The 46,155-nt window shown below is 41.7% G+C and carries 51 protein-coding genes, 2 tRNA genes, 4 pseudogenes and 1 other annotated feature (1 of these 58 cut by a window edge); of the genes and pseudogenes, 26 read left to right on the top strand and 31 right to left on the bottom strand.

Going from position 1 to position 46,155, the window contains the following annotated elements:
- Window positions 1-58: 58 nt before the first annotated feature.
- From ACLFKQ_RS20240 to ACLFKQ_RS20210, 7 genes and pseudogenes are all read right to left on the bottom strand, one after another.
- Window positions 59-406: a hypothetical protein gene (locus tag ACLFKQ_RS20240; RefSeq protein ID WP_448999900.1), complete on the bottom strand. Its 348-nt coding sequence runs from the start codon at window positions 404-406 to the stop codon at window positions 59-61.
- A 23-nt stretch (window positions 407-429) separates the two neighbouring features.
- A complete protein-coding gene (locus tag ACLFKQ_RS20235; RefSeq protein WP_449001564.1) occupies window positions 430-699 on the bottom strand; it encodes a transposase in 270 nt (89 codons plus the stop codon).
- A 297-nt stretch (window positions 700-996) separates the two neighbouring features.
- A pseudogene (locus ACLFKQ_RS20230) lies at window positions 997-1,399 on the bottom strand (IS110 family transposase); the annotation flags it as partial.
- Window positions 1,400-1,645: 246 nt separating this feature from the next.
- Window positions 1,646-1,834: a hypothetical protein gene (locus ACLFKQ_RS20225; protein WP_449001544.1), complete on the bottom strand. Its 189-nt coding sequence runs from the start codon at window positions 1,832-1,834 to the stop codon at window positions 1,646-1,648.
- A gap of 51 nt (window positions 1,835-1,885) precedes the next feature.
- Window positions 1,886-2,215: pseudogene (locus ACLFKQ_RS20220) on the bottom strand (IS4 family transposase); the annotation flags it as partial.
- Between the two features lie 132 nt (window positions 2,216-2,347).
- On the bottom strand, window positions 2,348-2,566 hold the full coding sequence (locus ACLFKQ_RS20215) for an IS4/Tn5 family transposase DNA-binding protein (RefSeq protein ID WP_449001563.1): 219 nt from the start codon (window positions 2,564-2,566) through the stop codon (window positions 2,348-2,350).
- 278 nt (window positions 2,567-2,844) lie between these two features.
- On the bottom strand, window positions 2,845-3,444 hold the full coding sequence (locus ACLFKQ_RS20210) for a phycobiliprotein lyase (RefSeq protein ID WP_449001543.1): 600 nt from the start codon (window positions 3,442-3,444) through the stop codon (window positions 2,845-2,847).
- 270 nt (window positions 3,445-3,714) lie between these two features.
- Between ACLFKQ_RS20210 and ACLFKQ_RS20205 the strand changes: the two genes are divergently transcribed.
- The 4 genes from ACLFKQ_RS20205 to tsaE all read left to right on the top strand — a co-directional run bounded on the left by ACLFKQ_RS20205 (window position 3,715) and on the right by tsaE (window position 6,188).
- Window positions 3,715-3,882, top strand: a complete 168-nt coding sequence (locus ACLFKQ_RS20205; RefSeq protein WP_449001542.1) for an NblA/ycf18 family protein — start codon at window positions 3,715-3,717, stop codon at window positions 3,880-3,882.
- Between the two features lie 308 nt (window positions 3,883-4,190).
- The gene (gene pedR, locus ACLFKQ_RS20200) at window positions 4,191-4,481 is read left to right on the top strand and encodes a photosynthetic electron transport-dependent transcriptional regulator PedR (protein WP_449001562.1); all 291 of its coding nucleotides are present in this window, start codon (window positions 4,191-4,193) and stop codon (window positions 4,479-4,481) included.
- Window positions 4,465-5,043 (top strand): TolB family protein, encoded by a 579-nt coding sequence (locus ACLFKQ_RS20195; protein WP_449001541.1) that lies wholly within the window; start codon window positions 4,465-4,467, stop codon window positions 5,041-5,043. The genes pedR and ACLFKQ_RS20195 overlap by 17 nt, the downstream gene beginning before the upstream one ends.
- 662 nt (window positions 5,044-5,705) lie before the next feature.
- Entirely contained in the window at window positions 5,706-6,188 is a 483-nt protein-coding gene (gene tsaE, locus ACLFKQ_RS20190) for a tRNA (adenosine(37)-N6)-threonylcarbamoyltransferase complex ATPase subunit type 1 TsaE (protein WP_449001540.1), read from the top strand.
- A gap of 166 nt (window positions 6,189-6,354) precedes the next feature.
- Here tsaE and petG read toward each other — a convergent pair whose 3' ends face one another.
- Entirely contained in the window at window positions 6,355-6,471 is a 117-nt protein-coding gene (petG, locus tag ACLFKQ_RS20185; protein ID WP_449001539.1) for a cytochrome b6-f complex subunit V, read from the bottom strand.
- 326 nt (window positions 6,472-6,797) lie between these two features.
- On the opposite strand from petG, the gene ACLFKQ_RS20180 reads away from it, so the two are divergent.
- The 11 genes from ACLFKQ_RS20180 to rplL all read left to right on the top strand — a co-directional run bounded on the left by ACLFKQ_RS20180 (window position 6,798) and on the right by rplL (window position 13,208).
- Window positions 6,798-7,112, top strand: coding sequence for a c-type cytochrome (locus ACLFKQ_RS20180; protein WP_449001538.1), 315 nt, complete (start codon window positions 6,798-6,800; stop codon window positions 7,110-7,112).
- A gap of 180 nt (window positions 7,113-7,292) precedes the next feature.
- Entirely contained in the window at window positions 7,293-8,462 is a 1,170-nt protein-coding gene (gene purT / locus ACLFKQ_RS20175) for a formate-dependent phosphoribosylglycinamide formyltransferase (RefSeq protein ID WP_449001537.1), read from the top strand.
- A gap of 111 nt (window positions 8,463-8,573) precedes the next feature.
- A complete protein-coding gene (locus ACLFKQ_RS20170; protein ID WP_449001536.1) occupies window positions 8,574-8,840 on the top strand; it encodes a YciI family protein in 267 nt (88 codons plus the stop codon).
- A 112-nt stretch (window positions 8,841-8,952) separates the two neighbouring features.
- Window positions 8,953-9,381 (top strand): 50S ribosomal protein L19, encoded by a 429-nt coding sequence (rplS, locus tag ACLFKQ_RS20165; RefSeq protein WP_449001535.1) that lies wholly within the window; start codon window positions 8,953-8,955, stop codon window positions 9,379-9,381.
- A gap of 83 nt (window positions 9,382-9,464) precedes the next feature.
- Window positions 9,465-9,537: transfer RNA gene (locus ACLFKQ_RS20160), tRNA-Trp, on the top strand.
- A 270-nt stretch (window positions 9,538-9,807) separates the two neighbouring features.
- Window positions 9,808-10,044, top strand: coding sequence for a preprotein translocase subunit SecE (gene secE, locus ACLFKQ_RS20155; protein WP_449001534.1), 237 nt, complete (start codon window positions 9,808-9,810; stop codon window positions 10,042-10,044).
- Window positions 10,044-10,661, top strand: coding sequence for a transcription termination/antitermination protein NusG (nusG, locus tag ACLFKQ_RS20150; RefSeq protein WP_449001533.1), 618 nt, complete (start codon window positions 10,044-10,046; stop codon window positions 10,659-10,661). The genes secE and nusG overlap by 1 nt, the downstream gene beginning before the upstream one ends.
- A gap of 7 nt (window positions 10,662-10,668) precedes the next feature.
- Window positions 10,669-11,094 (top strand): 50S ribosomal protein L11, encoded by a 426-nt coding sequence (gene rplK, locus ACLFKQ_RS20145; protein WP_449001532.1) that lies wholly within the window; start codon window positions 10,669-10,671, stop codon window positions 11,092-11,094.
- Between the two features lie 89 nt (window positions 11,095-11,183).
- Window positions 11,184-11,906 carry a 50S ribosomal protein L1 gene (rplA, locus tag ACLFKQ_RS20140; protein ID WP_449001531.1) on the top strand — a complete coding sequence of 241 codons (723 nt, stop codon included), beginning with the start codon at window positions 11,184-11,186 and terminating at the stop codon, window positions 11,904-11,906.
- Window positions 11,907-11,981: 75 nt separating this feature from the next.
- Window positions 11,982-12,147 (top strand) — a sequence feature (ribosomal protein L10 leader region).
- Between the two features lie 26 nt (window positions 12,148-12,173).
- Window positions 12,174-12,743 (top strand): 50S ribosomal protein L10, encoded by a 570-nt coding sequence (gene rplJ / locus ACLFKQ_RS20135; RefSeq protein WP_449001530.1) that lies wholly within the window; start codon window positions 12,174-12,176, stop codon window positions 12,741-12,743.
- 63 nt (window positions 12,744-12,806) lie between these two features.
- Window positions 12,807-13,208, top strand: coding sequence for a 50S ribosomal protein L7/L12 (gene rplL, locus ACLFKQ_RS20130; RefSeq protein ID WP_449001529.1), 402 nt, complete (start codon window positions 12,807-12,809; stop codon window positions 13,206-13,208).
- 104 nt (window positions 13,209-13,312) lie between these two features.
- On the opposite strand, the gene ACLFKQ_RS20125 is transcribed toward rplL, so the two are convergent.
- From ACLFKQ_RS20125 to ACLFKQ_RS20075, 11 genes and pseudogenes are all read right to left on the bottom strand, one after another.
- Window positions 13,313-13,984: a hypothetical protein gene (locus tag ACLFKQ_RS20125; RefSeq protein WP_449001528.1), complete on the bottom strand. Its 672-nt coding sequence runs from the start codon at window positions 13,982-13,984 to the stop codon at window positions 13,313-13,315.
- A 22-nt stretch (window positions 13,985-14,006) separates the two neighbouring features.
- Window positions 14,007-14,681, bottom strand: a complete 675-nt coding sequence (locus ACLFKQ_RS20120; protein ID WP_449001527.1) for a hypothetical protein — start codon at window positions 14,679-14,681, stop codon at window positions 14,007-14,009.
- Window positions 14,682-14,761: 80 nt separating this feature from the next.
- Window positions 14,762-15,139, bottom strand: a complete 378-nt coding sequence (locus ACLFKQ_RS20115) for a hypothetical protein (RefSeq protein WP_449001526.1) — start codon at window positions 15,137-15,139, stop codon at window positions 14,762-14,764.
- Between the two features lie 23 nt (window positions 15,140-15,162).
- Window positions 15,163-15,756 (bottom strand): Maf family protein, encoded by a 594-nt coding sequence (locus ACLFKQ_RS20110; protein WP_449001525.1) that lies wholly within the window; start codon window positions 15,754-15,756, stop codon window positions 15,163-15,165.
- 254 nt (window positions 15,757-16,010) lie between these two features.
- Window positions 16,011-16,568 carry a photosystem II reaction center PsbP gene (gene psbP, locus ACLFKQ_RS20105; RefSeq protein ID WP_449001524.1) on the bottom strand — a complete coding sequence of 186 codons (558 nt, stop codon included), beginning with the start codon at window positions 16,566-16,568 and terminating at the stop codon, window positions 16,011-16,013.
- 172 nt (window positions 16,569-16,740) lie between these two features.
- Window positions 16,741-16,920, bottom strand: coding sequence for a photosystem II assembly protein Psb34 (gene psb34, locus ACLFKQ_RS20100; RefSeq protein ID WP_449001523.1), 180 nt, complete (start codon window positions 16,918-16,920; stop codon window positions 16,741-16,743).
- A 202-nt stretch (window positions 16,921-17,122) separates the two neighbouring features.
- Window positions 17,123-18,016, bottom strand: a complete 894-nt coding sequence (locus tag ACLFKQ_RS20095; protein ID WP_449001522.1) for a flagellar motor protein — start codon at window positions 18,014-18,016, stop codon at window positions 17,123-17,125.
- A complete protein-coding gene (locus ACLFKQ_RS20090; protein WP_449001561.1) occupies window positions 18,013-18,123 on the bottom strand; it encodes an NgoPII family restriction endonuclease in 111 nt (36 codons plus the stop codon). Before ACLFKQ_RS20090 ends, ACLFKQ_RS20095 begins: the two co-directional genes overlap by 4 nt.
- Window positions 18,100-18,309, bottom strand: a pseudogene (locus ACLFKQ_RS20085) (DNA cytosine methyltransferase); the annotation flags it as partial. The pseudogene ACLFKQ_RS20085 and the gene ACLFKQ_RS20090, both read right to left, overlap by 24 nt.
- An 87-nt stretch (window positions 18,310-18,396) precedes the next feature.
- Window positions 18,397-19,500 (bottom strand): methyl-accepting chemotaxis protein, encoded by a 1,104-nt coding sequence (locus tag ACLFKQ_RS20080; RefSeq protein WP_449001521.1) that lies wholly within the window; start codon window positions 19,498-19,500, stop codon window positions 18,397-18,399.
- A gap of 33 nt (window positions 19,501-19,533) precedes the next feature.
- Window positions 19,534-20,724, bottom strand: a complete 1,191-nt coding sequence (locus ACLFKQ_RS20075; RefSeq protein ID WP_449001520.1) for an aspartate aminotransferase — start codon at window positions 20,722-20,724, stop codon at window positions 19,534-19,536.
- Between the two features lie 361 nt (window positions 20,725-21,085).
- On the opposite strand from ACLFKQ_RS20075, the gene ACLFKQ_RS20070 reads away from it, so the two are divergent.
- Window positions 21,086-24,193: an MFS transporter gene (locus ACLFKQ_RS20070; protein ID WP_449001519.1), complete on the top strand. Its 3,108-nt coding sequence runs from the start codon at window positions 21,086-21,088 to the stop codon at window positions 24,191-24,193.
- 162 nt (window positions 24,194-24,355) lie between these two features.
- Window positions 24,356-25,970 (top strand): annotated as a pseudogene (locus tag ACLFKQ_RS20065) (IS1634 family transposase).
- 21 nt (window positions 25,971-25,991) lie between these two features.
- On the opposite strand, the gene pstB reads toward ACLFKQ_RS20065, so the two are convergent.
- The 3 genes from pstB to pstC are packed head-to-tail and all read right to left on the bottom strand — an operon-like array spanning window position 25,992 to window position 28,699.
- Window positions 25,992-26,816: a phosphate ABC transporter ATP-binding protein PstB gene (gene pstB / locus ACLFKQ_RS20060; RefSeq protein WP_449001518.1), complete on the bottom strand. Its 825-nt coding sequence runs from the start codon at window positions 26,814-26,816 to the stop codon at window positions 25,992-25,994.
- A gap of 35 nt (window positions 26,817-26,851) precedes the next feature.
- Window positions 26,852-27,730 carry a phosphate ABC transporter permease PstA gene (gene pstA, locus ACLFKQ_RS20055; RefSeq protein ID WP_449001517.1) on the bottom strand — a complete coding sequence of 293 codons (879 nt, stop codon included), beginning with the start codon at window positions 27,728-27,730 and terminating at the stop codon, window positions 26,852-26,854.
- Between the two features lie 3 nt (window positions 27,731-27,733).
- Window positions 27,734-28,699 (bottom strand): phosphate ABC transporter permease subunit PstC, encoded by a 966-nt coding sequence (pstC, locus tag ACLFKQ_RS20050; RefSeq protein ID WP_449001516.1) that lies wholly within the window; start codon window positions 28,697-28,699, stop codon window positions 27,734-27,736.
- Window positions 28,700-29,325: 626 nt separating this feature from the next.
- On the opposite strand from pstC, the gene pstS reads away from it, so the two are divergent.
- Complete coding sequence (gene pstS, locus ACLFKQ_RS20045) at window positions 29,326-30,399, top strand: phosphate ABC transporter substrate-binding protein PstS (RefSeq protein ID WP_449001515.1); 1,074 nt, start codon at window positions 29,326-29,328, stop codon at window positions 30,397-30,399.
- Between the two features lie 64 nt (window positions 30,400-30,463).
- On the opposite strand, the gene tilS is transcribed toward pstS, so the two are convergent.
- The gene (tilS, locus tag ACLFKQ_RS20040) at window positions 30,464-31,438 is read right to left on the bottom strand and encodes a tRNA lysidine(34) synthetase TilS (RefSeq protein WP_449001514.1); all 975 of its coding nucleotides are present in this window, start codon (window positions 31,436-31,438) and stop codon (window positions 30,464-30,466) included.
- Window positions 31,439-31,454: 16 nt separating this feature from the next.
- Between tilS and ACLFKQ_RS20035 the strand changes: the two genes are divergently transcribed.
- The 4 genes from ACLFKQ_RS20035 (at window position 31,455) to ACLFKQ_RS20020 (ending at window position 37,241) form a co-directional block, all read left to right on the top strand.
- Window positions 31,455-32,864, top strand: a complete 1,410-nt coding sequence (locus ACLFKQ_RS20035) for a sodium/glutamate symporter (protein ID WP_449001513.1) — start codon at window positions 31,455-31,457, stop codon at window positions 32,862-32,864.
- A gap of 262 nt (window positions 32,865-33,126) precedes the next feature.
- Window positions 33,127-34,605, top strand: a complete 1,479-nt coding sequence (locus ACLFKQ_RS20030) for a sodium/glutamate symporter (RefSeq protein WP_449001512.1) — start codon at window positions 33,127-33,129, stop codon at window positions 34,603-34,605.
- Window positions 34,606-35,085: 480 nt separating this feature from the next.
- A complete protein-coding gene (locus ACLFKQ_RS20025) occupies window positions 35,086-37,074 on the top strand; it encodes a ComEC/Rec2 family competence protein (RefSeq protein ID WP_449001560.1) in 1,989 nt (662 codons plus the stop codon).
- Window positions 37,075-37,154: 80 nt separating this feature from the next.
- Window positions 37,155-37,241 (top strand) — tRNA-Ser (locus ACLFKQ_RS20020).
- Window positions 37,242-37,491: 250 nt separating this feature from the next.
- On the opposite strand, the gene ACLFKQ_RS20015 is transcribed toward ACLFKQ_RS20020, so the two are convergent.
- On the bottom strand, window positions 37,492-37,854 hold the full coding sequence (locus tag ACLFKQ_RS20015; protein ID WP_449001511.1) for a phage holin family protein: 363 nt from the start codon (window positions 37,852-37,854) through the stop codon (window positions 37,492-37,494).
- Window positions 37,855-37,956: 102 nt separating this feature from the next.
- Here ACLFKQ_RS20015 and ACLFKQ_RS20010 point away from each other — a divergent pair, with 102 nt between their 5' ends.
- Window positions 37,957-38,577 carry a hypothetical protein gene (locus tag ACLFKQ_RS20010; RefSeq protein WP_449001510.1) on the top strand — a complete coding sequence of 207 codons (621 nt, stop codon included), beginning with the start codon at window positions 37,957-37,959 and terminating at the stop codon, window positions 38,575-38,577.
- Window positions 38,577-39,485: a hypothetical protein gene (locus tag ACLFKQ_RS20005; protein WP_449001509.1), complete on the top strand. Its 909-nt coding sequence runs from the start codon at window positions 38,577-38,579 to the stop codon at window positions 39,483-39,485. Before ACLFKQ_RS20010 ends, ACLFKQ_RS20005 begins: the two co-directional genes overlap by 1 nt.
- A gap of 2 nt (window positions 39,486-39,487) precedes the next feature.
- On the opposite strand, the gene ACLFKQ_RS20000 is transcribed toward ACLFKQ_RS20005, so the two are convergent.
- From ACLFKQ_RS20000 to ACLFKQ_RS19985, 4 genes are all read right to left on the bottom strand, one after another.
- A complete protein-coding gene (locus tag ACLFKQ_RS20000; protein WP_449001508.1) occupies window positions 39,488-39,727 on the bottom strand; it encodes a hypothetical protein in 240 nt (79 codons plus the stop codon).
- A gap of 49 nt (window positions 39,728-39,776) precedes the next feature.
- Window positions 39,777-40,829, bottom strand: a complete 1,053-nt coding sequence (locus tag ACLFKQ_RS19995; protein WP_449001507.1) for a hypothetical protein — start codon at window positions 40,827-40,829, stop codon at window positions 39,777-39,779.
- A gap of 309 nt (window positions 40,830-41,138) precedes the next feature.
- A complete protein-coding gene (locus ACLFKQ_RS19990) occupies window positions 41,139-41,471 on the bottom strand; it encodes a hypothetical protein (RefSeq protein ID WP_449001506.1) in 333 nt (110 codons plus the stop codon).
- An 86-nt stretch (window positions 41,472-41,557) separates the two neighbouring features.
- On the bottom strand, window positions 41,558-42,142 hold the full coding sequence (locus ACLFKQ_RS19985) for an alpha/beta hydrolase (protein ID WP_449001505.1): 585 nt from the start codon (window positions 42,140-42,142) through the stop codon (window positions 41,558-41,560).
- 141 nt (window positions 42,143-42,283) lie between these two features.
- On the opposite strand from ACLFKQ_RS19985, the gene ACLFKQ_RS19980 reads away from it, so the two are divergent.
- Entirely contained in the window at window positions 42,284-42,568 is a 285-nt protein-coding gene (locus tag ACLFKQ_RS19980) for a hypothetical protein (protein ID WP_449001504.1), read from the top strand.
- 49 nt (window positions 42,569-42,617) lie between these two features.
- On the opposite strand, the gene ACLFKQ_RS19975 is transcribed toward ACLFKQ_RS19980, so the two are convergent.
- The 3 genes from ACLFKQ_RS19975 to ACLFKQ_RS19965 form a co-directional block, all read right to left on the bottom strand.
- Window positions 42,618-43,718, bottom strand: a complete 1,101-nt coding sequence (locus ACLFKQ_RS19975; RefSeq protein WP_449001559.1) for a TRAP transporter substrate-binding protein — start codon at window positions 43,716-43,718, stop codon at window positions 42,618-42,620.
- 182 nt (window positions 43,719-43,900) lie between these two features.
- On the bottom strand, window positions 43,901-45,061 hold the full coding sequence (locus ACLFKQ_RS19970; protein WP_449001503.1) for a sugar phosphate nucleotidyltransferase: 1,161 nt from the start codon (window positions 45,059-45,061) through the stop codon (window positions 43,901-43,903).
- Window positions 45,062-45,143: 82 nt separating this feature from the next.
- Window positions 45,144-45,932: a segregation/condensation protein A gene (locus ACLFKQ_RS19965; protein WP_449001502.1), complete on the bottom strand. Its 789-nt coding sequence runs from the start codon at window positions 45,930-45,932 to the stop codon at window positions 45,144-45,146.
- Window positions 45,933-45,996: 64 nt separating this feature from the next.
- Between ACLFKQ_RS19965 and pdxH the strand changes: the two genes are divergently transcribed.
- On the top strand, window positions 45,997-46,155 hold the start of the coding sequence (gene pdxH, locus ACLFKQ_RS19960) for a pyridoxamine 5'-phosphate oxidase (RefSeq protein ID WP_449001501.1). The gene runs 489 nt beyond the window's last position; only the first 159 of its 648 coding nucleotides appear in the window; the start codon lies at window positions 45,997-45,999; the stop codon falls past the right edge of the window.

Here is a 46,155-nt window from a genome sequence, read left to right as displayed (position 1 = left end):
CTCCTCTGAAAATAAACTTGATCTTGAGGTAGGGTTATCAGTCAGGAGCGATCGCAGCTTAACCAGCTCCTTTGAGTTTAGGCTCCAGAGAGACTTGGTAGCCAAGTTTTTCAATGCGATGGCGTAAGCGATTGAGCATTTTGTCAGTACGATGCTGGTCTAGATAATTTTCCCCTAATTCTCTGTAAGGCTCCTGTTTCGATAAAATATGGTAAGCCGCCGTTAAAATCTTATGGGCAACAGCAATAATGGCTTTTTTTTGACCTCGGCGTCGAACCAAACGTTGATACACTGCTTTGAGATAGGTACCTTTATACCTCACGGCAGCGTGAGCTGCTTGAATTAAACCACTGCGTAACCAACGGTTGCCCTGACCAGTTCGACCAGAGTAACGCAGAAGGCGCACTTTCGTGATTACCAGGACAGAGTTTAGCCCACGAGCGCTAAGTGAGCTTCGCTTTTGAATCGACTCATGTCCATACCAATTTCCGCCAGCAACAACTCTGCGGTTTGACGTCCCACCCCAGGAATGGTATCCAATAAAACAACAGCCTGTTCCCAGCTCTGGGATAAATTTTCTAGTTGAGATAAGTTTTGTTCGGTTGACTCAGTTGAGAGCAGTGCATTTGTTACTTCCAGTTGTCCCGAGGTGGTCTGTGCGCGGATCTGTTCGCTAATTTGAGCATCAAAAACAGCCATTTGCTCTTCCAGGAAATCGAGATGAGTTAAGTGATTGGAAATTAAAAAGCGATGGTGTGAGCGCAGTTGACCGAAAAGAGCTTGTTTCAATTCCTGGAGTTTCCGACGCAAACGTCCCTTAGCTAATTCAGCCAAAGTCTGGGTATCTGTCTCCCCTTGAGCGATCGCCTTGAGCATTTTCCGAGCAGAGACACCCGTTACATCGGTGACTACGGAAGCAAGTTTCAGGTTGGCCCACTCCAGCACCTTCTGAAGACGGTTAATTACCGTTGCTCTCTCTCGGACCAGGTTAGTACGTTGGCGAGTTAAATCTCTTAAGTCTCGTTGAGGTAGGGGCGGGATCAAGCTGCCTCTTAATAAGCCGTGACGTAATAAATCGGCAATCCATTCAGCATCTTTAACATCAGTTTTACGCCCAGGCACATTTTTAATGTGTTGGGCATTGACCACCAAAACGGTGAAGTTGGCTATCTTTGAGATTGTATACTGGCTTCCAATATTCTCCAGTGCTTTCCATCGCCACATGAGTAATTCCATGAGCCAAAAGCCAGTCGGAAAGTGACAACAACTCTTGGGTCATGGTACCAAAGCTACTTGTTTGACGCACTGGTTCACTTCCTGGGTCGGCGGTGAGATAGCAAGCGACTACAGACTTCTTGTGAACATCTAAACCCGCACCATGATTGTAGTTAACTTCCATTTTGGAGTTCCTCATATCTAAAATGGCAGCTAATCAGATGCCCTTAATTAGAGATTCTCCTCTACGTGTTTCCTAAACTGAAGCTAGGTATCGGCATCCCGATCCGTCTGACTTTCAGGCTCCTAGCACTAATATCGATTCGACCTCTAGATCAACTAGATCAACTGCCTGGAAGGAAGTGTACCAGATTTTCATTTCTTTGTTGTGCGCGATCGCGCATGGTGTCTGTCTTGTAAATCCCCCCAGTCAATCAGTAGGAGCAAGAGAAACTGGGGAAGGAAGAGAAACTTCGTAACCCAGATTTTGTAGACGTTTGACTAAGCGTTTAGCGTTTTTCTCGGGACGTTGTTTATCAAAATAATCAGCTCCCAAATCTTGATAAGATTCTCGACGCTGAATAATGTGATAGGCAATAATCAAAATCGAATGAGCCACGGCAACTAATGCACGCTTTAGTAATTGATAGACTATGCCTTACCCATAAGTCTAAAAATTCTGGTTCTCAGACGAATGCAGCAACTTCCAACTAGAGGCAATATCATGTAATCGTTGTAGCCCTCTCCAAAGGGTTTTAACTCCAGGAAAACCATCGTGTCGGCGAGCCAAAAATCCTCCAAGCCGAGCAATCCAGGTCACAGCTTGTTCCATTGAAGGAGGTTCTTGAGCCACAGGAAATCCGTGACAGTGACAATAAAGAGATTGCCATTCGTACTTCTCCAGAACTGTGTCATAAGGAAGAAGAGGATTTTCTCTAGCTTGATAAGTCAACCACAGCAATCGCCAAGCAACAATGCTATAAGTAGCTAGAGCCTTTTTAATTCGATTGCTTCTTTGACAAATTTCCGCTCATGATTAACTCTGCGATTGTGTTTGGCTCTAATGAGCAACTCTGAATTATTGGTGATCGGTAAAATTAAAATCACTCGTATCTTGTATTGCTAAAATGATTTATTGCTTTAAAGCTCTTTCTGCTGTTTGTTTCTGATGTGCTTCGATTATCTCTTCGGCCTCTATGCGCTCGGATTTCCAGAAGTTATAGGTGGCTTTTGTATTCGACCAATCTCCACTTGCTTGGGGAATACTAGCATGAGGTTGTTGAGCTAAATTTTCTACGATTTTAATTAATCTTTGATTTAATCTTTTGTCTGGTAACGCAGCATATTTCAGTTATTCGGTTGCCCACGACCGCATTTGTTCTCCTCTCGTACATCATGCAAGCTAGAATACCTCTTTCTGCTTACGTTTCAGCATTTATGGGTAAAGCATAGAATTAGAAGTCCTATATATTATTTATATTAGACGGTTATATATATTAGTGGGGAAAAGGAAGATAAGTCCGACCTTTTCCCAAGATGTTACGTTAGATAGGAGATAAATATTTTATAGAACGGGCAATTTTTCATTTTTGATAAATGAATGGTTGGCAATCGCTCGTTGGTGCGGATTTACCATCCAGAGATAGTAAAGTGTGTTGTCTCAGTTTTGTCTGCAGAAACCTCCGTTGGTAATGCTTCGTTGACGCGAAATTCAGCACAGAAGGTTGCGGTATTGAATCCACCAAATCTTTTTACCGTACTGCTACGCAAACGTAAATCAGGATTGACAAACCAAAAACGCTCGGTGATGCTCATAGTTTCATATTCGGTAGTTAAAACTAGTGCATCTTCTGAGTCCATTTCGTATTCTCCAGCTACAGGAACGATTTCGGCATAACCTCTTTCCCTTAACAGCTTGCCTTTCCTAGAATTATCTCCCTCGGGAATTAGAGCAAACACTGTAGTTCCTTCATGATTTTCGTTTTCTTTGTCCCACGCCATCGAACCATCCCAGCTTACAAATGCACCACCGATCGCGGTTCTAGGATCGAAGTCATGCATTTGACAAATTTCGATAATTTTAGGATTTTCGGCGTTTAAAAATTCTACCTGAATGTCCGAGTCTCCACTTTCAGCTCTTCTAAAAGGTAAATGATGAGTGGTTCTCTGCGATCGCCATTTTCCAGCACTTTGCTGAAAAAATTCTTTAGCATCTTTGATTGGTTTCATTTACTTATAAGTTGGTGTTATTGGTTCTATTATTAATATATCGATAATTTTGACTATATCTAGAGATGTAGGCTGTCTGTTACTCTATTTTACTAATTTTTCCGCATCAAACTACACCGAAGCCAGCCTTTTTTAGTAAAAATTTTGTAAATTTTTACTACTTAGATTAATTATTGCTTGACAACATAGACAGAATATTATCTCAGTGCTAAATTAATTAAAAATAGAATCGAGGTAATCTCAGTTTGAAATTTAAAAGGAGTAAACCAAATGGATGAATCGGGAAAACTAAGTCTAGAACAACAGTTCAAATTGAAAGTTCTTCAAGAACAGGTACAGGAATTAACCAAAGAACAAGCGCAGGAATATCTACTGGAAATGTTTCGTCAAATGATGGTCAAAGATAACCTAGTCAAAAATCTAATTAGAAATGCCTAAACTGGCGGTCGCCGTTACCATAGTTAATGAACAATATGTATGTGATGTAAATTAGACGGTCGCATTGCTTGAGATCGGACCACTTGTCTAAACGATCGAGCAGCTTTTTTCTTGGGAACGCCAGCCAATTGCCTAGCTATCTAAGTCGCGCACATACATATATATTATTTTCGTCAGTAGCAAATAATTTAAGTATGTGCTGTTTTGTTAAAGATTAGTTGAGTTTCTCCTAGGCATGTATTTAGATAAGATTTTTACCTTTTACAATAAATGGAGTAATAAGTACATGTACTAGGGAAAAAATGCTCATGGAAACTGGCAAGTATAGTCAGGCAGCGTTGTTATCAACGCGCGAATTAGAAATTGTAGAATTGGTCGTCGCTGGTTTGAGCAATCAGAAAATCGCTGCCCAGCTAGACATTAGCAAAAGAACTGTTGACAATCACATCAGCAATATTTTAAAAAAAACCAACACCGACAACCGTGTGGCATTAGTTCGTTGGGCTTTGCAGTGGGGTAAAGTATGTATCGACGATGTTAACTGTTGTTCTTTGCCAGAAGTCAGCGATCCCCAGGATTACAATGAAATGTTGTTGTAAACTTGCCGATCGGCTGTTGAAATTCGCTCTGGTGGGAATGGCGATCGCCCTAACTAACTGTAACGAATCTGGTTATATTACACCACCTACTCAAATCTTAGGTACCAGCCTAAATACCAACGCCTCAGAGAATCATCCTCATTTCTCTTATAATGGTCGTTATTTGGTGTTTACCAGCGATCGCGATCGTCAACGTCGAGTATTATTATACGATCTTCAGCGTCGTCGCTTACTGTCTCTAGCGGGATTAAATCAGCCAGAAAGTATGCAGTCTCAAGCCGACATTAGTGCAGATGGTCGCTATATCGTTTACGTATCAGAACAGTTAGGAAAACCAGATGTGTTTGTTTACGACCGCCTCGCTCTAAATACCAAAAATATTACTAAAAATTTTGTCGGTGAAGTTCGCAACCCTACTATTAGCGGCAACGGTCGCTTTGTGGCTTTTGAAGGAGAGCGTTCGGGACAGTGGGACATTCAGATTTACGATCGTGGTTTGAGTCAAGATTTATCTTTACCTTCCGAGGTTCCTACTTCCAATGGCAATTCTTCAGAACCATAGAAGTCAAACTTGGGATTGAAAACTTTAGCGATCGCCTTTTTCTCACGGCTAGATTGAAAATCGCTCTATGTAATCGGCGAATCTACAATTGGTATCTTTTCCAAAACTTTAGGGTTTGCCAGCAGACAAACCCTAAGTTAATAGTAATAAAAGTAAATATATAATTTTTATAGTTTTAGTAATATAAGCCGGTAAGTTTGCTCGACCCAAATAATTTAGGAGACCGTAGATTACAAATAAAAGTTGAGCAGGTTCTAGAAATTATTAATAGATTAGACAGCCTGAAAAAACTTGGGTTCGATTGTTGCAATTAATCTTACCTTGCTCGATTATTAATCTAACAGTTAATTATCAAGTTAATTTGTGATTCAAGTATCTATTGGGTAAAATATTTATGAAGTTTGCTAGCTATAATTCGTAGAGGTAGGTATAAATAAACCAATTGGCTGAAAAGGCAAACTGGACAAGTAATCCAGGAATTTGGTGCGCCTGTTTTAGACTCTGGTGTGCCTAAATTATTCGTCGGAATTAATCTAATGAATGATAAGAAAAGATAATTTTACCTTCGATCGTGCAAACATCTCTAATCGAGCGAATAAATTTCCGATCGAGAATGAGATGGCGAACTAGGCTAAATCCTGCTTTCGAAATGGTTATCCCAAATGCCAACCATCGTTCTGAAAGGTATTGAAGAAACTCATAACTTGGGCTATTTACTCGGTAAGTTATTACCAGCAGGTAGCACAATTTTACTATCGGGAGAATTGGGCACTGGTAAAACTTCTTTAGTACAGGGAATTGGTAAAGGTCTGGGCATTCAAGAAGCAATCGTGAGTCCGACTTTTACTTTAATCAATGAATACCAAGATGGTCGCCTACCCCTCTATCATCTAGACTTATACAGATTAACCCCCAGTCAAGTTGCAGCACTTTATCCGGAAATGTATTGGGAGGGTGTCGAGGTTATTCCTGGAATTACGGCTATTGAATGGAGAGAGCGTTTGACATACGAACCAGCTAACTACCTAGATTTTAAATTGAGTTTGACTACTGCTTCGACTCGGCAAATAAACATGCAATTTATCGGAAAACAAAATTTTGACTGGGATTTTTTAGAAAATTTTACCAAAGCCGATGGAGCTTAAGAGGCGGGTCATTTTATGTTCTTAAGAGGGTAACTCGGGTTACCCTGCTACGAGACAAGAACTAAGAATTAAATTTATCTTCTGAGTTAATTCCTATTCTCATCTTTTTATGTTGCTGTGTTAATGTTGCTGTGTCTGACGACCTTTCTACAATAGCGAGAGGGGTCTAGTCGATGCCTAGTTGTTTGCCACGTTTGAACTGCATATATGCAGCAAAGAATAATCCAGCTAGAGTAATAAAAATTAAACCTAATACAATACCTAATAGTAAAGGTTCTATCACGGTTCAGTTTCTCCTTAGTAAATTGTCTTTTTATTATTTTTTAAATATATCCTACGTTGCTCACTCTCCGATCGGCAAAATAACCAGTTACTAATTTTTATCATACAGTTACACTGCACTCCGCCCACAAGAGATCGCCTAAAGTATTTATCGACGGTGACAACAGAAACGTAAGTATTACGATTTAATTAATTAAGTCTGTAAAAATTTAACTTTTTTGTAAAATAAAGTAAATATACGCATACTTTTTTTAATATAGTTGCTCTGTGGATAACCAGTTAGTCCAATCTTCCAGTTGGCTCTATCGTCTATTTGCCATATTAATAGTGTCAGTAATAGTTCTAGGTATTAGTGTTTTGGGTGTCTACTGGCAAAAAATTTCCGATCCTTACATTCAAGAAGTATTGTCCCTGCAAGGAAACGTCGAACGAGGTTACGAAATCTTTCAAATTAACTGTGCGGGATGCCACGCCATACAAACAGCCAATAGCGTCGGTCCTAGTTTAAAAAATATTTCTAAACGCAGATCGAAAATAGGTACGATCGAACAGGTAATTAGCGGTCAAACTCCTCCAATGCCTAAATTTCAACCTACTAGTCAAGAAATGGCTGACTTACTCAAGTTTTTACAGCAGCTTTAATATAAGAATTTAAAATTTGGTGTTGAAAGTTCCAATTATCGACTACGAGCGATAATTGGAACTTTCAAGCGAAGCCACTCGAGCGTTGCAGGTTCGATCGTAGCTCGAGCGATAATTTTCTAACTTTTTTCTAGATTTATATAGAATAAGCTTCAGGCAAGGTGATGCTTTAATCAGGTTATGAAAAAAAATATTCAACTACCGCAAAAAATTATGTTACTTGGTTCGGGGGAACTTGGTAAAGAATTTGTCATTGCCGCCCAGCGTTTGGGTAATTACACCATAGCAGTAGATCGCTATGAGAATGCCCCTGCAATGCAGGTAGCAGACGCAGCAAAAGTAATTTCAATGCTCGACGGTGAAGATCTCGAAAGAGTTGTCAAACAGTATCAGCCTGACTTTATCGTCCCAGAAATCGAAGCAATTAGAACCGAAAAATTAATCGAGTTCGAACGTCGGGGAATTACGGTTATTCCCACAGCTGCAGCGACTAATTACACCATGAATCGCGATCGCATCAGGGAACTAGCAGCAAAGAAGCTAGGAATTCGCACCGCTAACTATGCTTATGCTACCAGTTTAAAAGAACTGCAAGCGGTAAGTAGTCAAATTGGATTTCCCAACGTGGTCAAACCAGTAATGTCTTCTTCGGGGAAAGGACAATCCATTGTCAGTGGTGTCGATGACATAGAAACAGCTTGGAATTTTGCCATCTCTGGGGCTAGAGGAAATACGCCAAAAATAATCATCGAAGAATTTATCGATTTTGAGCTTGAAATTACCTTATTAACTATTAGACAGTGGGAGCGAGCGACTATTTTTTGTTCTCCCATCGGTCATCGTCAAGAACGGGGCGACTATCAAGAATCTTGGCAGCCGGCAAGCTTATCGCTAGAACGACTAAAGCAAGCAGAACAAATTGCAGAAAAAATTACGGATGCTTTAGGAGGCGCGGGTATTTTTGGAGTCGAGTTTTTTATTACTAAAGATGAAGTTATTTTTTCCGAACTTTCTCCCCGTCCCCACGATACTGGAATGGTAACTCTAATTTCACAAAACCTTAATGAATTCGAACTACATTTACGAGCTATCTTAGGTTTGCCAATTCCCCAGATAGAAGTTTTTTCACCTTCAGCTAGTGCGGTAATTTTGGCAAAAGAATCTGCCGATAAAGTTGTCTTTAGCAATGTTGCAGAAGCATTAACTATACCAGATACAAAAATCAGACTGTTTGGTAAGCCCAATTCTCGTCCCAATCGCCGCCTGGGAGTAGCTTTAGCTAGGGCGAATACAATCGAAGAAGCTCGCCAAAAAGCCACGGCTGTAGCTAGTAGAGTAAGTATGAACTAAAGACGAACAATTTTCGATCGGTGACAGTTTCACTTTAAAATAACTTTTACTATCTTACAATACGATCTCAAGTCCGCGCTTTACTGTTTACTGCTCCCCAGTTATCGATAGATGCCCACATTCGTCAAAATAGAAACGGGAATTGTTAATAAAGAAATTTTCGATCTCCACGTCCCCGCTCACAAAGATTATGTCCGTAAATTAATTGCTAAAGGTCACAAAGCTAAAACTGGTTATTGGAAAGAGTTTGGTGGCGGAATGTTAATTTTTGAGGCTTCATGTTTGACCGAGGCTAAAACTATTGTGGCTCGAGATCCATTAATAACCAATGGCTGTGTCGAATATGAACTGCACGAATGGTGTATTGTTGTCGAATAAGATCGCTACCGCTTTGAGGCTACAAGGACTGCTTCCCCTGGAGTCGCTAATTTTTCTTGGCAAAAACTGTAAAAAAAGTTATCATGATAAATCGTGAGTTTTTGAAATAGTCATGAATGCTGAAGCGATAATTCGCTCGATCGAATCGGAACACTTGAAGCCCAAACTGCCCACAGTTCACGTTGGCGACAGCGTAGAAGTAGGAGTTAGAATTACCGAAGGAAACAAAGAGCGAGTTCAACCCTATCGAGGTACCGTAATTGCCATGCGTAATGGTGGTATCAACGAAACGATTACAGTGCGCCGCATTTTTCAGGGAGTAGGAGTAGAAAGAGTATTTCTAGTTCACTCGCCAATAGTAGCTTACATTAAAGTAGAGCGTCGAGGTAAAGTACGCCGCGCTAAGCTATATTATTTACGCGATCGCGTCGGTAAAGCAACTCGAATTAAACAGCGTTTCGATCGCCCAATCGATAAAGATCCTACAGCTAAAACTAAAACCAGATCTAAAAAATCTCGAAAAAGCAAAGAGAAAGTTTAGTCAACTACGAAAAATTACTTTGGTACAGTATAATAATTAGGTCTAGCTGAACGAATAGTCAGTTTAGATCGCAAATAACTAGTGCGTCCTTAGTTCAGTTGGTAGAACGTCGGTCTCCAAAACCGGATGTCGAGGGTTCAAGTCCTTCAGGGCGCGTCTTAGCAAAAATTATTATACCAGGATGAACGACAAGGCTTTAATAGCAATTTTAGCTTTTAAAGAATAGAGATATATATTGAGTTTACTCAAAACTGTATTAATAACTGAGATATTTTAAAATGAAATAGTTAGTAGCTTAAATTTTTAAACACAACGTCAAGTCAAAATTTTAATTATTGTTTATCCAGTAATAGATAAGTAATAGCAGACAAATACTCGCTTTTCTAGCTCGAGCTTCCTTGTACTCTAAATCGTGAGGTAACAACTTTGGCAAAAAAAAATACCGCAAGCTCAAAAACAACAGAAACGAAAGAAGCTAGCAGTGGCACTAATATCGCTCAGTTTGCAGTTGAAACCAAGCAAGAGCTTGATAAAGTAGTTTGGCCTTCTCGCCAACAGCTCGTTGGTGAATCTGCGGCTGTGATTTTAATGGTGATTTTAGTATCTACTTTAATTTACTTAATCAATAACTTTTTCGCTTGGGGGGCAGGAAAAATATTCTGATGAGTATGGCTACAGATAGACCAGAAGACGACGAACAGCAAGTAAACAAGACACAAGCTGCTAGGTGGTATGCGGTACAGGTTGCTTCTGGCTGTGAAAAAAAAGTTAAAACTGACTTAGAACAGCGTATAGAGACTTTAGAAGTAGCAGACAGAATAATTCAGGTTCAGATACCTCAAACGCCTACCGTTAAAATTCGCAAAGATGGTAGCCGTTATAGTAGCGAGGAAAAAGTCTTCCCTGGATACGTTTTGATTCGCATGATCCTAGACGATGAAGCTTGGCAGACAGTTAAAAATACTCCCAATGTCATTAACTTCGTCGGTGCAGAACAAAAACGCCGCTACGGAAGAGGTAGAGGTCATGTCAAGCCTTTACCCCTATCTCGTGCCGAAGTAGAGCGAATCTTCAAACAAGCCGAAGAACGAGAAGAAGTAGTCAAGATCGATATGGCAATTGGTGATAAAATTGCCGTTCTTTCTGGTCCATTTAAAGATTTTGAAGGGGAAGTAATTGAAGTAAGTCCCGAACGAAACAAACTTAAAGCCTTGTTATCTATTTTTGGGCGCGATACCCCTGTAGAATTGGAGTTCAATCAAATCGAAAAACAAAATTAGTTGAATTATGCCAAAAAAAGTCGTAGCGTTAATTAAATTGGCTTTACCTGCTGGTAAAGCTAACCCGGCACCACCGGTAGGACCTGCATTAGGTCAGCACGGGGTTAATATCATGGCGTTTTGCAAAGAATACAACGCCAAAACCTCCGAAAAAGCAGGATTGGTAATTCCCGTCGAAATTTCGGTATTTGAAGACCGTAGTTTCACCTTTATTCTCAAAACTCCTCCTGCCTCTGTCTTAATCAAGAAAGCAGCGGGAATTGACAAGGGTGCTAGCGAACCCAACAGACAAAAACTTGCTACCATAACCCAAGATCAGCTTAAAGAAATTGCCGAAACCAAGCTACCCGATCTCAACGCCAACGACATCGAAGCGGCGATGAAAATCGTTGCAGGTACCGCCAAAAATATGGGAGTAGCGATCGCCGATTAAATTGGTACAGTATAAACTTTATTTAATTTAAAAGATTTTATTTGGGGAGAGATACTAGCCTCGTTATACACCCAAGGAGAGCAAATATCATGGCAAAAAAAATGTCCCGTCGGATGCGAGAAGCATGGGAAAAAGTAGATGCAGATCGAGCATACCCGCCTTTAGAAGCTTTAAATCTACTCAAAGAAACTGCAACGGCAAAATTTGACGAAACTGCCGAAGTCCACATTAGATTGGGGATCGACCCCAAGTATACCGATCAACAACTTAGAACTACAGTCGCCCTTCCTAAAGGTACGGGTCAAACCGTGCGAGTTGCAGTAGTGGCTCGTGGGGAACAAGTTAGGGAAGCCGAGGAAGCAGGAGCCGAAATTTTTGGTTCCGAAGAACTGATCGAAGAAATTCAAAAGGGCATGATGGATTTCGATATTTTAATTGCCACTCCCGACATGATGCCCAAAGTAGCTAAATTGGGTCGTATTTTAGGACCTAAAGGTCTGATGCCATCTCCCAAAGGTGGCACGGTTTCTAGCGATCTGACTACCGCTGTTTCAGATTTCAAAAGCGGTAAACAAGAATTTAGAGCTGACCGGACGGGCATCGTTCATGTTATGTTTGGAAAGGCATCTTTTTCTGCCAAAGACTTGCTGGTCAATCTCAAAGCCTTGCAAGAAACTATCGATCGCAATCGTCCCTCGGGAGCCAAAGGTCGTTACTGGCGGAGCGTCTACGTTTCGGCTTCAATGGGTCCTTCTATTCAGGTAGACATTAGTGCTTTGCGTGACTATAGTTTTGTAGAAGAAGCAGCATAATTGGCGCCTACAGTAAGCTCGATCCGAGCATTATTTAAACTAAATCGATAAAAAATCCCATAACTTAAAAACTCAAATTTAAGAAGACCGATACCGAAGACAGCAGGCGCGATAAAAGCTTAATATCCTGCCGAGGTAAATGTCTATCAGTTTAGCTCAGTTGCCGTGTCACTCTGGCAACAATGGCAAAACTATAGATATGACCCTTGGCTAACTCAGCCAAGGGTCTTGTTATGGTCGGCAATTTTACATAAAAGGAGGTGAAAATTGGGAAGAACCAGGGAAAATAAAGCAGAAATTGTCTCCGAGCTCAAAGAAGCTCTAAGCGAGGCGCAATTAGCTTTAGTAATTGACTATCAGGGATTATCAGTTGCCGATATTACCAATCTACGCTCGCGCTTGCGAGAAGCAGATGGAGTATGTAAGGTAACTAAAAACACTCTGATGCGGCTAGCAGTGGAAGACGATCAAAACTGGCAGCCCATGACCCAGTTTCTTCAGGGTTCTTCTGCTTTCTTGCTAGTCAAAGACGATATTGGTGGTGTAGTTAGAGCCTATCAGGGCTTTAAAAAAGACACCAAAAAGACCGAGTTTCGCGGCGGCGTGATGCAAGGTCAGGCACTCAACGAAGATCAAGTAAAGGCGATCGCCGACTTGCCTTCTAAAGAAGAACTGATAGCCCAAGTCGCAGGCGCGATTAATTCTATTGCTAGTAAACTGGCAATAGGAGTCAACGAAGTGCCATCATCCGTCGCTCGCGGTATCAACGAAGTACCTAATTCTCTGGGTCGCGTCGTTGCGGCGATCGCCGCAAAAGAGGAAGGGAGTGAGTCCTAACTGCTTTCCGCTCGAATTTAATCGTACACTAACTTAAATTAAACATAACCAGGAGTAAAATCTATGTCTGCTGCAACCGATGAAATTCTTGAAAAGCTAAAATCTTTGACTCTACTCGAAGCCTCTGAGTTAGTCAAACAAATTGAAGATACCTTTGGCGTAAGTGCTGCTGCTTCTGCCGCACCCATGATGATGCCCGGCATGATGCCTGGTGCTCCTGGTGGTGCTGAAGCCGAACCAGAAGAAGAGAAAACCGAATTTGACGTAGTTCTCGAAGAAGTACCTAAAGACAAGAAAATTGCCATTCTTAAAGTGGTGCGTTCGATCACTGGTTTGGGTCTAAAAGAAGCTAAAGAAATGGTAGAGTCAACACCCAAACCGATTAAAGAAGGCGTTCCCAAAGAGGATGCTGAAAACACTCAAAAACAATTAGAAGAAGCTGGTGCCAAAGCTAGCGTGAAGTAGTAGTTAAGTTGCCGAGCGCAATTTAATTCAAAAAAAACAGACTTAAGAATAGTCTGTTTTTTTTATATAAACTTGAAACTTGACTAATAAAAGTCAGAGTAGTTTCACTTATTAGGTCGACAAAAACTAAGAACGAAATTTAGTAATTCACGCCACTGTTTTTGTCCGGCTGCAACCGATCGCCGGTGGAGTGCGAGCAGATTTTCACGCTCGCTACATTGGAAAATTCCTCGATCGTAGCGATTGACAATCTCTCCATCTAATTGGATTAATGTCTGGGCGTAAACTCGATCGACAATTTCTGTAGGAGATGAATCGCGCTGTAAGCAGCGCTCGCGTCGCTCTAAGTTAAGTCTAGCTCGGTTTAACCGATGTAAAGTATCTAGAAAACGGCGATCGCGTAAGAGACGATTGGTTTGAGCGACAGATGTCGGCGATGGCAGTCTAGTAGGGATGTTTTCCCAATCTCGAGTATTTTTGTCTGCTAGTGCGGTCAAGTTATGGGTGAGATCGTGGACTGTAGCACGATTGTAGAGTTGTAAACTAGGATCGATTAGTAACAATGCGTGAGTTAACTCTAACTGACGACGAAGTTGTAAAAAGCGATCGCGCAATGATAGATGAACTGCCGAATTTTCTAAAGCAGAGCGAGAAATTCTGTATATTGCTTGGTAGGCTTCCCAAGGTATAAATACCTCATCGGTAATCTCTTCAACGATCTCAGTACTAATTTCTATTGCTGCCAGATTAGCCAGGAAGCCTGAGTTCTCAATCATTTTTTGGAGTAGTTGAGGTTGATTATTGCCATTCTTCAGAACTTTCTTCAGGGCGATCGCGATTGGCTTCTGAAGTAGAGTCGTCGTCTAGCCAATCTCCCCAGTCTTCATCCTCTGATGACAATGGTTCTGTTACTTCATTTAGATCGTCTGTATCTAGATCGGTTAGAGACATTAAGTCATCTACCACCGATTCGTCTGGGTCAAACTCAGACTCAGAAGGGATCGATTGTGCTGCTGTATCTATTGAAGCGTTATCGCTTGAGGTGATAGTTGATTCTTCTGGTTCTGATGGATAACTATTTTTATTTGGAGAAATAGATTTAATTGGGAGCTGTTTTCTAACCAATTGAAACGATTGGGGTTGAAAAGCTGCCAGAGAACGGAGCATTTTCTGCACTGTTTCTAAATTCTCGCCAATGGTGTCTGTGGCGCGTTTTACTTCTCGAAAATGAACTCGCTCGATTTCTGGATGGCGATTGCTTAACATCCGTTCTCCAACCACATTATTAATTTCACCTGCTACCAAATTTATCTCAGTTCGCAAACTATTATCTATTGGAACTGTCTGGTCATTAGTATCGGGAGAGGCAATCCAGGTAGTTATAGTCAGTTCGGGAGCTTTGCTCATTGCCAGTAATAATGCTTCTGAAAGTTTACCAGCTCTTACGGCACCTTTGAAATCTTCGCTTGACATATCTTGGGATAAACAATTATCGGTGAACGGATATCGTCTTATTCTGCGGACTGAGACTGGGATTGAGAGTCTTGCCACGATCACAGTTGGGATGTTTCAGAGGAAATTGGGTTGAAAGTATCGTTAAAGATAGCAAACATTGCCTGTAAAGTTTCGAGATTGCTGATTAAAATCTCTCTTCCTCGACCTACCTGTTCTAAATGTAGTTTTTGTAGTTCGCTGTAGGCAGGATTATTTATAAACTCAGTTCCCACTTCGTTTTCTACTTCTCCATTGACGATATCGATCCGCGTGCGCCAACGATAACCAGGCTGAGATTCAGACAGGGAACTTTGGCGATCGCTGCTTGCCACCCAGGTAGTTACTTTTAATTCTATAGCTTCGCTCATTGCCCAAGTAAGAGCTTCAGCGATTTCGCCAGCCTTAACTTTAGCGCGAAACTGTTCGATTGCCGTCATGAAATTACCTCGTTTGCTGGTAGTTACCAGAAGTTGGTGACATTGTAGCCTAACTCTTCGAGCATTTGATGCAGTAGTGGCAAGCTCATGCCAATTACGTTACTGTGACAGCCTTCAATCTTACTAATAAACAAACCTCCTTTGCCTTCTAAAGCGAAGCTACCGGCACATTTTAAAGGTTCCCCAGTAGCTACGTAAGCGGCAATAGTGCGATCGCTAATATTGGCAAAATAAACTTTAGTAACGCCACAGCGAATTAGCTGCTTATCTTGTCGGAGATCTAAGAGAGCATGTCCCGTATATAATAAGCCTATCTTACCCCGCATCTGCTGCCAACGAGCGATCGCTATTTGTGGGGATTCTGGCTTGCCATAAATCTGACCGTCTAGGGTTAAAACTGAATCGCACCCGAGAATTAAACCGTCTTCAAATTCGGTTTTGACCGACTCTGCTTTAGATTTTGCCAGCGTTCGTACCAATTCATTAGCATCTGGTGACTTAACTTGGGATTCATCAAAGTTACTCGGACGAATAATCGGTTCGATTCCCACCATTTGCAAGAGTTTGCACCGAGCGGGAGAAGCTGAAGCTAAGATAAAATCTGGTAATTTAGTCACAGCGATCGCTTATAAATTGAGGGCAAGAGGAAAATAAAGAGAGCCAATTGTATAGCTTATCCCTGGTTCTTCCGGGATGAACGAAAAAAACAGTGGAAGAACTTTCAACAAATCGATTGACAGAAGCTACAACGTTTCTGAACTTCAATCCACTCATCACTCACTACTTATTACTCATTACTTAAAAACTATCTCATCCCGTTTTTACCACAGAAAATTTCGCTCATCCGTTCTTCCGGCTCAACTCTTGGTGATTACCGTACGGTAAATGATTTAGCAGCTACTTCAAAAGAATCTTTGACTTTATTCCAACGCTCTTGGGGAGTAGAAAGATTAAAAGTAAATAGTTTACCGCGACTGACGGCTACGCTAGCCAAATTATGTCTGGGAGAGCGATCGGGTAAATCTACTTCGTATTCTAAAATATAATAGGTTTTATCTTTACCTTGACGAGATTCGGCTCGAATAAATTCTGCCTGTCGCTCTGAGTCGGGATTGTTATTTACCAATTTGAGAAAACGGTAGCCTACATCCGTTGGACTCCCCAAATCTTCAAGACTTTTATCTTCGGGAACACTGCTGACGATAACGCTGAGGTTTTCAGTTCTTTCTACCAAGTCGCGGAATACGACATCGACTCCCTCACCTTTAGAAGAGCCTGGGATATTGACCTCGATCCAACCATTAGGATAGAGAAATTCATATCCTTTTGCCGTATTGACATAGCTTTGAAGTCCGCTAACTCCTGCCCCGCAGCTTGACAATATCAGACTGATAATGACTAATAGACTAGCAGTTAATGACCTTAACATTTGGAAAATTGTCTGTAAAATTATTTTTTGCTGTCCTATTGTCTCACGAGTAAACAAGAGATAACAAAGTTTTACTTTACATTTTCAACCACTAATCCATAAAATTGCCCCGTGCTAACCTACAGTCCAACACGGGGGAAAGCGCGTTATATGACCTTTCTCTCGCTATAGTTTAGCTGGCACTAGATGCGTACACGGCAACCGCCATAACACCACTTACAAGTAGAAACGCAAGGATGCCAAAAATTACGTAGTTGCGTTTTTCATTTTTGGTTGGTTCTTCTGCTTGGTACATTTTGGGTTCGCTGGCGAAGTTATTAAGTCTTCCCCCGTCTTCGGTTGTATATGGCATAGAATTCGATCCTTTTTTGTAAACCTTAATTAATCTTAGTCTTATTTAGTTTTTTGCACAAGAAACTTTACAAAGAGGAATGGCAATTAGAGAGTGCGGAGTGCGAAGTTATAGGAAGTTATTAGTTAGTGGTTAGTGATTCGCAGATCAAACTCAGGAGTGAGTATATACTTTCGACTTTTTTGAACTCCCCATCTCCCGATCATCTTTGCCTGACGGTTTCGGCTCTACCCAAGGGAGAGAAGCGAATTTCAATTCGTCTACGGCTGGCATCGGGCTGACGGTCTGTATTGGCGAATTCACCCGATGGTAATAACAATTGGGCGGCAGAATAGGCACGAAACTCTACTCCTGCCAAACGTCCCGTTTTTCGTTGAACTTCCCGCAATTGTTTGACTACCTCTAAAGCTCGCATCAATCCCAAATCGGCATTAGAACCAGGATTTAAACCATTTACTCCAAGTTCGCCGTTGGCAACGGCTTCTAATTGTTTATCTAAATTACTAGAACCGCTAGCATTGATTTGCCCGTCGGTATGCCCGATGATTTCTACTACATACAGATTTCTCTGTTGGCTAATTTGTTCGATGCGCTCAACTAAATCGGTAGTGATATAGTTGCTTAATTCTGGCGGTAGTCCGGCGCTACCAGAATCAAATTGATATTCTCCAGAATCTTGAATTACTACTACCGGTGGTGCCGAGGTTAATTTAGCTATTTCTGATTCTAAACTTTCTATAGTTGCTTCGCGGTTTTCAATTATCGCTTCTCGCTCTTCAATCCGGCTGTTGCTTCTATTTAATAAAACTCTCAGCCGCGATGACCCTTGTTGTAATTGCCTAATCTTGTCGGTACTTTCCCCTAATTCATTTTCTAAAGCGGCAATTTCTCTCTGCAATAATCTTACTCTTCTTTCAGTGTCGCTGAGGTTGAGTTCGGTTTCATCTGCCGTATATTTGAGAAATAAAGACTTGAATAGGGCAAGTAATAAAAATAGGCTAATAATCAAAAAGGCATTAGCCATTAAGTCCGTAAAAGATTGCCAAACATTAAGATTTTCTAGTGAATCGTAATTACGTAGCGATCGCTTTTTCATAATCGATAAATGGTAAGGTTGATTCTAATTCTGAGGTGAGTTATTCCCAAAGGATCGACTCGATTTACTCTGCCGATTTCCTTATTTAGAAGTTTGTATTTGACTATATATCCTGCTCCTTCAAATGCAGCCATAATGTTATCCAAGACGCGAGCGTGTTTTTTATGCAGCATTCCCGAAACATTTTCTGCCAGAAAAAACCAAGGTTGTTTATCCTGCAAAATACGAATATATTCGAGAAATAATTAACCCCGTTCGTCTTTTAATCCCTTCTGACTTCCTGCTTCACTATATTTAATGAAGTCAAGGCAGTTTCCGTCGTTTCACGGCAGCATAAGGTTAACTCGTCTTTTCTAGCAGGTAATGATGAATCCATCTATTCAACTCAACTGCTGCATTTTTTGAATCAATCGCGCTAGTTCATGTTTGATTTCTTTTAAACCAGAGGCATCGATCGCATTTTGTTGTTGGTTGAGATTGACTAAATCATTATATTTTTGGTTTATTTGACTTACTTGTTCGTTGAGAGCGATAAATCTCCGAGTTAGCTTTTCCATCGTATCGAAACTATGCTCGAAGGATTGAGTAGAACGCTGTAAAACTAGAGAAGATTGGGAAAATTGGTTTTGAGCGATCGCCAGGTCATTAGTTGCTACGGCTAGTTTCTCGGGGAAGCGGCTACTATCTAAAACATTAGCCGCTCGTTCGAAGCTAGCAGCACTATCTTCAATTCTCAAAAATGCTTTAGTAATTGATTCTTCAATAGTATTACCGAGTTTTGCCAGCATGAGCTCGAAATTATCGCTAAAGCGATCGATCGCTTGCTCCATGGCATTGCGAGGCTGAATTTGGGGCAAATAGATGTTATCTATATAGTCTTCAATGGTACTCAAGAGATTGGCTTTAGCTATTCTGGTGTTCCAGAGAAGATTTATTACCGCTAGCAAAGAACTACAGGCAATAGCGATTAAACTACTGACGAAAGCAACACCCATTCCTTGTAAGGGTTTATCTAATTCTTCCACTAGGCTTCTGACATTAGTAACGTCAACTTGAGTAATGGTTTGACTGAGATTGGCTAAATTGATCGTGATGCCTAAAAATGTTCCTAGCAAACCAAATGAAAGTAATAAATTGGGCAAAATACGACCAAAATTATCTACCGCTTCGTAGTTTAAGGGCAAACCCAAAAATTTAAATTTCTCTTGACTGTATGCTCCCTCAATAATTGCTACTGTATTAATTTCTCGGCGATCGCCACCAAGCTCGGCAAATCTTCGTTCCAATCTCGTAATAATTCGCGGTACTGATTCTAATTTTGTATCTCCTAGCAATCTATTAGCGGCAATTTCCGAACGATGCAGATTACTATAAAGACTAAAGCGTAAAAAAATCGCAACGATAGTCGGTATGATTACTAGTAAAAACGTCAGAAAAATTAAATAGCCAGGAAGCAATGCCAAGATGTTAAACATAGCAGACATATTTACCAGGGTGAAAGATAAATATTTTAGCAATTACTCTCGATTGTAAAAAAATCCTGCTTGCTTAAAACGGCGTAACACTTCACCCAGGCGATCGCGATCGACAATTAAACTAATTCGAACATAGCCTTCACCCGCTTCACCAAAGGCACTACCGGGAGTAACTACTACAGCAGTAGTTTTAAAGATCTCCAGAGCAAAATCAGTAGAACTCATCGCTGCGGGAACTTTAACCCAGAGATACATAGTGGCTTCGGATGGTTCTATTTCCCAACCCAATTCTCTCAAGCCTCGGACTAGAAAATCTCGGCGTTGACTATAACGCTGCTGTACTTCTTTGATATACGTATCGGGTAACTGCAAGGCTGTTTCTGCGGCTTTTTGGATTGCCGAAAAAATTCCGTAGTCGAGATTGGTTTTTAACGTTCGTAAACCCTGAATGATATCGGAATTGCCCACTACAAAACCTACGCGCCAACCTGCCATACTATAAGTTTTAGAAAGGGTATGAAACTCGACACCAATATCTTTAGCACCTGGTATTTCCAATAGAGAAGTAGGCTGATAGCCATCAAAAGCCAGTTCGGCATAGCAGAGATCGTGAACTAACAAAATGTTGTAGTAATGGGCAAAAGCGACAATCTCTTCAAAAAACTCTGGGGGTGCAGTAGCAGTAGTAGGGTTGTTGGGGTAATTAAAATAGAGCATCTTGGCTTTTTCGGCAATCTCATCGGGGATAGCGTCCAAGTCAATCAGCCAATCTGTTTCTGAGCGGAGATGGAGCGAATAAATTTCGCCTCCTGCGATCGAAGGTCCTCGAAAATGAGCGGGATAGGCAGGAGTAGGAACTAGAACCAGATCCCCGGGATCGATGTATGCTAAGGCAAGATGAGTTAAACCTTCTTTCGAACCAATTAACGGCAAAGCCTCACATTCTGGATCGAGTTCGACTCCATAACTATGCTGATACCAATTAGTAATAGCCGCACGAAAACTAGCCGTACCTTCAAAGGGAGGATAGCCATGATTCTGAGGATTTTGTAAGGCGGCAACTGCTGCTTCAATTACGGGTTGGGGAGCGGCACCATCGGGATTTCCCATACCCAGATCGATCGGGTCGATTCCTCGTTGTCTGGCATTGGCTTTTAACTCATCTAAACGAGCAAATACATAAGGAGGTAACTTGTGAAGACGTTTGGCGCGGCTAATCCGATCTAAATTCATTATCTAGCGCAGAGCAGTTTGTATAGCATCCTATTGTTGCATCTAGAGCGGGAATTTTGTCAAGCGAGTTTACTGGAGATATTTTAAATGTATGTAATCTGGTATCGTCGAGCGCCTCTCAGGTCATTGTTTAATTAGAGCTTACTTAACATTATTAATTAGTTTCCGGCCAATTATCTTGCTTTAACCCCTAATAATTGATGGCTAAAGTCTCGTAACCTGTCTTAAGCCAGATGACATGAATAAAGGCATTGCTTATGCTTACTCTTAATTGGACGTTTAGACTTTAAATTGGATATTCGAGTTTAATATCTTAAAGTCTAAGGTTATCGTCTACTTCGATTAGAAGGGAAAAAATATTATGACGCAAAATATAGATATTTTAAGTGCGGTTGGGTGGCTGGCACAAGCTCCCGGTATAGAAATCGAACCGTCTGGAGAACTTTTAGAAGATGCAGCTTTAGTTAATAGCGGACCCAATTTTTTCGCTGCTTTAGTTGCAGGAGTTATGTTAGCTTTTGCCTTTCAATTGCTATTTACTAATTTAGGTGTTGCTACGGTAATTTCTTCTTTGGGAGGAAAATCAGATCGTAGCAACCATTCAGATTCTGAGAGTCTTGGTGGTACTGTTAAAAAAATTAGTGTAACTTTAGGAATAGCAACTTTAATTAGCGTAACTCTAGCATTATTTATCGCCTCTATCTTGGCAGTTAAATTAAGTTTGTTCGAGTCTTCACTTTCAGGGGTAATCGTGGGCTTGGCCATTTGGGCGACTTTCTTTTCATTAATGGTCTGGTTGAGTTCTACTGCTGTCGGTTCATTTTTGGGTTCGATAGTTCATACGGCTACTTCTGGATTGCAGTCAATTATTGGTACTGCTACTGCAGCTATTGGTGCTGCTGCTACGGGAAATCAGGTAGTCAATACGGCAGAAGCTGCGGCAGCGGCAGTGCGTAAAGAATTGGGCAAAGCAATAGATCCCAATGAAATGCGAGAAAATGTCGAAGATTTTTTGCATTCAGTAAGAGGTCCAGAATTGGATTTACAACAAATTGCTACGGACTTCGAGCAACTACTCGACGACGAAAATTTACAAGAAATCGTCAATAGTGAAAGCCTAAGCAATATAGACCTTAATACTTTTGTCGAGCTAATTAGCGCTCGCAGCGATATTTCTGCTAGAGATGCTCGTCGTATCGCCACCAAATTAGAATCAGTATGGCAGAAGACCCTGAACAAGCTACCTAGTAAGTCTAGTAATCCCCTGACTGAATTGGCTAATTATTTAAAAGTTGCTACTAGAGAACAGCTTACCGGTAGCGATCTCGACGATAAATTAGACCAGTTAATTGGAGAACTGCGGCGCAATCGACAAGCTCAATCTAGTGGTCCCATAGCCCAAGGAATGAGCATGGGTTTCCATAGCCTAGTCGGTTTGGTAATGGGCAGAGCCGATCTTTCTGATGTAGATGTAGATACCATCGTCGACCGCCTGCAATCGCTCAAAGACGAGCTAGGGGTGCAAACTGAGAAAGTAGCAATGCAAACAGGAATCAAAAAACCTTCTCAAAGCACCATTAAAGCCGATATCGAGAATTATCTAAATAACGCCTATCCCTGGCAATTAAAACCATCTAATCTCAATCTCGAATTTCGCGATTTAATTTACGATCCAGAAGCCGATCCCGAAGTCATAGCCAATGAATTGAGAAAATTGCATCGCTCTGATTTTGTCGAACTCCTAGAAGCCAAGGGAATGCTGACTAAAGAGCAGATTAAAGAAAAAGCTAACTTGCTCGATGCAATTCGCTTAGAAGTTTTGGCTACTGCTGAAGCCGCTGCCGAACGAGAAAAAACTATCGCTCTGATGGCTGAAGTCGAAAGGTATCTCACTACCGTTTCTAAAGAAGAACTATCTTTAGAAAAACTAGAAATTAACTTCAAGCCAATTTTAGAAGACAATAATGCCACTCGAGAACAAATTGAAAATCGCTTGAGACAGCTAGATCGTCCTACCTTCGAACGGATGTTAGAAATACGCGGCGATCTGGATGCCGTAGAAATTTCTACGGTTTCGGGAGAATTAGAAATAATTCGCGATCGCGTCTTGCAAGAATTTCATGAAACTCTCGGCAAAACCCAAGCTAAAGCCGAACGACAGTGGCTGAAGATTCAATCATATTTGCGGGAAACGGGCAGAGAGGAACTAAATCCCCAAGCGATCGAACGGGAACTCAACTTATTGTTAAAAGATCCCCAAGCTGGTGCTTCAGCACTTAGAGCGAGATTGGCCCAGTTCGATCGCGCCACTTTAGTGGAGTTACTATCCCGACGTGAAGACCTAAGTGAAGAAAAAATTGAAGAGATAATTGATTCGGTAGAAAACGTCTGGTTTCAGATCCGTCATACACCTCAAATGCTGGCAGGTAAAGCTCAAGAACAGTACGCTCGAGCCGAATCTGCAATTGCCGACTATCTCCGCAGCACCGGTAAAGCCGAACTCAATCCCAGAGGTATTAAGCGCGATTTAGCTCTACTGTTGGAAGATCCTCAGTTGGGAACCAAAGCAATTCGCCAGCGCCTCGCCGCCATGGATCGCGATACTTTAGTTAAATTATTAACTCAACGTAACGATCTGACTGAGGAAGAGGTCAACCAGGTAATCGACGAGGTTCAAGAAAATTTGCGTTCTCTAGCCAAATTACCCCGTCGTCTAGCGGTTCGCACCCAGAAACAAGTTACAGATTTCCAAACAGCGCTCGCCGACTACTTGCGTTCTACTGACAAAGAGGAACTCAACCCCGAAGGTATTCAGCACGATGTAGAACTACTGCTCAACGACCCTCGTGCGGGGATGGAAAGTCTCAAAGAAAGACTAGCTCACTTCGACCGTTCTACTTTAGTAGCTCTACTTTCGCAACGGGAAGATATCTCCGAAGAAGATGTCAACCGAATTGTCGACCAAATCTTAGCAGTGCGCGATCGCGCTTTAGCTCAACTGCAGACAATTCAGTCACGAATTCAGTCGATTATCGACCGCGTTTTGGCAAAAATTCGCACCTATCTCAATAGCTTAGACCGCCCCGAACTCAACTATGAGGGAGTCGAACGGGATATTCGCATTTTATTTGACGATCCTCAAGCTGGTTTTGAGGCACTTAAAGACCGCTTTAGTCAGATAGACCGCGATACGCTGGTTGCCGTGATGAGTTCTCGCGATGATATTTCTCGCACCGATGCTGAAAGAATTGTCGGTCGAATCGAAAGAACTCGCGATCGCGCTTTGCAAAGAGCAGAACGCATTCAATATGAAGCTCAAAGACGCTTGGAGTTAGCTAAAATACAAGCTCAACAACAAGTAGAACACAGTCGCAAAGCCGCAGCCGCAGCTTCGTGGTGGTTATTCTTCACTGCTTTAGTATCTGGCATTGCCGCAGCCGTAGGTGGAGGATTGGGGGTAGTTGGTTAAAGCCGTTACTGTAAAAACCCAAATAACAAAGCGATCGAATATAGGAGACAGTTAAGTTAGTTGTCTCCTATATTTTTCGAGAGAGATCGCTGTTTAACGGGGATTTCGCAGGTTGAGGAATAAAGGTAGGGTATTAAAATGAAGAGTTTAAATAACCTTTGAATGGATATCCAGGTAAAAAACTTAGATCACTTAGGTATAGTAGCAGGAATCGTTGACCAGATAGGATTAGTTGAAGAAATAGATAAGCAAATAGAGCCACATCCCCAACAAATAATCAGCACAGGACAAGTGGTGAAAGCTATGATTGTTAATGGATTAGGGTTCGTCAGCGCACCTTTGTAGTTGTTTGGAGAATTCTTTATTGGAAAAGCAACCGAACATCTTTTAGGAGAAGGAATTAAGCCAGAACACCTAAACGACGATCGTATAGGCAGAGCCTTGGATAGTTTATCGAATCAAGGATTGACATCATTGTTTACCAGCATTGCCCTGTTAGCACATCAAAGATTTAATCTGGCGACTAAGAGTCTGCATCTAGACTCCAGTAGCTTTAGCGTGGAAGGAAGTTATAAGATAGGAGACTCAGATGAATCGAGTAAATCTATCGAATCCCTCAAGATTACTTATGGTTACTCGAAAGACCATCGACCAGATTTAAAGCAATTTATGATGGATGTCATCTGTAAGGGAGATGGAGATGTACCTTTATTTGTGAGAATAAGAGATGGAAACGAATCCGACCGTGCCATTTTTGCTCAGTTGATTCAGCAATTTAAACAGGAATGGAATTTAGAGAGTATTTACGTTGCCGAAAGTGCGCTTTACAGCGCGGACAATATTCAACAACTAGAAAAACTGAACTGGATTACTCTTGTTCCTCGAAGTATCAAAACAGCTAAGATTTTAGCCGAATCAATCAAAGACGATGTTTTTGTCGAGAGTGAAATTTCTGGTTATCGCATTGCCTCCTGTTGTTGTGATTATGGTGGAGTGCCTCAAGGTTGGTTAGTTGTTGAAAGTGAAAAACGTCGCGATAGTCATTTGAAGCAGCTAGACAAGCAACTGACAAAACAACTCAAAATAGCCACCAGTGAACTAAAGTCACTCATGAGACAGGATTTTGCTTGTGCTGTCGATGCCAAACAAGCTGCGGAGATGCTAAGTCGTAATTGGAAATATCATTCTTTAGAATTAGTGGCAATTGAAACTCATCCTCACTACATCAAAGCAGGAAGACCGACTAAACAATCAGTCTCCCGAACACATTACCTATCGTGTCACTGCTCAAGTTGTTCCTTTAGAGTCGATAATTGAGATTGCCCAAAGGCGAGCTGGGAGATTTGTTTTAGCAACTAATGTCACAGATGAAGACGTTCTTTCCAATGATGAGGTGCTAGTTGAATACAAAGGACAGCAAAGTTCTGAGCGAGGCTTGCGTTTTCTTAAAGACCCTTTATTTTTTACTTCCAGTGTTTTTTTGAACACCCCTCGAAGAGTAGCAGCATTGTCAATGGTTATGGGTTTGTGTTTGCTAGTTTATACTCTCGGTCAACCTCAGTTACGACAAGCTTTAGCTCAGAACCAAGAAACTATTCCCAATCAACTCAAGAAACCCACTTCTACTCCCACACTAAGATGGATATTTCGATGTTTTCAAGCGATTCATCTTGTTCATTTGAATCATCAACTACAAGTTTCTAATCTTAATGAGGCTCGACTGAAGATTTTAAGTTTTCTTGGAAGCCCTTGCCAAAAATATTATTTAATTTGTTAGCCTACCTGCGAAATGTCTGGTTTAACCAAAATCACCGCTGACATACATTTTAGTTGCTTCTTCTTGGGGATTTTGAAATAATTCCTCAGTTGGTCTGTATTCGACCAAATAGCCAAAGCGATTGCCCGACTCTCCTTCTTCAGCATTAAAAAAGGCAGTCATATCTGCTACTCTGCTTGCTTGCTGCATATTATGGGTAACGATGATAATCGTGTAATCTTCTTTTAATCGATGAATTAAGTCTTCTACCTTTTTGGTCGAGACTGGATCGAGAGAAGAACAAGGTTCGTCCATTAATACTATATCGGGCTTAAGAGCTACGGCTCTGGCGATGCACAAACGTTGTTGCTGTCCTCCAGAAAGGGAAAGACCATTTTGCTTGAGTTTGTCTTTTACTTCTCCCCAAAGAGCGGCTTGTCGGAGAGATTTTTCGACTAACTCGTCCATATCTCCTTTGTAACCGTTGATTCGAGCCCCATAAGCGATGTTTTCATAAATTGATTTGGGGAAGGGATTGGGATGTTGAAATACCATGCCAATGCGTCGCCGTACCTCGATCGGGTCGATGTTATTGGAGTAAAGATTTTTGTCGCGATAAATAACTTTACCTTCTACCCGACAGTCATCGATTAAATCGTTGAGACGGTTAAAACAGCGAATTAGAGTGCTTTTGCCACATCCGGAAGGACCGATTAATGCCGTAACCTGATGTTGGGGAATTTCCATGTATACTCCCCGCAGAGCGGCAAAGTCGCCATAAAAGACGGTAACATCTTCTGTTTGTAAAATCGTCTCCCTCGATTGGGATTGCTGATGTTGAGACTGTTGGTGTTCTTTATTAGTCATGACTAGATTTTTTTGCTTAACAGAGCGATTGTCATTTAATAAATGCTTTTACTAGTTGCCCAGCGCGAGAGAATACTGCTAATTAAAATCATTAGTACCAAAATTAGCGAGGCGGCCCAGGCTAACTCTACTTGGTTTTCGTAAGGAACGGTAGCGTAGTTATATACCAATACAGACAGAGAAGGAATTGGCTCGAATAAACCATTGGGCCAAAACTGGGTAAACAAAGCTGTAAAAATTAGCGGTGCGGTTTCTCCTGCCGCACGAGCGATCGCCAGAGTGGTTCCCGTCACAATCGCTGGTATAGCCGCAGGCAGAACAATTTTGAGAACGGTATGGAAGTTTGAAGCCCCTACTCCCACAGATGCCCAGCGCACCTGTTTCGGGACGATTTGTAGGGCTTCATCAGTGGTACGAACGATAATCGGCAGCATTAAAACCGCCAAGGCAATTCCTCCGGCAAAAGCCGAAAATCCCCCCGTCCGCAGAACGATCGCACCATAAGCAAAAATTCCTACGATAATTGAGGGAACGCCACTGAGAACGTTGGTGAGAAAGCGAATCCAGCGAGCAACTCTAGCGGGGCTAAATTCCGATAGATACACTGCAGCAAAAACGCCGATAGGTATGCTGATTACTGCTGCGATTCCGACTAAGATTAAAGTTCCCACGATGGCGTTGGCGATACCGCCACCCTCTTCAAAGGCAGCAGGAGGTAGTTCGGTAAACAAATTCCAGTTAACGCGGCTGCCCCCTTTATACAAAACGTAGGCAATTACCAATCCCAAAGGAAGTATGGATAAGCCCAACAGAAAAAAGGCAATGACGTTGAGTACGGTACCGATTATGGTACGCGGTTTGGATGACTTTTCCAATCCGCTAGTATCTTTATGTTGATTAGTTGTTGATGCCATAATTTATGATGAGTATCGTTGAACTCTTTGGATAATTAACTGCGCCAAAATATTGACAATTAAAGTAATTAAAAACAGAACCAGCCCGGCATACATCAAAGAATCTCTCTGTAAACCGCTGGCTTCAGAAAATTGATTTGCCATCAGAGAGGCAATAGTATTGGCTGGAGCGAGAATGGAAAATTGCAAATCGTTATTGTTGCCAATTAGCAGAGTTACTGCCATTGTCTCTCCTAAAGCCCTTCCCAAACCTAGCATCGTACCGCCGACGATACCGGAAAAAGCTGCCGGAATTAAAACGCTGAAAATTGTTTGCCACCGGGTAGAGCCAACGGCATAAGAACCGGAACGCAAGTCTGGCGGTAGAGAAGCCAGAGAGTCGCGAGAGATGGCAGTGATTATCGGCAAAATCATAATTGATAAAATTATTCCGGCAGGGAACATGCCAGGACCGGGATAAGTTGTGGCAAATAAGGGAATCCAACCCAAATTCTGGTGTAGCCAAGTGCCAATTGGCTTGAGAAAGGGAATTAAAACGTAAATTCCCCATAACCCATAAACGACGCTAGGTATTGCTGCTAACAGCTCCACCATAAATACTAAGGTGCGTCGGATTCCTGACGGCAAAAAGTTCTCGCTAAGAACGATCGCATTTGCTACTGCTATCGGAAAAGCGATCAGTAAGGCAATTAGAGAACTAACTATCGTACCGTAGATCATCGGTAAAATACCAAATTCGCCATCTACAGGATTCCAGGCACTACTAGTGATAAAAGATAAGCCAAACTCTCGGATGGCAGGAATTGCCTGTATTCCCACTCTAATTGCAATCCAGAGTAGTACCGCAGCTATGGCAAAGGCTAGGATGCGAGTTATCCAAATAAAACTACCATCGATAGTTTTTTCAGAAGAAGTTCGGTGTTTATTCTCAGAACCTTTTGTGGCAAAATTTGCTGAAGGAGAAGTCATAATTAGTTCGGCGTCAATGTAATTATTAACTTATACTTAGATCTAAGATCTAATCAATAAGCTTTTTTCTTGCTAATTTGCTTATTATGCCAATTAATTTCTACCTTAGTTTAGTACGATAAAAAACTCTATTTTTACAACCAAAGATGTATATAGATAAAAAGTTATAAATAAAAGTAATTTAACTAGTTAATGTTTGGTTAAGAAAAAATTAATTGAGATTTAAATAAGCTTGAAAAGTTTCAATTTATTCTCAGTTAAATATTAATAAAAAGTGATTGATTTTATTCTTTTTTAAAGAGAGCTTTATAGTATTAACATTATAATTAATTTCGTTTTCCTACCAAGGATATATTTATAAATTCAAAAAAATCTTATCAGTCGCTTTTATAATACATTTTTAACTACATTGCTGTTAATAAATCAAATTGAGCTATAAATTTGTTTCTCGAGACAGTAATTCAATACTCTACTCTTGTCAAAATATACTAATTATTAATATTTACTTTTTCTAAAATTGAAATTTATCATGACAACGATACAAAATCTTAATTTTATCTTTACCTTGATGGAATATTATCTTAGATTGAAAAATAATTATGCAAATTTACTTTAGGTAAATCTAAATGTTTTCCAACAAATCAAAACAGAAATTTATCTGGACGGCAGCTTCAGTAGCAATCTTAGGGTTTGTCGCTCATAATATTGATATTTCTAATGTTGCTAATGCTCAAGATTCTTCTGTAAGCCTTACAGGTGCGGGTGCCTCCTTCCCAGCGCCTTTATATCAACGCTGGTTTTCTGAATACAACCAAATCAATCCTAACGTTCAAATTAGCTATCAGTCTGTTGGTAGTGGTGCGGGTGTCAATCAGTATTTAGAAGGAACCGTAGACTTTGGTGCTACCGACGCTCCTTTGACCGATGAAGAGCGTCAGACTTTTAGAGACACTTACGGTGCAGAACCCATTCAGGTGCCGATGACTGCTGGTAGTGTGGTATTTGCTTACAATTTACCAGGAATTGACAACTTACAATTACCCCGCAACGTCTATTGTGGCATCGTCACTGGCGACATCACTAACTGGAGCGATCCCGTCATTGCTGAAGCCAATCCCGAGCTCGATTTACCCGACCAGCCAATTAACTGGATTCACCGCTCTGACGGTAGTGGTACTACTTTCCTATTCACCAATCACATCGATACAGCCTGTCCTGACTGGCAGGGTGGCGCTGCTAAAACCGTCTCCTGGCCCACGGGGATCGGTGCAAAAGGTAACGAAGGTATTGCAGCACAGGTGCAGCAAACTGAAGGAGCCATCGGCTATGTGGAGTACGCTTATGCGACCGAAAACAATATTCCTGCCGCTGCAATTGAAAATGCCTCTGGTAACATCATCGAACCTTCTCCTGAAGCCGCTTCTTTGGTGTTCCAAGGAGAAACCATTCCCGAAGACTTCGCCCTGACAGTTCCCGACCCCACTAACCCCGAAGCCTATCCTATTGCAGGGTTGACTTGGTTGCTACTATATCCTGAGTACGAAGATCCCGCTAAAGCTCAGGCATTGGAAGGAGTAATCGACTGGGCGTTAACCGAGGGGGACCCATACGCTCAAGAGTTGGGTTATATTCCCCTTCCTCAAGATGTAGAACAGCGGGTGCAGACCACTGTTGAAGAAGCAATAGTTGCAGAGCAGTAAAAGCATCTGCCATTTAAAAGTTTAAGACCGATTAGGCGATCGCCCATAATAGAGCGATCGCTTTTTATTGAATAAAAATAATCCAATCTCCTAACACTTCAGCTATTGTCTCTCTCGGTAAAGTAGAGGTACGACTTTTGTTGGGTGCGCTAATTAAATTGCATACAGCTTCAATTTGCTCGAAATTGGGTTGCTGTCCGATAATTGGCGGCAAAAACTGACGAATAGCTCGACGTTGTATGGCAAGCGGTGCCTGACGTAGATAGGAACGATTTAATTGCTGGTTTCCTTTTCGGGCTTGCTCTAGTAGCTCCCGAGCAGTAGTTTCTAGATATTCCGTATCGGCACGTAATAATTCTGCAGTTTGAGCGAGAGAATTTTCTACTTGAGGATTAAAATTGTCTTGCAAATAAGGAATCAGATCTTGACGAATGCGATTGCGAGCATACTGGCGATCGCGATTTATGAGATCGAACCAGACTGGTAGTTGAAACTGTTGGCAAAATTCGAGAGTTTCATGGCGATAAAAGTTGAGAATGGGACGAATCAAGCTGATTTTGGCAGTTAGAGGACGTTCCCAGGTCAAAGCACTCAAACCGTCACTACCCGCACCGCGAACTAAATTATAAAGCAAAGTTTCGGCGCGATCGCTTTTAGTATGTCCCGTGACGATATAGTTAAAGTTATGTTCTTCAGCAATAGCAATTAGAGCCCGATAACGCCAAGTTCGCGCCGCAGCTTCAGTTTCTTTAAGCACTCCTGCTACCTGCAAATAAAAAGGCATCTGCCACAGTCGGGCTACTTCCCTTACTCTTTCGGCAATACCAGCATCGGTAGACCAACGATGATCGCAATGAGCGATCGCCAAATTCCAGTGCCATTTAGAGCGTAAATCTAGCAATAATTTCGCCAAACATAGAGAATCTTGTCCTCCCGATACCGCAATCAAAATGTTTTTGCCTTTCGGTAACAGCTTTCGCTGGCGCAAAGTTTGGTGTAATCTGGCATGATAGTCAGTCCAGGTAAAGCGATCGTTCATTAGATCTTTTTTCCTTATGTTCGAGCTTCTCGATGTTTTTTATGCCTATGTCGTTTTAGGAATCTTATTTTTGATTGGTACATTTATCAAACAAAAGGTCAAACTGTTTCAAAAATTGTACTTACCAGAATCGATTATTACCGGTGCGGTCGCCCTAATCGTGGGTCGAGAAATCTTAGGAGCGATCGCTACTGCCTGGGATGCTAATTATTTCAGCGAGGGTTTATTTTCTGCAACCATACTCAATGTCTGGCTGCAGTCTCCAGGAGTATTTATTAATATCGTCTTCGCCGCTTTATTTTTAGGAGAAGATATTCCCAACCCCAAAGATATTTGGCAAAAAACTGCTCCTCAAGTCGCCTTCGGTCAAAGTTTGGCATGGGGACAATATACCATCGCCATCGCACTAGTAACTTTCGTTCTCGTACCGATTTTCCAAATTAATCCGCTGGCAGGAACCTTAATTGAGATTGCTTTTGAAGGAGGTCACGGTACGGCGGCAGGTATGGCAGCAACCTTAGATAAGCTGGGTTTTCCTCAAGGAGGAGATTTGGCTTTGGGGTTGGCTACTGTAGGAATTATTACCGGTATTGCTGGCGGTACGCTGTTGATTCAGTGGGGAGAAAAACGGGGGCATTTACAGGCAAATCTACCTGAGAATTTAGCAAGTTTAGAGAGCGGCGCAACTGACTCTAAAGATACAAGATTAGACAATACCGCAATAGATTCTCTGTCGATTAACTTTAGCTTTACCGCCCTGGCGATCGCGATTGGTTGGCTAATTTTGCAAGGGTTAGCCGTTCTCGAATCTCTTTCTTGGGGAAGAAGTGGTTTATCTTTAATCGATGCCGTACCGCTGTTTCCTATGGCATTAATTGGCGGTATTATCATCCAGGTTATGCTCGAATATCTTGGTTGGGAATATCTCATCGACCGCCAACTGCAGGGGAGGATTGCTGGTTTGGCGATCGATATCGTTATCGCTACGGCGATCGCAGCGATCGATCTTACTGTTTTAAGTAATAACATCGGTGTCTTTCTCAGCCTGGCTGCAGCGGGAATTATTTGGAACTTTGCAGCTTTTATCTATCTCGCACCGCGTATCATTCCCGTTTGTTGGTTTGAAAGAGGCTTGGGAGATATGGGACAGTCTATGGGAGTAACTGCCACGGGTATCTTACTAATTCGAATGGTCGATCCCGATAATAAATCCGCAGCTATGACCAGTTTTGCATATAAACAGCTGTTTTTCGAACCGATAGTCGGCGGTGGATTATTTACTGCTGCCGCACCAGTTTTAATTAGTCAGTTTGGTTCTTTGCCCGTACTAATTTTAACTAGTAGCTTATTAATTTTTTGGCTAGTTTTCGGGATTGTTAACTGTCAGAAAACTAAACAATTAAGCCAGAGCGATATCGTACCCTAATAACTCTCGAGACGAGATTAATTTAAAAATTTATAAAATACATTTTTTGTCTGGAAAATTACACTCAAATAGCTCCAAATCATTAAGAGTAAATATAAGTTGCGCTCGAGTTTTGACTTAGTTTCCCTAAAAGCAAGTAAACTTTGATTGCTATTAAGCAACGAGAAATTTAACTTTAAAATTATTATTAGTAATTTTAATTACAAAATAAAATTCTAATGTTCGATACAAGTGGTAATAAACAAATACGAATAATATCGGGATGTTTACTCTTCTCAATGTTTTCTTTGCATTTGTGATGGTAGGAATCTTAATCTTAGTTGCACGATTTCTCAAACACAAAATTAAGTTATTTGAAAAAATCTATTTACCGGAATCAATTATTGCTGGAGTAATTGCTTTACTTTTGGGACCTGGAGTCTTAGGAGCGATCGCCGTAGCCACTGGCGCAGAACCAGAAACTTACTGGGCTGGCGGTATTTTTCCCGAACAAATGCGTAATGTCTGGTCTGAGTCTCCAGGGGTATTTATTAATGTCGTCTTTGCCGCTTTGTTTTTGGGAGAATCCATACCCAATCCTCGGGAAATTTGGCGCAAAACTGCTCCTCAAGTAGCTTTTGGTCAAACTTTAGCCTGGGGACAGTATACTCTCGGTATTTTATTGTCTCTGCTCGTTCTCTCACCACTATTCGGTGCCAATCCTATTACTGGTGCTTTAATCGAAATTGGTTTTGAAGGCGGTCACGGCACGGCGGCAGGAATGGCTAATACTTTCGACACTCTGGGGTTTGCTGAAGGAGGAGACTTAGCATTAGGTTTGGCTACTGTGGGAATTGTTTCGGGAATCATCTTTGGTACGACTTTAGCTCATTGGGGTCGTCAAAAAGGCTATATCCAAAGCGAACCAGCCGAAGTAGGAGAAGGGGACGCTCAGTTTCAGGAAATGGCACCGACTGAAAGCAGCCGCACTCTGCAAAAAAGAGCTTATCTGATGCGTAATCTACTCATCGATCCTCTTTCGCTCAACTTTGGGTTTACGGGACTGGCAGTGGTAATAGGCTGGCTGATCCTCCAAATTTTAACCTGGATCGAATCAATCACTTGGGGTAGAAACGGCTTAGAGCTAATTGGCGCGATTCCCCTGTTTCCCTTGGCGTTAATTGGCGGTATTATCGTTCAGATTGTCATGACCCGTCTCGATCTTGACGCTCTAATTATTAGAAGACTTCAAGAACGAATTGCGGGAATTGCTCTAGATGTTTTGGTAGTAACCGCTCTAGCATCAATCAATCTTGCGGTGTTAGGAGCGAATATTGGCGTTTTTCTAATACTTTCAATCGTCGGTATAGCTTGGAACGTTTTGGCGTTTATATATCTAGCACCTCGTATTTTGCCTATCTACTGGTTCGAGCGAGGAATTGGTGATATGGGTCAGTCAATGGGCGTAACCGCTACGGGAATTTTATTAATTCGCATGGTCGATCCCGATAACAAAACTGCTGCTTTTGAATGTTTTGCTTACAAACAACTGTTTTTCGAACCCATCGTTGGCGGTGGCTTATTTACTGCCGCAGCACCGGCACTAATCGTTCAGTTTGGTTCGGTGACTGTATTCTTAATAACTACTGCACTACTGGCTTTTTGGTTGATTTTTGGCATCATTAACTGTAAGCGAACTCAGAAAGTAATCGATACTCGAGATGTAAATGCTCGTGAGATTGAAACTACAATTCATAGATAAGTAGGACGGCACCAATAAAGCTAAATTATATAGTTACGAGAATTGTCGCTCACCTTGGCGCGATCGCTTTTTTGTAGATATCTAAAGGTCAAAACGAAGTATTAGTAGAATCCAGATTACCAGATTACATTTTTAAATCGATGTGTTTTACTAGATGAGTTGTCGTAACTTGCAGTTTTTAGATGACTCGCAATGGCTGGATAATTTGCTGTTTGGCTTATATAGTCGGTTTAGTGTCCACGAACTTGCTAGTCTTTTCGAGTTTAGGGACAAACTGGCAAAGTCTAATTTTACTTATTTCGGCATTAACATTAGTTGGATTAGCTGTATTTATTATTGTCTTCGCTCCAAAATTCAGACAAACAAACTTGAAATTGTGGTTGAGTGCGGTTTTAGTAGCTGCATTAGCCGTAGTCTATTTTCAGTTACGAGTCCCTAAACCCGCTCTTGATGATATTAGTTACCTAATAGAAGCTACAAATAGACAAGTCAATAACTGTAGAAGGAAAAGTTTTAACCGAGCCTCGATTGACAGCAAGTGACAAAATCAAGTTTTGGTTTAAAGCTGAAGAAATAGAAATCGCAGAATCGGAACTGAATCGCGCAGTATCGGGAAAACTATATGTAACTCTTCCCCTATTACAAGGAACGGGAATTTATCCAGGGCAAAATCTAAGTATCAAAGGCAATTTATATCTACCGAAGCCTGCAAAAAATCCTGGTAGTTTCAATTTTAAAACCTATTTAGCAAGGCAAGGAGCGTTTGCTGGTTTACAGGGATTTGAAGTTATAAGCGATCGCTCCCAAAACGAACCTGCTTGGGGTTGGTGGCAACTGCTACGCAGAATCGTACAGAGTCAACTACGAGGTTTAGGAAGTCCTTGGGGACAGTTAATTAGTTCGATGGTTTTGGGTAGAAAAGCAGTAGATCTGCCAGCAACTCTTCGCGATCGCTTTGTAGAAGCGGGGTTAGCTCATATTTTAGCTGCCTCTGGTTTTCACGTTGCTTTGCTCTTGGGAATAGTCTTAAAAGTAACCAATCGTTTGTCGTCAACATCTCAATTAATCATCGGACTGACTACATTGTTTGGATATATCGGTCTGACGGGATTACAGCCATCGGTGTTTCGAGCGGGTTTGATGGGTGCGGCAGTTCTAAGCGCTACGGCAATGGAAACTAAAGTCAAACCTTTGGGTTCTTTATTATTGGCGGCAACGATTCTTTTACTAGTCAATCCCTTATGGATTGGGAATATAGGGTTCCAACTCAGTTTTTTAGCGACTTTTGGCTTAATTGTCACTTTACCAGCACTGCAAACCAAGTTGGATTGGCTACCTCCGGCGATCGTCACTTTAATTGCCATACCCGTCGCTGCTTCAATTTGGGTATTCCCGTTACTTTGCTATGTATTTAATACAGTGGCGACTTACAGCCTGATGGTTAATGTCGTGACTACCCCACTAGTCACCTTAATTAGCCTGGGAGGAATGCTCAGCGCGATCGCTGCATTAATCTTACCAGCTATCGGTAGCGCGCTCGCTTGGCTACTTCTCTACCCAACTCTATTGGTAAATGAAATCATCGAGTTTTTTACCAATTTACCTGGAAGCACTTGGGCAATTGGTAAGATTTCTACAGTTTCTCTCATCGTAATTTATAGCCTATTTTTTTTGGTATGGTTGCATAGATGGTGGCAAAATCGCTGGTGGTTGGTTTTGTGTTTAACCGTAGCCGTAGTAGTGGTGCCCTTATTCTACAACCGTTTAAACTTAGTGCGAGTTACCGTACTGGCAGCCAAACAGCAACAAATCGTAGTCGTACGAGATCGAGGTAAGGTAATTCTAATTAATAGCGGCAACCAAAATACAGCCAAATATACCGTCTTACCCTTTTTAACTCACCAAGGAATTAACCGAATAGATTATGGAATAGCTTTAGATCGCCAGTCTAATTTCGATCTAGGTTGGACTTCGATCGGCGATCGCCTGCCAATAAAATATTTTGTTAACAGTTGGAACCCAGACTTTTCACTTCAAACTCCATCTACTTTACTCAAACCAACTGAAGCAACTTTAGCCACTAACTCGGTCAAAATCGCGATCCAACCTGCACTTTCAGTTTTAAAACTATCAATTCAAGGACAAACCTGGTTAATTTTAGGTAGTAGCGATCGCCAAGAGCAAGAGATCGCCAGATACACTCGTCAACAAGATCTCAATCGCCGTCCTCTCGTCTTATTGTGGTCGGGAAATAGTTTGCAATTCAGATGGTTAGAGATGCTGCAGCCTGAAATGGCGATCGTAGCTGGTGATCGGATTTCTCAGAACCTCATGGCACAACTAGAACGAAAGACAGTTCCGCTTCATCTTACTAGCCGAGATGGTGCGCTCGACTGGACACCTCAATCTGGATTTGAGGCTACTTCAGAAATAGCCGCAGGCAATAATATTTTTGAAAAAATTAACTAAATTAATAGGCAAGATCGACTAAAGCTAGGTAAAATGACTTGGTAGACTGATGTCCTCTTGGTAGACTGATGTCCTCTTTGGGAGAGATGGCAGAGCGGTTGAATGCGGCAGTCTCGAAAACTGTTTCGGGGTAACACCCGACGAGGGTTCGAATCCCTCTCTCTCCGTACAACAGTTGTGATGGCAACATCAACCTCAGCTTTGTCTCTAGCGCGCTCTCCGATGCAAGCCGAACTTTTCATCTGAGCTTTACTAAACGGCGCGATGAAACAAAAGATAAAGATTTTTACCAGTACGATGGCGTAAGGCTAAGAATTACAATTTTTCGCTCTATTAAAAAAGTAAAAATCTCAAAATTTATCTGGTATGAGTGCAGATAATTTGAGCCAAGGCTCTAGCTTTTATAAGCCAGTACAATTAACTAGCCAATAACCCGGTTTGGCGCAAGATAAAAAAGAGAATTGAATTAATAATGCTGAGGGCAATCGCCCCGATAATCGCACTAGCTATGCCCCAACGTAATCGAAATCCTTCCACCAACCAAGCAGCTATACCAAAGACGATGATACTACCAATTAATGGAATTAAACCCAAACTTATAATAGTGTTCAAAGTTCTAAACCATTGAGGAAACAAGCCCCAGATTCCATTAAAGGCACCAATAATTGCTCCTCCGATTAATGCTTTTACAGGGCTATCTATTTCAACACCTAGAGGTAATTTAGCAATAATTAACAGAGCGATCGCAGTTACCACAATAGAAATCAAAAAAGCACTCATAGTCATGTTGATTTACATTTGTATATTTATAAATATAAAGGCATAACTTATCGGCGATTATAAAGAAGATCGAAAGTTTTATTTGGATAAAAAGCAACGCTTATGAGCTATTTTGGTTTTAGCGATCGCCTTTGGCACTGGATCGAACGCTGGCTGCCATCTTTAATTCTGATTGGGGTTGCTCTCACGCAAATCTATTTAGCTCGAACAGCCAGTCTTACTCCCTGGAAAGGAGGAGGATTTGGAATGTTTTCTGCGATTGACTCTCCTACCATGCGAGTTATTTGGGCAGAGGGATTAACTCTAGATGGACAAATTCTTCCCTTAGATTTGTCTAGTGGGTTAGATGTTCGAACCCTGAGACGTATCAGTGCTTTACCTCGACAATCAGACCTCGAGCACATTGCAACTCAGTTGCTCGCCCGACCGATTGTTCCGACAACGATTCGACGACAAGCTGTTTATCAAAAACTTAAAGCAGAAAATCAATACTTTAAGACGAGTGGCAATCTCGATGATGAAATTTCAACAGCTAGAGCTGCTTCTCTGATATCTCAGCCTTTGTATCGACTCAAATCTGACTACGATCCAGTCGTACCGAAGGCAGTTAAATCTCTCAAAGCAGTAAGATTGCAATGGTGGAGGTTAAAATTTGACCCAACTCAGTATCGCCTCTGGGCTGAACCTTGCAGTCAGGTCATTGAGACAGGAGTATGGCGTTGATGAAAAAAATCTCTTCTAAGCCTCTTGCTCGAGTGGCTTCTAGCTCTGAATTTCGCTCTCAAGCGCTACCAGAATTACTAACTCAACCGCGTTATTTGTTGGTATTGCGGCTCACTTCGCTTCTGTTGATGCTCTACGGTTCTAGTACGGTATTTCTTGATGTGCCTTTGCGGATCGTATGCGGTTTAATGTTGCTCGCACCCAGTTTTTTGACGAACCAAATACTGTGGGCCTTCGTTTGTGGATTGGTTTGGTGGGTTAATGCTACCGATTGGCTCTGGATTGACAATCACAAAATTTTGATTAGTTACTGGTGTTTAGTTTGTGCTTTGGCTGTAGCTTCTAAAGATCCCAATCGAGTTTTGGCATGGAATGGACGGCTGCTGATTGGGTTAACCTTTTTGTTTGCAACCGCTTGGAAAATACTGGCAGGAGAATACTGGAACGGTGCTTTTCTACACTACACCTTCTTGATAGAAGAGCGAGTAGAAGCATTTGCTACTGTCATTGGTGGCTTATCTCCCGATACTTTACCGCAGAATCGACTGTTAGAAGCGATTTTGGCTCGATATCCTCAAACTCTAGCAAGCGTTACTCTATCCTCCAGTCCACGGCTGAAATTACTTACTTTAGTTGCATCTTATTGGACATTGTTTATTGAAGGTATTGTCGCTGTCGCCTTCTTAGCCAGCAGTTTGCGCCTTTTATTTCGCCTGCGTGATTGGCTACTAATTTTATTTATTGCCACTACCTATTTTTTGCTTCCAGTGTTGGGATTTGCCTATATTCTGATCGTTATGGGATTGGCTCAGTGTCATCCTGATTCGAGAGCTAAAGCGATGGTTTATATCTGTCTATTTGGATTACTTCAACTGGCTCGCCTTTCCTGGAATCCCCTAACCAGTTAGCTTTATTCTTCCCATTCTTCTCTCACATCATCCATAAATTCTTCCCCAGAGTCTCGCACGGTTTCGGCTTTTTCATCTATACGACCAATTTTTTCTCCTGCTTCGGCAACCTCGTCAAAGATACCGTTAAGTTCGACTCTAGCTTTGGGTGATGCCAGAGAAGGTTTGCGAGCCAAGCTCATGTAAGGGGCGATCGCAAATAAAGCAACTGCTACAATTCCTAACAATATATATCTCGTCATGATTAAATACCTCTTTTAACAGTTTGAGAATTTTGAGAATATTTTATTTTTACAGCTCCCGTAACTGAAATGAATTAAAAAAGCGTTCGACATCAGTTACATCGTCAGTTACAGTAATTAACCCATACAGTTGTTGCTCTACTTGATAGAGCCTGACGGCAAAAATTCGTCCTCGACCAATGCCCAGAAACTCCCGTCCCGGATTGTCACCGAGAGTAATTTCTCGACCGTCATCGCTCAGGAGCTGCAAATTCAGTCGCTCTAACAAAGTAGAAGCAACTTGATTTAAGAGATTTTTGCTGTCTCGCTGATTCCAGTCAGAGGGTAGGTTGGCATAACCAACGGCATACAGATTTTCTGATTCAGTCTCGCTCTCATTAATGACCTCGGCCTGGTTATCAATTGCATCCATAACTGCAGCTCGCCAAAAATTCCAGGTGAGTTGTTTGTTATCGACCTGAAGTTGTTCGATTTCAGTTGTGGGAGTGGTTGGCAAACGAACCTCAAAGTTTCCTAAATCGGAACTAACGGATTTCCAGGCAGATTCGACTTCAAAAGAATTAAGGAATTGATTAATCTTGGCTGTCGTGTCTGAAGCTGCAACCAATCCGTATAAGCGTTGACCTACTAGGTATAGTCGAACAGTAGTCACTTTCCCCGATTGAATGCCTAGAAATTCTCGACCGGGATAATTATTTAGTTCGATCCTGCGTCCTCTAAGATCTAATTCTTGGAGACCGAGGGGACTAAGTATAGCATTTTTAAGACTTTCGAGAGTGTCTTGAGCTCCTCGTTCCAGTACTTCTTCTGTCAGATCGAGATAAGCTACCGCATAAACATCAGAATCTTGGTTGAGTTTAAATAACGTCCAGTTAGTAGGATTTCCTAAGATTCGAGTTTCTTTGGTCTGTTCTTCAGGTCGTTCGGGCATCTGAATGGAAAATAAACCTGATTCAGAAGTCCATAGTTGCCAGTCGTCTTGGGAAACCAGATCCTTTGTCAGTCCATTGGTCTTAGCTTGTAGAAGCGTTTCAGACTTTAAGGGCAACGCTAAGCTCAAAACCATAATGAGAGTGGCTTTAGTAACTGCCTTGATGTTCATCGAGGTAAACAATGTAGTTAGAAATGTTATTATCCTACATTTGTGTCGCTCGCGAGTATTTTTGTTGCCGATTCTTAAAATTATCAGAAGTGACTTAAGCTGTTTGAGGCGGTGCCAATCGCTAGAGCTATTTTTGTATCTAACGGTTTAAAACTTAAGAATGCCATTGTAGTATTTATTCTTTAAACGACAAGCACCTTAGCTGAGCGCCAAAGAGATTACCAATATTTCAAGTCATTTTTTGCTGTCGCTTTGAGGCGATCGCCTTTGATTTTCAGATACTTCTATTGTTTCGAGCGCTTGTCAACATTACTTAAACGAAACCTGTTGCTCTAGCCAGTCTGTGACCAAAACAGGTAGGTTTTTTTTTACCCAGATCAAAGCAATCACTCTAAAAGCAGGTTTTAACATTGTGGCGATCGCTTTCATAATTCGATTTAGTTGTCGATTTTGTAGTTTTTTGTTGGCTAGGTTAATCGAACCTACATCATAAAGACAGTCGATAATCAGTTTGAGCGTTATTTCTTCTCTCTCTACAAGCTGCTGCAGTAGTAGTAGAACATCGCGCATTCGCTCTTGTTTTTTTCTTTCTTCTGCAGAGATTTTTTTGACTTGAAGAGATCGATCGGGATAAGTTAGCATTCAGGTCGGTTGGTAGGCTTATTAATACACAATCTTATGACTCATTTTATTGATGAGCTAGCAACAAAATGACAAAACTCTAAAATTTACGAATTATTTAAGAAATCTTCGATAATTTCCCTGGGAATTTTAATATATTTTTCTGCTTCCATCACAAAATTGAGAAAATTGCGCCTTCTTTTAGAAAATAATTTGCCATCGACGTAGACTTGACGAGTCGGATAATTATCTAATACTTCTAATAAAGATACTTTATTATCGTCACTGGCGGCTGCAATTAACGCTCCTCTTAAGGCTTTGGCGTTGGCGCGATCGCTTCTGATCGTAACCGCATTAGTAGATTGATCGAGAATATATTCTCCCGGTGCGCTATTGAGTACGTTACTAATAATTCTGACATCGGCGGGAAATTGTTGAGTTAAAATCCATCGAACAACTCGAGGATCTTGCTTGCTGAATTTAAATAAAAATCTCAGACTGGGAGACATCGTTCCAGTGTTAGCAAAGGTTTCTAATTCTTCGAACGTCACTGATTGAGTTGCTATCCCATACTCAAAAGTAATTTTTTCTGCCGCTGTAACTCGATGGCTGTAAATCAAGGTAAATATACTACCAACAAACAACGCCAGGTTAATTTTGACCGACCGGCGAATTATTTTCTGATCCAGCATTGGCTTAACTTGTCTCCAGCTTATTTTCTCTAAGATACGATCGCTTGCCTCAATTAATGCGATTTTAAGTTAACTCTGGCTCAATCGCACTTTTTATGGTATAAATGTACTAAGCAACTAGAATGAATCAGCGAGGAAGTAATGACGACCGAACACTATATTCTCAATTTAAATCCTCAAGCAGCCAGCAGTTGGGATCGCTGCGTATTGAGAAATCCCCTGACTGGAGAACGTCCGGATCTTACAGCAGCGATCGCTAAAGCTGTGGGAGAGCGAGCTGGTTCTTATTTAATCAGCGTCAATATCGATGTTCGAGTCTTGCAGAGTGGAGAGCCAATGCCCACCGCTAAAAATACGGTAGAATTGCCCAAAATTGGCAAGAGCGACCGCCAGACCAATCGCCTACTGGCATTAAAAAGCAGATAATCGGACAGGCGATCGCCCAAAGTTCAATCACCCTAGCGATTTAGAGCGATTATTGAGATACAAAATTGTCATAACTCAATTGGTTAATTTGGTTCCACTGAATCACTGAGTCGCGGAACTGTTTCCACTGTTCGTAGACTCGGTTAAATGCAGTATCTTGACTGGAATTTTCTTCATAGAGATCGAAAGCTGCAGTCTGTGCCGCCTGTAAAATTTCCGAAGAGTAAGGAGTCAATTTAGTTCCGCTAGCTACCAAGCTTTGTAATGCTTCTCGATTGAGCGCGTCGTATTTAGCCAGCATATTTAAATTTGCCTCCATCGCTGCCGTTTTAAAAATTTCTTGGTATTCTACGGGCAACTTATCCCATTGCGATCTATTTACCTGTACTTCAAAAGTCGATCCTGGCTCCCACCAACCGGGATAATAGTAATAAGTTGCAGCACGATCTAAACCTAGCTTTTTATCGTCGTAGGGACCTACCCATTCGGCAGCATCGATCGCGCCTCTTTCGAGAGCTAAATATACTTCTCCACCGGGTAAAACCTGAACGTTAACTCCCAGACGAGACATTACTTTGCCTCCTAAACCAGGAATCCGCATTTTTAAGCCATTGAGATCGCTTAAAGATTGAATCTCTTGCTTGAACCAGCCTCCCATTTGGGCACCACTATTACCGGCGGGAAAATTAATTATGTTAAAGTCGGCATACAGTTCTTGCATGGCTTCTAACCCGCCACCGTAATAGAGCCAAGCGTTTTGTTGTTGGGCATTGAGCCCAAAAGGTACGGTAGTTCCAAAAGCTAAAGCGGGATTTTTGCCTAAATAGTAATAACTAGCTGTATGTCCGCACTCCACCGTGCCATTCTGAACTGCATCCAAAACCTCCAAACCAGGAACTATTTCTCCTGCGGCGTAGGGTTCGATGGTGAAGCGTCCTCCAGTCATTGCCGCAACGCGATCGCATATAGTCCGCGCTCCCCCAAAGATCGTATCGAGAGATTTTGGCCAACTAGTAACCATGCGCCAGCGAAGATTGGGCAGATCGTTGGCTGCGACATCAGAACTATTATTAGTTTGACCGCAAGCAATTAAAGTCGTGCTGGTAGTCGTGGCGATCGCTAGCTTATTGAGTATTCTTCTGCGTTTCATATTAATTCGTCTCGTCTGTAATACCGCTCCCAATGGATCGACGATTGTACCAAAGTATACAGACAAATTACGAGGTTTGACATATTCTGAAACCTCGCTTAACTAGAGTTTGTCGAGCGCAACCTAATTGACTGACTAGTTTGCCAATACTCGAAATAATTTTCAACAATTCTGAAGAGTCTTTATCCCTCTTTCAATAAGTCCTTAATTACTTTGTGTTCGGCGATCTCGCGCTCGGGTGGACTTTGACGAGTATCAGTAATCAGCCAATCTAAGGCTGCAGCCTGCACGTCGATCGCCGCTCCCGTTTTATCGACACAATAGCGACCGAATACCAACTTATCTACTAAACGAACTCCTTCACCCAAACGAGAATATTCGAAAATCACGCTATTATCTACAGTTGCGCCACTACAAATCCAGCAATTAGGACCGATCATCGTCGGACCGATAATCTTTGCCCCATCTTCAATTTTAGTCATACCGCCAATATAGACGGGACCGGTGATGTCTACCTTATCCCAGTTAACCGCTGTATTCAGACCAGTATAAATTCCCGGTGCTACTTCAGTTCCAGGAATACTAACGTTTTTGATTTCTCGTTGTAAAACGCCGCGAATCGCGTGCCAGTAGTCGGGAACTTTACCGATATCTACCCACTCAAAATCCATAGAAATGGCGTAAAAAGGAGCACGAGCTTTTACTAGCTTGGGAAACAGCTCTCCCCCGATATCGTACTTTTTCTGGGGAGGAATATAGTCAAATATTTCGGGTTCGAAAATATAAATGCCCGTATTAATATCAGTGCTCAAAGCTTCTTCGACAGCAGGTTTTTCCTGAAACGATTTAATGCGTCCCTCGTCATCAGTAACTACTACACCGTAGCTGGGAACATCTTGTTTGGGAACTTTTTTAGTTACTACAGTGGCGATCGCGCCTTTTTGGCGGTGTTGTTTGACTGCAGCGGTCAGATCGAGATCGATGAGTGCGTCTCCGCACAGTACTACAAAAGTATCGTCAAAGAAAGTATTAAAATCCTGAATTTTTCTCAAACCGCCTGCCGAACCCAGAGCTTCTCCCACTAATTCACCGTCGACAATTCGCCCTTCAAAAGAATAGCCGATATTGACTCCAAAGCGTTGCCCATCGCGAAAATATCCTTCGATTTCGTGAGCGAGATGGCTGACGTTTACCATGATTTGATCGAAGCCATGTTGTCGCAAAAGTTCTAACAAAAACTCCATTACTGGCTTTTGCAGGATAGGAATCAGAGGTTTGGGAATTGTATAAGTAATGGGACGAACGCGAGTGCCTTTACCAGCCGCCAGAATCATGGCTTTCATGAAAGCTTCTCCTCAACCAAACGCTTAAGTATCAATTTAAAACTCTTTCAGTTTATCAATTTATATTAGCTAGGGTAACAGTTTAACCGAAGTAATTTAACGGTCGAATGCTCAAGTCTTGGTAAAACTCTTCCTGGTATAGCTCTACTTTCGACTGGGCAGACAATAATAACAAAGCCCAAAAAACACCCGCTCTGTCTGAATTAGAGTGGTTTGAATCTGTAGATTTATCGGACTGCCACATTTGTAACAGTTGCTCCCATTCCAGGTAATCTCGTTCTGGTGCTAATTGAGGAAGAGCGAGACAGAAAAAGCGTTCTAGTTGCAGTGCTAGTTCGGTAAGATTTTCATTGTGAGCTAGTTGAGCGATCGCTTTAACTGCAGCGTTACGAGAGCTCGTAGAACGTTTGGGTCGACTCTTGGTAGCGATGGCTTCGATTTCGGCGGCAATATGTTCTAGTTGTTCGATTAATTCTGGTAAGGTGACACGGCGTTTGGCTAATGAGCGCACGGAAGTTCTTCGACGAAGATGTTGCTCGATGTTAGCCGGAAGCGAACGCAAGTTTCTGATTTCAACTAATTCTGATTCTGTTTCTAACAGTTCGACATCTAGTTCGGTTTCTGACTCGCTTTGTAGTAGCTCGAGGGTATCGGCTTTGAGCAAAACTAACATCGAAGCCCACAAAAATGCTTGCCCCGACTGGGGTAAATCCGGTTTCAATTGAGGCTGTCGCCCTGCTTCAGTCAAGCCCAATTCGGCTAGAAAGCGATCGATAATCGCGATTACCGAAACGTTCCAAGGATCGATCTCTCCTCGTTCGGCTAAGTCAATTAAATTGGCGATCGCTTCTTGTGCTGGAGTTACGTTCATAAGATCGTGTAAAGATATATATTATGAAGTTTGAGATCTAAGTTAAACCAAATATAAGGTCAAGGTGAATTCATCGATTGCTAATTTACGCCAAAATTATACTCTTGCAGGACTAGAAGTAACAGATGTCGCTTCAGACCCGATCCGACAATTTGCTGTTTGGTTTCAACAAGCCTTAAATGCAAAAATTCGCGAACCTAATGCCATGACTCTGGCTACTGCG

The sequence above is a fragment of the Myxosarcina sp. GI1(2024) genome (assembly GCF_053543375.1).
The sequence above is the reverse complement of the archived record's forward strand: the minus strand, read 5'-3'. Positions and strand labels throughout refer to the sequence as shown.

What these genes read in the sequence shown, in the direction of transcription:
- ACLFKQ_RS20235 (WP_449001564.1), bottom strand. Translation starts at nt 699, where the DNA reads ATGGCTGTTTTTGATGCTCAAATTAGCGAACAGATCCGCGCACAGACC.
- ACLFKQ_RS20210 (WP_449001543.1), bottom strand. Translation starts at nt 3,444, where the DNA reads ATGAAACCAATCAAAGATGCTAAAGAATTTTTTCAGCAAAGTGCTGGA.
- ACLFKQ_RS20205 (WP_449001542.1), top strand. Translation starts at nt 3,715, where the DNA reads ATGGATGAATCGGGAAAACTAAGTCTAGAACAACAGTTCAAATTGAAA.
- pedR (WP_449001562.1), top strand. Translation starts at nt 4,191, where the DNA reads ATGGAAACTGGCAAGTATAGTCAGGCAGCGTTGTTATCAACGCGCGAA.
- ACLFKQ_RS20195 (WP_449001541.1), top strand. Translation starts at nt 4,465, where the DNA reads ATGAAATGTTGTTGTAAACTTGCCGATCGGCTGTTGAAATTCGCTCTG.
- tsaE (WP_449001540.1), top strand. Translation starts at nt 5,706, where the DNA reads ATGCCAACCATCGTTCTGAAAGGTATTGAAGAAACTCATAACTTGGGC.
- purT (WP_449001537.1), top strand. Translation starts at nt 7,293, where the DNA reads ATGAAAAAAAATATTCAACTACCGCAAAAAATTATGTTACTTGGTTCG.
- ACLFKQ_RS20170 (WP_449001536.1), top strand. Translation starts at nt 8,574, where the DNA reads ATGCCCACATTCGTCAAAATAGAAACGGGAATTGTTAATAAAGAAATT.
- rplS (WP_449001535.1), top strand. Translation starts at nt 8,953, where the DNA reads ATGAATGCTGAAGCGATAATTCGCTCGATCGAATCGGAACACTTGAAG.
- nusG (WP_449001533.1), top strand. Translation starts at nt 10,044, where the DNA reads ATGAGTATGGCTACAGATAGACCAGAAGACGACGAACAGCAAGTAAAC.
- rplK (WP_449001532.1), top strand. Translation starts at nt 10,669, where the DNA reads ATGCCAAAAAAAGTCGTAGCGTTAATTAAATTGGCTTTACCTGCTGGT.
- rplA (WP_449001531.1), top strand. Translation starts at nt 11,184, where the DNA reads ATGGCAAAAAAAATGTCCCGTCGGATGCGAGAAGCATGGGAAAAAGTA.
- rplL (WP_449001529.1), top strand. Translation starts at nt 12,807, where the DNA reads ATGTCTGCTGCAACCGATGAAATTCTTGAAAAGCTAAAATCTTTGACT.
- ACLFKQ_RS20125 (WP_449001528.1), bottom strand. Translation starts at nt 13,984, where the DNA reads ATGATTGAGAACTCAGGCTTCCTGGCTAATCTGGCAGCAATAGAAATT.
- ACLFKQ_RS20120 (WP_449001527.1), bottom strand. Translation starts at nt 14,681, where the DNA reads ATGTCAAGCGAAGATTTCAAAGGTGCCGTAAGAGCTGGTAAACTTTCA.
- ACLFKQ_RS20115 (WP_449001526.1), bottom strand. Translation starts at nt 15,139, where the DNA reads ATGACGGCAATCGAACAGTTTCGCGCTAAAGTTAAGGCTGGCGAAATC.
- psbP (WP_449001524.1), bottom strand. Translation starts at nt 16,568, where the DNA reads ATGTTAAGGTCATTAACTGCTAGTCTATTAGTCATTATCAGTCTGATA.
- psb34 (WP_449001523.1), bottom strand. Translation starts at nt 16,920, where the DNA reads ATGCCATATACAACCGAAGACGGGGGAAGACTTAATAACTTCGCCAGC.
- ACLFKQ_RS20095 (WP_449001522.1), bottom strand. Translation starts at nt 18,016, where the DNA reads ATGAAAAAGCGATCGCTACGTAATTACGATTCACTAGAAAATCTTAAT.
- ACLFKQ_RS20080 (WP_449001521.1), bottom strand. Translation starts at nt 19,500, where the DNA reads ATGTCTGCTATGTTTAACATCTTGGCATTGCTTCCTGGCTATTTAATT.
- ACLFKQ_RS20075 (WP_449001520.1), bottom strand. Translation starts at nt 20,724, where the DNA reads ATGAATTTAGATCGGATTAGCCGCGCCAAACGTCTTCACAAGTTACCT.
- ACLFKQ_RS20070 (WP_449001519.1), top strand. Translation starts at nt 21,086, where the DNA reads ATGACGCAAAATATAGATATTTTAAGTGCGGTTGGGTGGCTGGCACAA.
- pstB (WP_449001518.1), bottom strand. Translation starts at nt 26,816, where the DNA reads ATGACTAATAAAGAACACCAACAGTCTCAACATCAGCAATCCCAATCG.
- pstA (WP_449001517.1), bottom strand. Translation starts at nt 27,730, where the DNA reads ATGGCATCAACAACTAATCAACATAAAGATACTAGCGGATTGGAAAAG.
- pstC (WP_449001516.1), bottom strand. Translation starts at nt 28,699, where the DNA reads ATGACTTCTCCTTCAGCAAATTTTGCCACAAAAGGTTCTGAGAATAAA.
- pstS (WP_449001515.1), top strand. Translation starts at nt 29,326, where the DNA reads ATGTTTTCCAACAAATCAAAACAGAAATTTATCTGGACGGCAGCTTCA.
- tilS (WP_449001514.1), bottom strand. Translation starts at nt 31,438, where the DNA reads ATGAACGATCGCTTTACCTGGACTGACTATCATGCCAGATTACACCAA.
- ACLFKQ_RS20035 (WP_449001513.1), top strand. Translation starts at nt 31,455, where the DNA reads ATGTTCGAGCTTCTCGATGTTTTTTATGCCTATGTCGTTTTAGGAATC.
- ACLFKQ_RS20030 (WP_449001512.1), top strand. Translation starts at nt 33,127, where the DNA reads ATGTTTACTCTTCTCAATGTTTTCTTTGCATTTGTGATGGTAGGAATC.
- ACLFKQ_RS20015 (WP_449001511.1), bottom strand. Translation starts at nt 37,854, where the DNA reads ATGAGTGCTTTTTTGATTTCTATTGTGGTAACTGCGATCGCTCTGTTA.
- ACLFKQ_RS20010 (WP_449001510.1), top strand. Translation starts at nt 37,957, where the DNA reads ATGAGCTATTTTGGTTTTAGCGATCGCCTTTGGCACTGGATCGAACGC.
- ACLFKQ_RS20005 (WP_449001509.1), top strand. Translation starts at nt 38,577, where the DNA reads ATGAAAAAAATCTCTTCTAAGCCTCTTGCTCGAGTGGCTTCTAGCTCT.
- ACLFKQ_RS20000 (WP_449001508.1), bottom strand. Translation starts at nt 39,727, where the DNA reads ATGACGAGATATATATTGTTAGGAATTGTAGCAGTTGCTTTATTTGCG.
- ACLFKQ_RS19995 (WP_449001507.1), bottom strand. Translation starts at nt 40,829, where the DNA reads ATGAACATCAAGGCAGTTACTAAAGCCACTCTCATTATGGTTTTGAGC.
- ACLFKQ_RS19990 (WP_449001506.1), bottom strand. Translation starts at nt 41,471, where the DNA reads ATGCTAACTTATCCCGATCGATCTCTTCAAGTCAAAAAAATCTCTGCA.
- ACLFKQ_RS19985 (WP_449001505.1), bottom strand. Translation starts at nt 42,142, where the DNA reads ATGCTGGATCAGAAAATAATTCGCCGGTCGGTCAAAATTAACCTGGCG.
- ACLFKQ_RS19980 (WP_449001504.1), top strand. Translation starts at nt 42,284, where the DNA reads ATGACGACCGAACACTATATTCTCAATTTAAATCCTCAAGCAGCCAGC.
- ACLFKQ_RS19975 (WP_449001559.1), bottom strand. Translation starts at nt 43,718, where the DNA reads ATGAAACGCAGAAGAATACTCAATAAGCTAGCGATCGCCACGACTACC.
- ACLFKQ_RS19970 (WP_449001503.1), bottom strand. Translation starts at nt 45,061, where the DNA reads ATGAAAGCCATGATTCTGGCGGCTGGTAAAGGCACTCGCGTTCGTCCC.
- ACLFKQ_RS19965 (WP_449001502.1), bottom strand. Translation starts at nt 45,932, where the DNA reads ATGAACGTAACTCCAGCACAAGAAGCGATCGCCAATTTAATTGACTTA.